At 61.0% G+C, this 57206-nt stretch carries 52 protein-coding genes (2 of these 52 only partly in view); 30 read left to right on the top strand and 22 right to left on the bottom strand.

The genetic code is table 11. The features are described 5' to 3' along the window. A protein-coding gene (locus HX783_RS06070) for a glucan biosynthesis protein D (RefSeq protein WP_177016294.1) crosses the window boundary here: on the bottom strand, positions 1 to 627 show its start. Its footprint begins 999 nt before the window's first position; 627 of the gene's 1626 nt are visible here — the first part of the coding sequence; its start codon is at positions 625 to 627; its stop codon lies beyond the left edge, outside the window. A gap of 304 nt (positions 628 to 931) precedes the next feature. Between HX783_RS06070 and HX783_RS06065 the strand changes: the two genes are divergently transcribed. From HX783_RS06065 to HX783_RS05990, 16 genes are all read left to right on the top strand, one after another. Continuing rightward, positions 932 to 1639, top strand: a complete 708-nt coding sequence (locus HX783_RS06065) for a tellurite resistance TerB family protein (protein WP_177016293.1) — start codon at positions 932 to 934, stop codon at positions 1637 to 1639. A gap of 211 nt (positions 1640 to 1850) precedes the next feature. Then, on the top strand, positions 1851 to 3473 hold the full coding sequence (locus HX783_RS06060) for a methyl-accepting chemotaxis protein (RefSeq protein WP_177016292.1): 1623 nt from the start codon (positions 1851 to 1853) through the stop codon (positions 3471 to 3473). Next, on the top strand, positions 3473 to 3985 hold the full coding sequence (locus HX783_RS06055) for a chemotaxis protein CheW (RefSeq protein ID WP_159954614.1): 513 nt from the start codon (positions 3473 to 3475) through the stop codon (positions 3983 to 3985). The genes HX783_RS06060 and HX783_RS06055 overlap by 1 nt, the downstream gene beginning before the upstream one ends. Then, on the top strand, positions 3982 to 5253 hold the full coding sequence (locus tag HX783_RS06050; protein ID WP_177016291.1) for a protein-glutamate O-methyltransferase CheR: 1272 nt from the start codon (positions 3982 to 3984) through the stop codon (positions 5251 to 5253). The genes HX783_RS06055 and HX783_RS06050 overlap by 4 nt, the downstream gene beginning before the upstream one ends. Beyond that, entirely contained in the window at positions 5250 to 5951 is a 702-nt protein-coding gene (locus HX783_RS06045) for a chemotaxis protein CheW (RefSeq protein WP_177016290.1), read from the top strand. The genes HX783_RS06050 and HX783_RS06045 overlap by 4 nt, the downstream gene beginning before the upstream one ends. Then, positions 5948 to 8239, top strand: a complete 2292-nt coding sequence (locus HX783_RS06040) for a hybrid sensor histidine kinase/response regulator (RefSeq protein ID WP_177016289.1) — start codon at positions 5948 to 5950, stop codon at positions 8237 to 8239. Before HX783_RS06045 ends, HX783_RS06040 begins: the two co-directional genes overlap by 4 nt. After that, positions 8236 to 9246, top strand: a complete 1011-nt coding sequence (locus tag HX783_RS06035; RefSeq protein WP_159954618.1) for a chemotaxis response regulator protein-glutamate methylesterase — start codon at positions 8236 to 8238, stop codon at positions 9244 to 9246. The genes HX783_RS06040 and HX783_RS06035 overlap by 4 nt, the downstream gene beginning before the upstream one ends. A gap of 52 nt (positions 9247 to 9298) precedes the next feature. Further along, on the top strand, positions 9299 to 10300 hold the full coding sequence (locus HX783_RS06030; protein ID WP_159954619.1) for a PleD family two-component system response regulator: 1002 nt from the start codon (positions 9299 to 9301) through the stop codon (positions 10298 to 10300). A 236-nt stretch (positions 10301 to 10536) separates the two neighbouring features. Continuing rightward, positions 10537 to 11632 (top strand): peptide chain release factor 2 gene (gene prfB / locus HX783_RS06025; protein ID WP_096236834.1). Its coding sequence is split into 2 segments (ribosomal slippage): positions 10537 to 10608 and positions 10610 to 11632, totalling 1095 coding nucleotides; the frame shifts between segments, so codons are not numbered across the junction. Between the two features lie 109 nt (positions 11633 to 11741). Next, entirely contained in the window at positions 11742 to 13244 is a 1503-nt protein-coding gene (lysS, locus tag HX783_RS06020) for a lysine--tRNA ligase (RefSeq protein WP_008431110.1), read from the top strand. Positions 13245 to 13472: 228 nt separating this feature from the next. Then, on the top strand, positions 13473 to 14189 hold the full coding sequence (locus tag HX783_RS06015; protein ID WP_159954620.1) for a TetR/AcrR family transcriptional regulator: 717 nt from the start codon (positions 13473 to 13475) through the stop codon (positions 14187 to 14189). Between the two features lie 33 nt (positions 14190 to 14222). Beyond that, positions 14223 to 14771: a hypothetical protein gene (locus HX783_RS06010; protein ID WP_177016288.1), complete on the top strand. Its 549-nt coding sequence runs from the start codon at positions 14223 to 14225 to the stop codon at positions 14769 to 14771. Between the two features lie 21 nt (positions 14772 to 14792). Continuing rightward, positions 14793 to 16070: a flavohemoglobin expression-modulating QEGLA motif protein gene (locus HX783_RS06005; RefSeq protein WP_177016287.1), complete on the top strand. Its 1278-nt coding sequence runs from the start codon at positions 14793 to 14795 to the stop codon at positions 16068 to 16070. 156 nt (positions 16071 to 16226) lie between these two features. After that, positions 16227 to 17132: an alpha/beta hydrolase gene (locus tag HX783_RS06000; protein WP_177016286.1), complete on the top strand. Its 906-nt coding sequence runs from the start codon at positions 16227 to 16229 to the stop codon at positions 17130 to 17132. Next, positions 17129 to 17455: a hypothetical protein gene (locus tag HX783_RS05995; RefSeq protein ID WP_048720026.1), complete on the top strand. Its 327-nt coding sequence runs from the start codon at positions 17129 to 17131 to the stop codon at positions 17453 to 17455. Before HX783_RS06000 ends, HX783_RS05995 begins: the two co-directional genes overlap by 4 nt. A gap of 99 nt (positions 17456 to 17554) precedes the next feature. Beyond that, positions 17555 to 17803, top strand: coding sequence for a hypothetical protein (locus HX783_RS05990; protein WP_177016285.1), 249 nt, complete (start codon positions 17555 to 17557; stop codon positions 17801 to 17803). A gap of 50 nt (positions 17804 to 17853) precedes the next feature. Here the strand turns inward: HX783_RS05990 and HX783_RS05985 are convergent, their stop codons facing one another. The 3 genes from HX783_RS05985 to HX783_RS05975 all read right to left on the bottom strand — a co-directional run bounded on the left by HX783_RS05985 (position 17854) and on the right by HX783_RS05975 (position 19749). Further along, positions 17854 to 18639, bottom strand: a complete 786-nt coding sequence (locus tag HX783_RS05985) for an OmpA family protein (RefSeq protein WP_159954625.1) — start codon at positions 18637 to 18639, stop codon at positions 17854 to 17856. A gap of 56 nt (positions 18640 to 18695) precedes the next feature. Continuing rightward, positions 18696 to 19121, bottom strand: coding sequence for a DUF4398 domain-containing protein (locus HX783_RS05980; protein WP_159954626.1), 426 nt, complete (start codon positions 19119 to 19121; stop codon positions 18696 to 18698). Between the two features lie 283 nt (positions 19122 to 19404). Continuing rightward, on the bottom strand, positions 19405 to 19749 hold the full coding sequence (locus HX783_RS05975) for a pilin assembly protein (protein ID WP_177016284.1): 345 nt from the start codon (positions 19747 to 19749) through the stop codon (positions 19405 to 19407). A 185-nt stretch (positions 19750 to 19934) separates the two neighbouring features. Here HX783_RS05975 and ppc point away from each other — a divergent pair, with 185 nt between their 5' ends. From ppc to HX783_RS05940, 7 genes are all read left to right on the top strand, one after another. Further along, the gene (gene ppc, locus HX783_RS05970; protein WP_177016283.1) at positions 19935 to 22580 is read left to right on the top strand and encodes a phosphoenolpyruvate carboxylase; all 2646 of its coding nucleotides are present in this window, start codon (positions 19935 to 19937) and stop codon (positions 22578 to 22580) included. A 279-nt stretch (positions 22581 to 22859) separates the two neighbouring features. Next, positions 22860 to 23507, top strand: coding sequence for an adenylate kinase (adk, locus tag HX783_RS05965; protein WP_159954629.1), 648 nt, complete (start codon positions 22860 to 22862; stop codon positions 23505 to 23507). 90 nt (positions 23508 to 23597) lie between these two features. After that, positions 23598 to 24284: a tRNA (adenosine(37)-N6)-threonylcarbamoyltransferase complex dimerization subunit type 1 TsaB gene (tsaB, locus tag HX783_RS05960; protein WP_177016282.1), complete on the top strand. Its 687-nt coding sequence runs from the start codon at positions 23598 to 23600 to the stop codon at positions 24282 to 24284. A 160-nt stretch (positions 24285 to 24444) separates the two neighbouring features. Next, on the top strand, positions 24445 to 24750 hold the full coding sequence (locus HX783_RS05955) for a hypothetical protein (RefSeq protein WP_159954631.1): 306 nt from the start codon (positions 24445 to 24447) through the stop codon (positions 24748 to 24750). Further along, positions 24750 to 25610: a DUF72 domain-containing protein gene (locus HX783_RS05950; RefSeq protein WP_159954632.1), complete on the top strand. Its 861-nt coding sequence runs from the start codon at positions 24750 to 24752 to the stop codon at positions 25608 to 25610. The genes HX783_RS05955 and HX783_RS05950 overlap by 1 nt, the downstream gene beginning before the upstream one ends. Positions 25611 to 25637: 27 nt before the next feature. Beyond that, entirely contained in the window at positions 25638 to 26465 is an 828-nt protein-coding gene (locus tag HX783_RS05945; protein ID WP_177016281.1) for an oxaloacetate decarboxylase, read from the top strand. A gap of 3 nt (positions 26466 to 26468) precedes the next feature. Further along, positions 26469 to 27167 carry an extensin family protein gene (locus tag HX783_RS05940; protein ID WP_159954634.1) on the top strand — a complete coding sequence of 233 codons (699 nt, stop codon included), beginning with the start codon at positions 26469 to 26471 and terminating at the stop codon, positions 27165 to 27167. A gap of 3 nt (positions 27168 to 27170) precedes the next feature. On the opposite strand, the gene HX783_RS05935 is transcribed toward HX783_RS05940, so the two are convergent. Then, entirely contained in the window at positions 27171 to 27791 is a 621-nt protein-coding gene (locus HX783_RS05935; RefSeq protein ID WP_177016280.1) for an energy transducer TonB, read from the bottom strand. Between the two features lie 96 nt (positions 27792 to 27887). Here HX783_RS05935 and HX783_RS05930 point away from each other — a divergent pair, with 96 nt between their 5' ends. Further along, positions 27888 to 28670 (top strand): class I SAM-dependent methyltransferase, encoded by a 783-nt coding sequence (locus HX783_RS05930; protein ID WP_159954636.1) that lies wholly within the window; start codon positions 27888 to 27890, stop codon positions 28668 to 28670. 114 nt (positions 28671 to 28784) lie between these two features. On the opposite strand, the gene HX783_RS05925 is transcribed toward HX783_RS05930, so the two are convergent. Then, entirely contained in the window at positions 28785 to 29420 is a 636-nt protein-coding gene (locus HX783_RS05925; RefSeq protein ID WP_159954637.1) for a TetR/AcrR family transcriptional regulator, read from the bottom strand. Between the two features lie 93 nt (positions 29421 to 29513). On the opposite strand from HX783_RS05925, the gene HX783_RS05920 reads away from it, so the two are divergent. The 3 genes from HX783_RS05920 to HX783_RS05910 are packed head-to-tail and all read left to right on the top strand — an operon-like array spanning position 29514 to position 34285. Next, positions 29514 to 30617 carry an efflux RND transporter periplasmic adaptor subunit gene (locus HX783_RS05920; protein WP_177016279.1) on the top strand — a complete coding sequence of 368 codons (1104 nt, stop codon included), beginning with the start codon at positions 29514 to 29516 and terminating at the stop codon, positions 30615 to 30617. A 6-nt stretch (positions 30618 to 30623) separates the two neighbouring features. Next, on the top strand, positions 30624 to 33689 hold the full coding sequence (locus HX783_RS05915) for an efflux RND transporter permease subunit (RefSeq protein WP_177016278.1): 3066 nt from the start codon (positions 30624 to 30626) through the stop codon (positions 33687 to 33689). 2 nt (positions 33690 to 33691) lie between these two features. Further along, positions 33692 to 34285 carry a LysE family translocator gene (locus HX783_RS05910; RefSeq protein WP_177016277.1) on the top strand — a complete coding sequence of 198 codons (594 nt, stop codon included), beginning with the start codon at positions 33692 to 33694 and terminating at the stop codon, positions 34283 to 34285. Positions 34286 to 34754: 469 nt separating this feature from the next. Here the strand turns inward: HX783_RS05910 and HX783_RS05905 are convergent, their stop codons facing one another. Genes HX783_RS05905 through plsB form a run of 3 tightly spaced genes read right to left on the bottom strand, consistent with a single transcriptional unit; the run spans position 34755 to position 38456 of the window. Continuing rightward, positions 34755 to 35444, bottom strand: coding sequence for a DUF4197 domain-containing protein (locus HX783_RS05905; RefSeq protein WP_159954641.1), 690 nt, complete (start codon positions 35442 to 35444; stop codon positions 34755 to 34757). 39 nt (positions 35445 to 35483) lie between these two features. Next, positions 35484 to 35885: a YbaY family lipoprotein gene (locus tag HX783_RS05900; RefSeq protein WP_177016276.1), complete on the bottom strand. Its 402-nt coding sequence runs from the start codon at positions 35883 to 35885 to the stop codon at positions 35484 to 35486. Positions 35886 to 35936: 51 nt separating this feature from the next. Then, the gene (gene plsB / locus HX783_RS05895; RefSeq protein WP_177016275.1) at positions 35937 to 38456 is read right to left on the bottom strand and encodes a glycerol-3-phosphate 1-O-acyltransferase PlsB; all 2520 of its coding nucleotides are present in this window, start codon (positions 38454 to 38456) and stop codon (positions 35937 to 35939) included. A gap of 181 nt (positions 38457 to 38637) precedes the next feature. On the opposite strand from plsB, the gene HX783_RS05890 reads away from it, so the two are divergent. Beyond that, positions 38638 to 38847 (top strand): cold-shock protein, encoded by a 210-nt coding sequence (locus tag HX783_RS05890; RefSeq protein ID WP_032891681.1) that lies wholly within the window; start codon positions 38638 to 38640, stop codon positions 38845 to 38847. A gap of 143 nt (positions 38848 to 38990) precedes the next feature. On the opposite strand, the gene HX783_RS05885 is transcribed toward HX783_RS05890, so the two are convergent. From HX783_RS05885 to HX783_RS05870, 4 genes are all read right to left on the bottom strand, one after another. Beyond that, a complete protein-coding gene (locus HX783_RS05885; RefSeq protein WP_177016274.1) occupies positions 38991 to 39368 on the bottom strand; it encodes a hypothetical protein in 378 nt (125 codons plus the stop codon). 54 nt (positions 39369 to 39422) lie between these two features. Next, positions 39423 to 40232, bottom strand: coding sequence for a putative RNA methyltransferase (locus HX783_RS05880; RefSeq protein WP_177016273.1), 810 nt, complete (start codon positions 40230 to 40232; stop codon positions 39423 to 39425). Beyond that, positions 40232 to 41383, bottom strand: a complete 1152-nt coding sequence (gene dapE, locus HX783_RS05875; RefSeq protein WP_177016272.1) for a succinyl-diaminopimelate desuccinylase — start codon at positions 41381 to 41383, stop codon at positions 40232 to 40234. The genes HX783_RS05880 and dapE overlap by 1 nt, the downstream gene beginning before the upstream one ends. A 166-nt stretch (positions 41384 to 41549) precedes the next feature. Continuing rightward, positions 41550 to 44141, bottom strand: coding sequence for a glycosyltransferase (locus HX783_RS05870; RefSeq protein WP_177016271.1), 2592 nt, complete (start codon positions 44139 to 44141; stop codon positions 41550 to 41552). A gap of 217 nt (positions 44142 to 44358) precedes the next feature. Here HX783_RS05870 and tcdA point away from each other — a divergent pair, with 217 nt between their 5' ends. Continuing rightward, entirely contained in the window at positions 44359 to 45168 is an 810-nt protein-coding gene (tcdA, locus tag HX783_RS05865; RefSeq protein ID WP_371317658.1) for a tRNA cyclic N6-threonylcarbamoyladenosine(37) synthase TcdA, read from the top strand. Positions 45169 to 45284: 116 nt separating this feature from the next. Here tcdA and HX783_RS05860 read toward each other — a convergent pair whose 3' ends face one another. From HX783_RS05860 to HX783_RS05845, 4 genes are all read right to left on the bottom strand, one after another. Beyond that, positions 45285 to 45698, bottom strand: a complete 414-nt coding sequence (locus HX783_RS05860; RefSeq protein ID WP_177016269.1) for a SufE family protein — start codon at positions 45696 to 45698, stop codon at positions 45285 to 45287. Beyond that, positions 45695 to 46900: an aminotransferase class V-fold PLP-dependent enzyme gene (locus HX783_RS05855; protein ID WP_177016268.1), complete on the bottom strand. Its 1206-nt coding sequence runs from the start codon at positions 46898 to 46900 to the stop codon at positions 45695 to 45697. Before HX783_RS05855 ends, HX783_RS05860 begins: the two co-directional genes overlap by 4 nt. Positions 46901 to 46964: 64 nt before the next feature. Then, entirely contained in the window at positions 46965 to 47999 is a 1035-nt protein-coding gene (gene dapD, locus HX783_RS05850; RefSeq protein ID WP_159954651.1) for a 2,3,4,5-tetrahydropyridine-2,6-dicarboxylate N-succinyltransferase, read from the bottom strand. 31 nt (positions 48000 to 48030) lie between these two features. Next, the gene (locus HX783_RS05845) at positions 48031 to 48339 is read right to left on the bottom strand and encodes an arsenate reductase (RefSeq protein WP_231124426.1); all 309 of its coding nucleotides are present in this window, start codon (positions 48337 to 48339) and stop codon (positions 48031 to 48033) included. A gap of 279 nt (positions 48340 to 48618) precedes the next feature. On the opposite strand from HX783_RS05845, the gene HX783_RS05840 reads away from it, so the two are divergent. Further along, positions 48619 to 50262, top strand: a complete 1644-nt coding sequence (locus HX783_RS05840; protein ID WP_177016267.1) for a Na+/H+ antiporter — start codon at positions 48619 to 48621, stop codon at positions 50260 to 50262. Positions 50263 to 50354: 92 nt separating this feature from the next. Here HX783_RS05840 and HX783_RS05835 read toward each other — a convergent pair whose 3' ends face one another. The 5 genes from HX783_RS05835 to map form a co-directional block, all read right to left on the bottom strand. Next, entirely contained in the window at positions 50355 to 51479 is a 1125-nt protein-coding gene (locus tag HX783_RS05835) for a M12 family metallopeptidase (RefSeq protein WP_177016266.1), read from the bottom strand. A gap of 304 nt (positions 51480 to 51783) precedes the next feature. Continuing rightward, a complete protein-coding gene (locus tag HX783_RS05830; protein ID WP_177016265.1) occupies positions 51784 to 52494 on the bottom strand; it encodes a M12 family metallopeptidase in 711 nt (236 codons plus the stop codon). Between the two features lie 161 nt (positions 52495 to 52655). After that, positions 52656 to 53855 (bottom strand): succinyldiaminopimelate transaminase, encoded by a 1200-nt coding sequence (dapC, locus tag HX783_RS05825; protein WP_177016264.1) that lies wholly within the window; start codon positions 53853 to 53855, stop codon positions 52656 to 52658. Positions 53856 to 54032: 177 nt separating this feature from the next. After that, complete coding sequence (locus tag HX783_RS05820; protein WP_177016263.1) at positions 54033 to 56735, bottom strand: [protein-PII] uridylyltransferase; 2703 nt, start codon at positions 56733 to 56735, stop codon at positions 54033 to 54035. Between the two features lie 64 nt (positions 56736 to 56799). Then, positions 56800 to 57206, bottom strand: the 3' portion of a protein-coding gene (map, locus tag HX783_RS05815) for a type I methionyl aminopeptidase (RefSeq protein ID WP_159954656.1). The gene runs 376 nt beyond the window's last position; only the last 407 of its 783 coding nucleotides appear in the window; the start codon falls outside the window, past its right edge; it ends in the stop codon at positions 56800 to 56802.

Raw genomic sequence — 57206 nt, 5'->3', positions numbered from 1 at the left:
GAAGTCGGGGAATTCCTCGCGCTTTTTCGCGTAGGTATCAATCGCCAGGCCGCGTGCGGACAGACCGTACTGGCCGGTGGAATCCACTGCGCGGAAGTAGCTGGCGCCGAGAAATGACAGCACGTCATGGCGATCCAGCTCCGGCGCCTTGAACAGCTTGAAGCCGGAGAAACCCAAGTCGCCGGTCAACTGCTTGGTGTCGACCGTGGTCTTTTCATAGTTGAACAGCGACGGGCGGAAATGCACCTCGCGCGCCTCGCGGGTCTTGGGGTCGACGCTGTGCATGCGCACCGGCGTCTTGAACCCCATGCCGACGTGGAAAAACTGCACGTCGAGCTGGCCGTTCAATTCCTTCCACAACGAATGGTTGCCGTCGTAGCCGATGGCATTGAAATTCTGCGGTGTCATGGTCGCCAGGGTCGGCGGCAGCACCTGCTTGGTGTCTTTGTACGCGGTGCCGGCGAGCTGTTTGGCCTGGGCTTTGAGCGTTTCAAAATCAAACGCCACGGCCTTGCCATCGGCGGCACGGTTGCCGGCCCAGGCCTGCGCAGCGAGCAGGCCGCTGGCCGATAAACCGGTGTAAGCCGCAATGGCCATGGACGCTTTGAGCAAATTCCTGCGGTGCATAGAGACAACCTGTCGTGAGCAAATCCCGCGCCTTTCCTGGCACGTAGCGGATCAGAAATAACGGTTCGGACATGCCTTCGGCCAAACGCAACGGACTATAAACAGACGCCGGATAGCTTAAGCGGTTCGGTGACGTAGGAAAATTGATTGATTGCGGCGTGATGGCGTTGCATGTGAAACAAGACGTTTCCAGGATTGGCCGGCTACGTTACAACTCGAAGCACTCTAGACATGGGCTTTTTGGCACTAAGTTTTACGCTGGGGGCCTATTGGTCCTACAAACCCAAGTGCCTGGAGGCTGCGAATGAATACCCGTGGATTGCTCGATCAGTTGCTCAAATCTGGCCAGGACATGCTGCAGAAAAAGGCGGGTGGCCAGCCAAAGTCAGACGACAAGGGCGCCCTCGGCGGGCTGCTCGGCAGTGGCGGCCTTGGCAGCCTGCTCGGTGGTGCAGGTGGCGGCGCCCTGGCAGCAGGGGCGATGGGGTTGCTGCTGGGGAATAAGAAGGCGCGCAAATTCGGCGGCAAGGCCCTGACTTACGGCGGCCTGGCGGCGTTGGGCGTGATTGCCTACAAGGCGTACGGCAATTGGCAGGCGCAGCAGGCCAACGCGCCCCAGGGTGAGCCCCAAACCATCGACCGCCTGCCACCGGCCCAGGTCGAGCAGCACAGCCAGGGCATTCTTAAAGCGCTGGTCGCGGCAGCCAAGGCCGACGGGCATGTGGACGAGCGCGAACGCGCGCTGATCGAAGGCGAGTTCACCAAGCTGGACAATGACCGCGAGCTGCAAAGCTGGCTGCACGCCGAACTCAACAAACCCCTGGACCCGGCCGATGTGGCGCGCGCGGCAGGCACCCCGGAAATGGCCGCCGAGATGTACATCGCCAGCGTGATGCTGGTGGACGAAGAGAACTTTATGGAAAAGGCCTATCTGGATGAGTTGGCGCGCCAGCTGAAACTGGAACCCGGCTTAAAGGCCGAGCTGGAAAAACAGGTGCGGCTCAACCAATAACCACCGTCGCTACGCCGATCAAAATGTGGGAGCGGGCTTGCTCGCGAATGCGGTGTCTCAGTCCCAAATACGTTGACTGACACTCCGCATTCGCGAGCAAGCCCGCTCCCACATCTGCTTTATATGATCACTGCATCAAAACCCATTGATAAATGAGGCTATAGGCTCAGCTATACTCCCCTCCATTTGAATGGCCCTTCGAGGAAATACTGTGAAGAACTGGACCTTGCGCCAACGGATTTTGGCGAGCTTTGCGGTCATTATCGCGATCATGCTGTTAATGGTTGTGGTCTCTTATTCACGGTTGCTGAAAATCGAGGGCAGCGAAACGGCTGTCCGTGATGATGCGGTGCCGGGGGTTTACCTCAGCTCGATGATCCGCAGCGCCTGGGTCGACAGTTACCTGCAAACCCTGGAATTGCTCGGCCTGCGTGACGACAAGGGGCTGACCGACGCCGACAAGGCCGATTTCAAATCCTTCGAAGGGCGCATCCTGGCGCAGATGGCCAACTACCAGGCAACCATCAATGGTCGCGATGACCAAGCCGAATTCGACAAATTCGAAGCCATGCACCAGGCCTATAACAAGAGCCTGGCCACCGTGCTCGACGCCCTGCAGCGCAATGACCTGGCCGCCGCGCGCAAGGAGTTCAACACCAACCTGACGCCCGCCTGGACGGCAGGCCGCATGAAGCTCAACGACATCATTACCGAAAACAAAGACGTCGCCGACCGTGCAACCACGGCGATTGATGACGCGGTGTCGGCGGCAAAAGTCAGCATGTTCGTGTCGCTGGCCCTGGCCATCCTTGCCGCTGGCCTGTGTGGCCTGCTGCTGATGCGCGCCATCATGGCGCCGATGCAGCGTATCGTGGCGATCCTCGGCACCATGCGTGACGGCGACCTGAGCAAGCGTTTGAACCTGGAGCGCAAGGACGAATTCGGCGCCGTCGAAACCGGCTTCAACGACATGATGACCGAGCTGACCGCCCTGGTGTCCCAGGCCCAGCGTTCGTCGGTGCAGGTGACCACCTCGGTCACCGAGATTGCCGCCACCTCCAAGCAGCAGCAGGCCACCGCCACCGAAACGGCCGCCACCACCACCGAGATCGGCGCCACCTCGCGCGAGATCGCGGCAACGTCCAAGGACCTGGTGCGCACCATGACCGAAGTGTCCACCGCCGCCGACCAGGCGTCGGTTGCCGCCGGTTCCGGCCAGCAAGGCCTGGCGCGCATGGAAGAAACCATGCACTCGGTGATGGGCGCGGCTGACTTGGTCAACGCCAAGCTGGCGATCCTCAACGAAAAGGCCGGCAACATCAACCAAGTGGTGGTGACCATCGTCAAGGTCGCCGACCAGACCAACCTGTTGTCGCTCAATGCCGCCATCGAGGCCGAGAAGGCCGGTGAATACGGGCGCGGGTTTGCCGTGGTCGCCACCGAAGTACGGCGCCTGGCCGACCAGACTGCCGTGGCCACCTACGACATCGAGCAAATGGTGCGCGAGATCCAGTCGGCGGTATCGGCAGGCGTGATGGGCATGGACAAGTTCTCCGAAGAAGTGCGCCGTGGCATGTTCGAAGTGCAGCAAGTCGGCGAGCAGTTGTCGCAGATCATCCATCAGGTGCAGGCCCTGGCGCCGCGGGTGTTGATGGTCAACGAAGGCATGCAGGCCCAGGCCACCGGTGCCGAGCAGATCAACCACGCACTGGTGCAACTGGGTGATGCCAGCAGCCAGACCGTGGAATCCCTGCGCCAGGCCAGCTTTGCCATTGATGAACTGAGCCAGGTTGCGGTCGGTCTGCGCAGCGGCGTGTCGCGTTTCAAAGTCTGATGAGCGACCTCGCGGCTAAACGCGGCGCCGTTCCGGCAGCGAAAAAGGCGTTGTTTCTGGTGTTCCACATCGGCGGCGAGCGCTTTGCCCTCAAGGCGACGGAAGTCGCCGAGGTGCTGCCGCGCCTGCCGCTCAAACCCATCGCCCATGCACCCGTTTGGGTGGCAGGGATCTTTGCCCACCGTGGCGCGCTGGTGCCGGTGATCGACCTGTGTGCGCTGACGTTCGGCACCCCGGCCCAGGCGCGCACCAGCACGCGGCTGGTGTTGGTCAACTACCAGCCGCAGCCGTGGGTTGAAGCGCGCTGGCTGGGCCTCATCCTTGAACAAGCCACCGACACCCTGCGGTGCGGCCTTGAGGAATTCCAGCCTTATGGGCTGGACAACCGCGAGGCGCCTTACCTGGGGCTGGTGCGTGAAGATGCCCTGGGCTTGATGCAGTGGATTGGCGTCAACGAGTTGCTCACCGAACCGGTGCGCACCTTGTTGTTTTCTGCCGAGCTGAGCGTATGAGCAACGACCCGCGCTTCTTTGCCTTCTTAAAGGAACGCATTGGCCTGGACGTCGCCTCGGTGGGCGAGGCGATTATCGAGCGCGCGGTGCGCCAGCGCAGCCAGGTCACGCAGGCGCAGACGCCGCAGGCTTACTGGCAGCACCTGATGAGCTCCGACGATGAGCAGCAAGCGCTGATCGAAGCGGTGATCGTGCCCGAGACCTGGTTTTTTCGTTACCCCGAATCCTTTGCGACCCTGGCGCGCCTGGCCAAAGCGCGCCTGGCCGAGATCAAGCAGATGCGCGCGCTGCGTATTCTGAGCCTGCCGTGTTCGACCGGCGAAGAGCCTTACTCAATCGCCATGGCCTTGCTCGATGCGGGCCTGGCGCCGCACCAGTTCAAGGTGCAGGGCATGGACGTCAGCCCGCTGTCGGTAGAGCGCGCCAAGCGCGGGGTGTATGGCAAGAATTCGTTTCGCGGCAGCGATATCGAATTTCGTGAGCGCCATTTCACCGAAGAGCCGGACGGTTATCGCATCGCCGACCGGGTGCGCGAACAAGTGCGCCTGAACGTCGGCAACCTGCTCGACCCGGGCCTGCTGGCGAATGAGCCGACCTACGACTTCGTGTTCTGCCGCAACTTGCTGATCTATTTTGACCAGCCGACCCAGAAGCAAGTCTTTGACGTGCTCAAGGGCTTGACCCACGTCGACGGTGTGCTGTTTATCGGCCCGGCTGAAGGCAGCCTGCTGGGGCGCCATGGCATGCGCTCGATTGGCGTGCCGCAATCTTTTGCCTTCAGCCGGCATGTCGAGCCGGTCAAGCCCGAGCCGGTGTTTGTGCCGATGCCCGCGCCCGCGCCGCAGCGCAGTGCGGCGCCGATTGCGCCCAAACCGCGCCCGTTCAGCACCGTGAGTGCTCACATAGTACCGATCAAGGCGCCGATCAGGGCGCCGCACACCGATGCCGGCGACTTGCTCAGCCGCATCGCCACGCTGGCCAACGAAGGCAAAAGTGCCGAGGCCCGCGCCGCCTGCGAACAGTATTTGAGTAACCACCCGCCGGCGGCCCAGGTGTTTTACTGGCTGGGCCTGCTCAGTGATGTGGCCGGCAGTGCCCTGGAAGCCCAGGGCTATTATCGAAAAGCCTTGTACCTGGAACCGCAGCACCCGCAGGCCTTGATGCACCTGGCCGCGTTGCTCGAGTCCCAGGGCGACAGTGCGGGGGCGCGCCGCTTGCAAGCGCGGGCCGCGCGTAGCCAGCGAGCTGACAGTGAGTCCAAACCATGAGTAGCACCGACGCGCTCGACACTGCAGGCCTGGACTTGACCCTGGCCGATACCCAAGCCATCGACGACTGCTGGAACCGCATCGGCATCCACGGCGACAAATCCTGCCCGTTGCTGGCGGAGCATATTCATTGCCGCAACTGCTCGGTGTATTCCGCCGCCGCCACGCGCTTGCTCGACCGCTATGCCTTGCAACAGGACGACCGCCGTCCGCAGGCGGCCACGGAGGTCGACAGCGATGTCGTCACGCGCTCGCTGTTGATGTTCCGGCTCGGCGAAGAATGGCTGGGCATCGCCACCCGTTGCCTGGTGGAAGTGGCGCCGCTGCAACCGATCCACTCACTGCCGCACCAACGCTCGCGGGCGTTGCTCGGCGTGGCCAATGTGCGCGGCGCCTTGGTGGCGTGCCTGTCGTTGGTCGAGCTGCTGGGGCTGGACGCTACCAGCAACGCCCCCAGCGGCGGGCGCGTGATGCCGCGCATGTTGATCATCGCCGCGCAGGATGGCCCGGTCGTGGTGCCGGTGGATGAAGTCGACGGTATCCATGCCATTGATGAGCGCACCTTGAGCGCCGCATCGGCCTCCGGCACCCAGGCCAGCGCGCGCTTCACCCAGGGCGTATTGCAGTGGAAAGGCCGCAGCCTGCGCTGGCTGGATGAGGCGCAATTGTTGTCCGCCGTGACCCGGAGCCTCACATGACCCCCGACCAGATGCGCGATGCCTCGCTGCTGGAACTGTTCAGCCTGGAAGCCGACGCGCAGACCCAAGTGCTGAGCGCCGGTTTGCTGGCCCTGGAACGCAACCCGACCCAGGCCGACCAGTTGGAAGCCTGCATGCGCGCCGCGCACTCGCTCAAGGGCGCGGCGCGGATTGTCGGGGTGGACGCCGGGGTCAGCGTGGCCCACGTCATGGAGGATTGCCTGGTCAGCGCCCAGGAAAGCCGCCTGTACCTGCAACCTGAACATATTGACGCCTTGCTGCAAGGCACCGACCTGCTGATGCGCATCGCCACGCCGGGCAATGACGTCGGCCCGGCGGACATCGAAGGCTATGTGGCACTGATGGAGCGCCTGCTTGATCCGTCGCAGCCGACGGCCAATGTCGCGCCGCCGTCAACGCCAGCGCCACCGCCGGTACATGCTCCGGCGCCTGTCGTCGAAGAACCGCCGCCGGAGCCCGAACCCGCGCCGCCGGTCACCAGCGAAATGCCGCGCCAGAATAAACGCATGACCGAAGGCGGTGAGCGTGTGTTGCGGGTCACCGCCGAGCGCTTGAACAGCCTGCTCGACCTGTCGAGTAAGTCCCTGGTGGAAACCCAGCGGCTCAAGCCTTACCTGGCGAGCATGCAGCGCCTCAAGCGTATTCAAAGCCAGAGCGCGCGCGCCTTGGACACCTTGGACGGGCAGCTCAAGACCCTGGATTTGAACCTCGAAGCCCAGGAAGCCTTGGCCGACACACGCCGCCTGTTAAGCGAAGCCCAGGCGCTGCTGGCGGAAAAAACCGCCGAGCTGGATGAGTTCGGCTGGCAGGCCGGGCAGCGCGCCCAGGTGCTGTACGACACCGCGCTGGCGTGCCGCATGCGCCCGTTTGCCGATGTGCTCGCCGGGCAGGTGCGCATGGTGCGTGACCTGGGCCGCAGCCTGGGCAAACAAGTGCGCCTGGAGATCGAAGGCGAGAAGACGCAAGTCGACCGCGACGTGCTGGAAAAACTTGAGGCACCGCTTACGCATTTATTGCGCAATGCGGTCGACCACGGCATCGAAATGCCCGAGCAGCGCCTGCTGGCGGGTAAGCCGGCTGAAGGCCTGATCCGCCTGCGCGCGTCTCACCAGGCGGGTTTGCTCGTGCTGGAGTTGAGCGACGACGGCAATGGCGTCGACCTGGAGCGCCTGCGCGGCACCATCGTCGACCGGCACCTGTCACCGCTGGAAACCGCCCTGCGCCTGAGTGAAGAGGAACTGCTGACGTTCCTGTTCCTGCCGGGTTTCAGCCTGCGCGACAAGGTCACCGAAGTGTCCGGGCGCGGCGTCGGCCTGGACGCGGTGCAACATATGGTTCGCCAACTGCGCGGTGCGGTGGTGCTGGAGCAGACGGCGGGGCAGGGCAGCCGCTTCCATCTGGAGGTGCCGCTGACGCTGTCGGTGGTGCGCAGCCTGGTGGTGGAAGTTGGCGAAGAAGCCTACGCGTTCCCGCTGGCGCACATCGAACGCATGTGCGACCTGGCGCCGGACGACATTGTGCAACTGGAGGGCCGCCAGCATTTCTGGCACGAAGGTCGCCACGTCGGCCTGGTCGCGGCCAGCCAGTTGCTGCAGCGCCCGGCCGGGCAGAGCAACGAAGAAACCCTGAAAGTGGTGGTGATCCGCGAGCGTGATGCGATCTATGGCATTGCGGTGGAGCGCTTTATCGGCGAGCGCACCTTGGTGGTGTTGCCGCTGGATGATCGCCTGGGCAAGGTCCAGGATATTTCTGCCGGTGCGTTGCTGGATGACGGCTCGGTGGTGTTGATCGTCGACGTTGAAGACATGCTGCGTTCGGTCGACAAGCTGCTCAATACCGGCCGCCTGGAACGCATCGCCCGGCGCAGCCAGCAGGCCACCGAAGCGCCGCGCAAACGCGTGCTGGTGGTGGATGATTCGCTCACCGTGCGTGAGCTGCAACGCAAATTGTTACTTAATCGCGGTTATGAAGTGGCTGTCGCGGTCGATGGCATGGACGGCTGGAACGCGTTGCGCTCCGAAGACTTCGACCTGCTCATCACTGACATTGATATGCCTCGTATGGACGGTATTGAATTGGTCACACTCTTGCGTCGTGATAGTCGCCTGCAATCGTTGCCGGTGATGGTGGTGTCGTACAAGGATCGCGAAGAAGACCGGCGTCGTGGACTGGACGCCGGCGCCGACTATTATTTAGCTAAAGCCAGTTTCCATGACGATGCCCTGCTGGACGCCGTGGTGGAACTGATTGGAGGCGCACGGGCATGAGGATTGCGATCGTCAATGACATGCCCATGGCCGTCGAGGCCTTGCGCCGCGCCTTGAGTTTTGAACCCGCGCACGAAGTGGTGTGGGTGGCCAGCAATGGCCTGGAAGCCGTGCAGCACTGCGCCGAAGTGACGCCGGACCTGATTCTGATGGACCTGATCATGCCGGTGATGGACGGCGTAGAAGCCACGCGGCGGATCATGGCCGAGACGCCGTGCCCGATCGTGATCGTCACCGTAGACCGCCAGGCCAATGTCAGCCGCGTGTTCGAAGCCATGGGCCACGGCGCGCTGGACGTGGTGGACACGCCGGCGCTGGGCGTCGGCAACGCCAAGGACGCGGCGGCGCCGTTGCTGCGCAAAATCCTCAATATTGGCTGGCTGGTTGGCCAGCGCGGCAGCCGCGTACGCACCGAAACCGCGCCCCAGCGCAGCACCGGCAAGCGCCAGAGCCTGGTGGCGATTGGTTCCTCGGCTGGCGGGCCGGCTGCCCTGGAAAGCCTGCTCAAGGGTTTGCCACGGGACTTTCCCGCGGCCATCGTGCTGGTGCAGCATGTGGACCAGGTGTTCGCCGCCGGCATGGCCGAGTGGCTGAGCAGCGCGTCCGGCCTGCCGGTGCGCCTGGCGCGCGAGGGCGAGCCGCCACAAAGTGGCGTGGTTTTGCTGGCCGGCACCAACCACCATATTCGCCTGTTGAAAAATGGCACGCTAGCCTATACCGCAGAGCCGGTGAACGAGATTTACCGGCCGTCCATCGACGTGTTTTTTGAAAGCGTCGCCAGCCATTGGAACGGCGACGCCGTCGGCGTATTGCTGACCGGCATGGGGCGCGACGGCGCCCAGGGGCTCAAATTGCTGCGTGAACAAGGATATTTGACCATCGCCCAGGACCAGCAGAGTTCGGCGGTGTATGGCATGCCCAAAGCGGCGGCGGCCATTGATGCCGCTGTTGAAATTCGCCCACTGGACAGAATTGCGCCCCGATTGCTGGAGGTCTTTGCAAAATGATCAAAGCCTCCCGCAGTGCCGGCTTGCAGGACAGTAATTCAGGTGACTGCACATGAATGATTTACAGATCGACGACATCAAGACCGACGAAAATGCCGCCATGGTGTTGCTGGTCGACGACCAGGCCATGATCGGCGAAGCCGTGCGGCGTGGCCTGGCCCATGAAGAAAACATCGATTTCCACTTTTGCGCCGACCCGCATCAGGCGATTGCCCAGGCGATTCGCATCAAACCCACGGTGATCCTGCAGGATTTGGTCATGCCGGGCCTCGACGGCCTGACGCTGGTGCGCGAATACCGCAACCATCCGGCCACGGCGAATATCCCGATCATCGTGCTGTCCACCAAGGAAGACCCACTGATCAAAAGCGCGGCGTTTGCGGCCGGGGCCAACGATTACCTGGTCAAACTGCCGGACAACATCGAGCTGGTGGCGCGCATTCGTTATCACTCGCGCTCCTACATGACCCTGTTGCAGCGGGATGCGGCGTATCGCGCATTGCGCGTCAGCCAGCAGCAACTGCTCGACACCAACCTGGTGCTGCAACGCTTGATGAACTCCGACGGCCTGACCGGGCTGTCCAATCGCCGCCACTTCGACGAATACCTGGAACTGGAATGGCGCCGCGCCATGCGTGACCAGACTCAGTTGTCGCTCTTGATGATCGATGTGGACTTCTTCAAGACCTATAACGACAGTTTCGGCCATGTCGAGGGCGATGAAGCCCTGCGCAAGGTCGCGGCGGCAATCCGCGAAGCCAGCAGTCGTCCTTCGGACTTGCCGGCGCGTTACGGCGGTGAAGAGTTTGCCCTGGTGCTGCCGAACACTTCGCCGGGCGGCGCACGCCTGGTGGCGGAAAAGCTGCGCATGGCGGTTGAGGCGTTGAAGATTCCGCATATTGCACCGGCCGAAGGCGCGAGCCTGACGATCAGCATTGGGCTGTCGACCATGACGCCGGTGCAGAGCACGGACTGTCGGCAGCTAATCATGGCGGCGGACAAGGGTTTGTACACGGCCAAGCATAATGGGCGTAATCAGGTGGGTATCGAGTAACCCGCAACGACGCTGATCCCCTGTGGGAGCGGGCTTGCTCGCGAATACGGTGGGTCAGTCACTGATTCACTACCTGATACACCGCATTCGCGAGCAAGCCCGCTCCCACATTGGACCTTCATCAGTCATCAGATCGTGTACAAACCCCCGCCTTTTCGCCAAGCGGGCTGCCGTTGTCGCCGGTTTGTCGTTATACTCGTCGGCTTTCAAAAGTTCGCCAACGAGTGCTGCCCGCCATGGAAATCAACCCGATCCTTAACACCATCAAGGACCTGTCCGAGCGCTCCGAAACTATTCGGGGGTATCTTTGACTACGATCAAAAGCATGAGCGTCTGACCGAAGTCAATCGCGAGCTTGAAGATCCGGCTGTCTGGAACAAACCTGAATACGCCCAGGAACTGGGCCGCGAGCGCGCTGCGCTGGCGCAGATCGTCGACACCCTCGACGAGTTGAACACCGGTCTGGGCGATTGCCGCGACCTGCTGGACATGGCCGTCGAAGAAAATGACGAAGGCGCAGTGGGCGATGTCGTCGCCGAGCTGGCCCGTCTCGAGGAAAACCTCGCCAAGCTTGAATTCCGCCGCATGTTCAGCCACGAAATGGACCCGAACAACGCCTACCTGGACATCCAGGCCGGTTCCGGCGGCACCGAGGCCCAGGACTGGGCCAACATCCTGCTGCGCATGTACCTGCGCTGGGCTGACAAACGCGGTTTCGACGCCACCATCATGGAGCTGTCGGCCGGTGAAGTCGCCGGTATCAAAGGCGCGACCGTGCACATCAAGGGTGAATATGCCTTTGGCTGGCTGCGCACCGAGATCGGCGTACACCGTCTGGTGCGCAAGAGCCCGTTCGACTCCGGCAACCGTCGCCACACCTCGTTCTCTGCGGTGTTCGTCTCGCCTGAGATCGACGACAAAGTGGAAATCGAGATCAACCCGGCCGACCTGCGGATCGACACCTACCGCTCCTCCGGTGCCGGCGGTCAGCACGTAAACACCACCGACTCGGCCGTACGTATCACCCACGTACCGACCAACACCGTGGTCAGCTGCCAGAACGAACGTTCCCAGCACGCGAACAAGGACACCGCCATGAAAATGCTGCGGGCCAAGTTGTACGAGCAGGAAATGCAGAAGCGCAACGCCGCTTCCCAGGCGCTGGAAGACACCAAGTCGGATATCGGCTGGGGTCACCAGATCCGTTCGTACGTGCTCGATGCGTCGCGGATCAAGGATCTGCGCACTAACATCGAACGCAGCGACTGCGACAAGGTACTCGACGGTGATATCGACGAATACCTGGAAGCCAGCCTGAAATCGGGCTTGTAACACATGCAATGCGGGATTGGCTGACACCCCTCGATCCCTGTGGGAGCGGGCTTGCCCGCGATCCCCAGCCACAGGCTGGGGCAACGAACCTGATGGAAAATTTAAAGACATGAGCGACCAACAACTCGACCCGCAAGCCCTGCAACAGGAAGAAAACTCCCTGATCGCCCTGCGCAAGGAAAAGCTGGCTGCCGAGCGCGCCAAGGGTAACGCCTTCCCGAACGACTTCCGCCGCGAAAACTACTGCGATGCCTTGCAGAAACAGTACGCGGACAAGACCAAGGAAGAGCTGGCCGAGGCTGCAATCCCGGTCAAGGTTGCCGGTCGCATCATGCTCAACCGTGGCTCGTTCATGGTGATCCAGGACATGACCGGTCGCATTCAGGTTTACGTCAACCGTAAAACCCTGTCCGAAGAAACCCTGGCCTCGGTGAAAACCTGGGACATGGGCGACATCATTGCCGCCGAAGGCACCCTGGCGCGTTCCGGCAAGGGCGACCTGTACGTTGAAATGACCAGCGTGCGCCTGCTGACCAAGTCGCTGCGCCCGCTGCCGGACAAGCACCACGGCCTGACCGACACCGAACAGCGCTACCGTCAGCGCTACGTTGACCTGATCGTCAACGAAGAAGTACGCCAGACTTTCCGCGTGCGTTCGCAGGTCATTGCGCACATCCGCAGCTTCCTGATGAAGCGTGACTTCCTCGAAGTCGAAACCCCGATGCTGCAAACCATCCCGGGTGGTGCCGCCGCCAAGCCGTTCGAAACCCACCACAACGCGCTGGACATGGAAATGTTCCTGCGCATTGCGCCTGAGCTGTACCTCAAGCGCCTCGTGGTTGGCGGCTTCGAAAAAGTGTTCGAGATCAACCGCAACTTCCGTAACGAAGGTGTTTCGACCCGTCACAACCCGGAATTCACCATGTTGGAGTTCTACCAGGCGTACGCCGACTACGAAGACAACATGGACCTCACCGAAGAACTGTTCCGCGAGCTGGCGCAGCTGGTCCTGGGCAGCACCGACGTGCCGTACGGCGACAAGGTGTTCCACTTCGGCGAGCCGTTTGTGCGCCTGTCGGTGTTCGATTCGATCCTCAAGTACAACCCTGAGTTGACCGCTGACGACCTGAACGACATCGACAAGGCCCGCGCCATCGCCAAGAAAGCCGGCGCCAAGGTGCTGGGCTTTGAAGGCCTGGGCAAACTGCAGGTGATGATTTTCGAAGAGCTGGTCGAGCACAAACTGGAACAGCCCCACTTCATTACCCAGTACCCGTTCGAAGTGTCGCCGCTGGCCCGTCGCAACGATGACAACCCGAACGTCACCGACCGTTTCGAGCTGTTTATCGGTGGCCGCGAAATCGCCAACGCCTACTCCGAGTTGAACGACGCGGAAGACCAGGCCGAGCGCTTCATGGCCCAGGTGGCCGACAAGGACGCCGGCGACGACGAAGCCATGCATTACGACGCCGACTTCGTCCGCGCCCTGGAATACGGCATGCCGCCAACCGCCGGTGAAGGTATCGGCATCGACCGCCTGGTGATGCTGTTGACCAACTCGCCGTCGATCCGCGACGTGATCTTGTTCCCGCACATGCGGCCACAAGCGTAACCGTAGCGAAACCCGAAGCCGCCTTTTATAAGGCGGCTTTTTTATGTGGTGTATTCAGCCGTCAAGAGAACGGCGCCAGGTGATCGTCCCCACACCGTGCGTGGGATGATCGTTCCCTCGCTCTGCGTGGGAATGCAACCCGTGACGCTCCGCGGATGATCGTTCCCACGCTCTGCGTGGGAATGCAGTCCGTGACGCTCCGCGTCACCTTTTAAAGGAAGATCTGTCGTGAACCGCGTAATGGCTCAAAAAGGTGCCGCCGGCATTGCTGCTGCCGTGGCTGAAAGTGTTCAGTACCAGGGCCGCAAGGCCAGCCGACGAGGCAGCGAGCAGCGCAGGCAGGACATTCTTGATGCGGCGATGCGCATCGTCGTGCGCGACGGCGTACGTGGCGTTCGCCATCGCGCCGTCGCGGCCGAGGCCGGCGTGCCGTTGTCGGCCACCACCTACTACTTCAAGGATATCGATGACCTGCTCACCGATACCTTCGCCCAATACGTGGAACGCAGTGCCGCCTTCATGGGCAAGCTGTGGGTGCGCAACGAAGGCCTGCTGCGCGAGATGGTCGCCTATGGCGATGGCAGCCCGCAGTCGCGCTCGCAACTGGCCGACGACATCGCGCGGCTCACCGCCGACTACGTGCTGCGCCAACTGACCAACCGCCGCGAACACCTGATGGCCGAACAGGCCTTTCGACAGGAAGCCTTGCTCAACCCGCGCTTGGCGGAGCTGGTGCGTTCCCATCAACAGATTCTGCTGCAGGGCACGGGGCAGTTTTTCCAGGTATTGGGCTCCCGCGAGCCGCAACAGGATGCCAAAGTGTTGACGGCGATAATCAGTCGGATGGAATATCAGGGCCTGCTTGGCGGCCCAGAGCCTCTGACCGGTGAAGAGATGCTTGAGATCCTCAAGCGTTACATGCATTTGGTGCTGGCCTCGGTCTAGCCTCATCTGGGAGCTGGCTTGATGGAGTACGCAATGAAAGCCTGGCGTGTCGCGATCATCGCCTTATCGTTCCTGTTGCTCAGCGGTTGTTTGGTGACCTTCAAGGACCCGCTGCCGGCCCGTGAAAGCGCGCCGGATGCCTTGCTCGGCCATTGGTCGAGCAAAAATGCCTGGGGTGAGCCCCTCAACCTGCAGATCACCCGCGTGGGTGAGCACCGTTACAAAGCCGTGAGCTACCCTAAAGCCAAGCCGGGCCAGCGCGATGAGTACCTGTTCACGGTCTCGCGCCATGGCAGCCGCTGGTATTTGTCGGCGCCGCTGCCGGACAAGCTCGGCGGGCATTTTTTCCTGGCTGGCTTTGAGTTTGATGAAAAGCACGAATTGGTGGTCTACAACCTCGACCTTGAGCAGATCCATCAAGCCATAGGTCAAAAAGTGCTGCACGGCAGCACCGTCGATACCGTCGAAGGTGACGGCGTGCTGGTCGACAGCCCCATGGACCAGGTGTTTGCCTACCTGGATGACCCGGCCAATGCCGATGTGTTCGTTGAAGCCGTGCGCTACCAGCGTGCGGGCAAATAACGTTTAAAGGGGAAGCACCGGGTGGACGATTACCAGCAGACGATACGCACCTTGTCTGATCGCATTGTGCTGGCGCAAACACCGATTCGCGTCCTCGACGCCGTGAAGTGGGACGAAAACATTCGCCAAGGGTTCCTCAAGGCCAAGGGCAAGGCCATGCCCGCCGTGGACCGCGATTACTACCTCGGCCGGCCGCTGTCGTTCGACTCCAGTGCGGTCAAGCTGGAGTTCCAGAACATCGAGCGCGACATCACCCGCCGCCTCGGCCAGTTCAGCCCGGTGGGGCAGATCATGCGGCGCATGTGCCGCGAATACCGCATGGTGGTGCGCATGCTAGAAGCGCGCGGCACCGAGGACTTCGGCCTGATCTCCCAGGAGCTGTATGGCGCCGCCTCCGATGCGTTCCACGCCGGCGACCCGACCCTGGCTGACCTCGGCCTGATGCTGTCCGACTACCTGAACAATATCGACGGCCGTGGCGATCTCAAAGACGAAGCCAAGACCCTCACCGCCAAAGACGCCGTGGCGTTGCTGCAAACCCGACTGAACAAAGTGTTTGGCGAGGCGGAAGAAACCATCCGCGTGTTTGAGTCCGACGGTATCGTCGCCGACGCGGCGGCCGGTGCCGATTACATCAAGATCCGCGCCGACGCGATGTTCAACGACCGCGATGTGCGCGCCCTGGAAGTGCATGAAGGCCTGGTGCACGTGGGCACTACGCTCAACGGCCAGAACCAGCCGATCTGCACGTTCCTGTCCAAAGGCCCGCCGTCCTCAACCGTGACCCAGGAAGGCTTGGCGATTTTGATGGAGATCATCACCTTCGCGTCCTACCCGAGCCGCTTGCGCAAACTGACCAACCGCACCCGCGCCATTCATATGGTCGAGGAGGGCGCCGACTTCCTGCAGGTGTTCGAATTCTTCCGCGAGCAAGGCTTTGAAATGGCTGAAAGCTACGGTAATGCCAGCCGGGTTTTCCGTGGTTCAACGCCGACCGGTCTGCCATTTACCAAGGATTTGTCCTACCTCAAGGGCTTTATCATGGTCTACAACTACATCCAGCTGGCCGTGCGCAAAGGCAAGCTGGAACAAGTGCCGTTGCTGTTCTGCGGCAAGACCACGTTGGAAGACATGCGGACCCTGCGCCAACTGGTGGACGAAGGCCTGGTGGTGCCGCCCAAATACCTGCCCGAGCAGTTCCGCGACATGAATGCGCTGGCGGCGTGGATGTGTTTCTCCAACTTCCTCAACCATCTGAGCCTGGATCGGATCGAGGCGGATTACTCCAACATTCTTTAGGGGATTTTCCTGAAGAAACCGGATCAAAATGTGGGAGCGGGCTTGCTCGCGAAGGCGGTACATCAGACACACATGTATTGACTGACACACTGTCTTCGCGAGCAAGCCCGCTCCCACATTTGATCTCCTGTGTTCTCAATTGCGAGGCTTCAACGGATGAGAATCCTCGGCATTCTTTGCCTGCTCTTGACCTTGAACGGCTGCAGTTCGCTGCTGTTCTACCCCGAACCTGGTCTGCCGTTCACGCCGGAAAAGGCCCACTTGCAGTACCGCGACGTCACGCTCACCACCGCCGATGGGGTAAAACTGCACGCCTGGTGGTTGCCGGCCAAAGCAGGGGTGCCGCTCAAGGGCACGGTGCTGCACCTGCATGGCAACGGCGGTAACCTGGCATGGCACCTGGGCGGCAGTTGGTGGTTGCCGGAACAGGGCTATCAAGTGCTGCTGCTGGACTATCGCGGTTATGGCCTGTCGGAAGGCAAGCCGTCGCTGCCGGCGATTTATCAGGACATCGATGCGGCGTTCAGCTGGCTCGACAAGGCGCCCGAAACCCAGGGCCAACCGCTGATTGTGCTGGGCCAAAGCCTGGGCGGCGCACTGGCGGTGCACTACCTGGCGGCGCACCCGCAGCGTCAGCCGCAGCTCAAGGCGTTGGTGCTCGACGGCGTGCCCGCCAGTTATCGTGACGTAGGACAATTCGCCCTCAGCACCTCTTGGTTAACATGGCCGTTTCAGGTGCCGCTGTCCTGGCTGGTGCCCGACGGCGACAGTGCGATCAATGCCATGCCGCAGCTGACCGGCGTGCCCAAGCTGCTGTTTCATAGCCTGGACGACCCGATCGTGCCGCTGGCCAACGGTATTCGCCTGTATCAGGCCGCGCCACCGCCCAGGGTGTTGCAGTTGACCCGCGGCGGTCATGTGCAGACCTTTGCCGACAAGACCTGGCAAACCGTGATGCTGCGCTATCTGGACGACCCGCAGCACTTCAACGGTCTGCGTCGCCTGGGGGAAATCCCCAACTACCCGAACCCTACAGTTGATTCATCAGAGAGCCCGCAATGAGCGAAGAACGCAACATGATCCCGCTGATCCTCACCGGCATCGGCACCATCATCGGTACTGTCGGCTGCCTGTGGTTCTACGGCTACCTGCACTTCGCCAAGCCGGAGGATGCGTTGCTGCTCAGCGATTTCACCATGCTCAAGACGGTGCCCGGCGAGGACTACAAGATCTCCCTGACCCCTGCCGCGCAGGTGGCGCAGTGTGTGGACGGTGTACTGGTGATGTTTGATACCGAGCAAAAAGGCTTGAGCGGTGTGCTGGTCAACAATAAGAAGCAAGCTGTGCGTTGTATGGGCCAGGAAACCCCGCAATTGGAGCAATAACCCGACTGCACGGAACCAATATTTGTACGAGACCACTGATGAGGGATGTCGGCAACTATGCGACACAACTTACTCAATGTGAACGTAGGGAGTATGAAGATGGTTTCGGGTATTGGCGGGTTGGGGAACATGGTGGGCAGTCTGTTTGGCGGTATGGACCAGATGCCGCAGGCGGGTGGTCAGCAGACGCAGGAAAAGGGCATAGAGGAGTTGAAGAAACGGTTGGAACAGTTGCTGACCGGCGCAGAGGGCGGTGGTGCTGAGCAAGGTGGCGGCGCTGGTGGTTTTTCCAATAGCTCGAAAATCAATATGCCAGAGATGAACACGAGTCAGGTCAATTTCATGTAGGCACAAAAAACCCCGCCAAACTGGCGGGGTCCTTTATCTACATCAATCGATCAATTAGCAACGGAAGAACGTGGCTTGACCGGCTGGTTGTCGTTGGAGATGGTCACTTCAACGCGGCGGTTCATGGCACGGCCCGAGACGCTGCCGTTGTCGGCAACCGGGTATTCCTTGCCGTAACCCTGGGTCACGATGCGCGAGATATCCACGCCTTGTTGAGCCAGTGCACGTTGTACCGAAGCTGCACGACGCTCGGACAGGCTCTGGTTGTACGAGTCGGAGCCGGTGCTGTCGGTGTAGCCTTCGACGATCACTTTACGGTCCGGGTTATCACGCAGGAACTGCGCCAGCTTGGTGATGTTCACCAGGCCGCTGGACTTGAGGTCGGACTTGTTGGTGGCGAACAGCACGTCACCAAAGGTCACCAGCGTACCGCGATCAGTCTGCTTGGCGTTCAAGCTGTCTTGCAGTTGCTTGATCTGCGCGTCACGGGCTTGCAGCAGGGCGCGAGCACGTTCGTCACCAGCGTTTTTCAGCTTGGCTTCGGATTCGCGCAGCACGATGGTGTCTTTCGCCACTTCAACGCGCTGGTTGGTCAGGTAGGCCAGTTGGTCAACCTTCTTCTCGTCTTCCTTGTCGCGGTAGGCCTTGTCAGCCTTGTCCAGCCATTCGCTGGCGTCCTTGGTTTCCAGCGCCGCAAGCTTGGTCGCTTGTGGGTTGGTTTGCAGGGCCGAGAAGTTGGTCCGTGCGTTTTCCAGGTTCGCGTTCGGCGGGGTGGAGCAGGCCGCCAAGGCAACGCTCATCGCCAGCAGGGCAGGGATCATCAATTGTTTACGCATAGTCGTGTCGTCCTTTCAATTCGATTTCGGGTGCAGTGCAGTCAGTGGTCTGGGCCTTATTGCTGTTGGATAACAGCGGGGCGCATGCCTTCCTGACGCAGCTCCTGAACAGCTTTCTGGGAGTCCTTCACAGCCTGTTGGGCTTTGGCGGCCTGGGATTTACGCTCAGCGACGCGAGCGTCCCACTCGGCTTGTTCAGCCAGTTGGCGAGCCTTGTCGTAGTTCTTGTCGTGCATGGCGATTTCGGCTTCTTTGAGCTTGTCCTGAGCCGACTTCATTTCTACCGCTGCGTACTCGGTGCCGCCGGCGCTGACAGCGCTGTTCACCGCAGATTGGGTCACAGCGTATTGCTCGGTCGGAGGGTTGCCGGCGCAGCCCGCCAGAACGAAGCTGGTGCCGATTGCCAGCGCGGCCAATTTCAGCCCGCGCAGGTGGTTAAACGAGGATTTGGCAGTGCTGGTCTTCATCGTCTTCAACTCCATTGGGTAACTCCTGAAAAACATCAAAATCCACTTCGTTGGTCAGCGGTTGCGGGCCCGGCGGTAAAGCACGAAATGCCCTTTCAAACGGCCGTTCCAAGTGATGGCTTACTGGCTGTGACCGGAGGCTTTTTTCAAAAGTTCAGAGAAGATGGCGAATTGCCTAAAAAAATATCTGACTGATCGGTCAGCGTTTAAAAGTTGGAACTTTTGCATTGCGCAGAGGTAGTCCGAGCCTCTAGGAGGCCCGGAATATCTGGGGGGAACGGAGTTTAAAGGATGTTTATCAGTGCTTCTGTTCGTCAGCAGCGGCTGATAAATCATGCAGATAGCGGCGCGATAAAGTCAGAAAGCGTGGGGTCGGGCCGACGTCTTCGTACAGCGGGTCACCCTCTTCATCGGTGGCGATGACGTGCTGGCCCTTGATGTACGGAAAGCTCGCTTCCAGCTCTTCGAGGGCGGCGCCGATCAGCTCGCCGAGCAGTTCTTCGGTGTGACGCTTGGGGTACATCTCGGCGATGGCGGCCAGGCGTGCGGCGGACTCCACGTCCAGGTGAATCGCGTACTCGGTTTTGGTCAGGCGACCCTTGGCGTTCTCTTCCCAATGCTGGGCCAGTTCTCGAATTTTCATGGCAACCTCAATAAAGCCTGCTGTGGCAGGCGGTGATGAGTGTCCAGTCGCCTGCGTGGATAACGCGACGACTCACTGTTGAGACTAGCTGCAAGTCACAAGGTTTAAAGTGTCTTGTCAGAAACCGACGCGGGCGGCACTCTGGAACACCTGCGCGTCCCGGATTTCTGGCTGGAGATTGGTTGATGAGTGATATCGATGCACGCTTGCGTGAGGATGTTCACCTGCTGGGTGAGCTGTTGGGCAACACCATTCGAGAGCAGTACGGCGACGACTTTCTCGACAAGATCGAGCAGATCCGCAAAGGCGCGAAGGCCGACCGCCGTGGTGCCGCCGCCGAGCAGGCCGCCGGCGAGGAACTCAGCGCCAGCTTGAACCAATTGCAGGAAAACGAACTGTTGCCCGTGGCGCGGGCCTTCAACCAGTTCCTCAACCTGGCCAACATTGCCGAGCAATACCAGTTGATCCACCGGCGCGACGAGTCGCAACCGGCGCCGTTCGAGTCCCGCGTATTGCCCGAGCTGCTGGCCCGCTTGCAAGGCGAAGGCCACAGCAACGAATCCCTGGCCCGCCAGTTGGCGCGCCTGGACATTGAACTGGTGCTCACCGCTCACCCGACCGAGGTGGCGCGCCGCACCCTGATCCAGAAATACGATGCGATTGCCGCGCAACTGGCGCTGCAGGATCACCGCGACCTCACCACCGCCGAGCGCGCGCAGATCCGCGAACGCCTGCAACGGCTGATCGCCGAAGCCTGGCACACCGAGGAAATCCGTCGCGTGCGCCCGACGCCGGTCGATGAAGCCAAATGGGGCTTTGCGGTGATCGAACACTCGCTGTGGCACGCCATCCCCAATTACTTGCGCAAGGCTGACCAGGCCTTGCACGCCGCCACGGGCCTGCACCTGCCGTTGGAAGCGGCGCCGATTCGCTTTGCTTCGTGGATGGGCGGCGACCGTGACGGCAACCCGAATGTCACCGCGCCGGTCACCCGTGAAGTGCTGTTGCTGGCGCGCTGGATGGCGGCGGACTTGTACCTGCGCGACATCGACCACCTGGCCTCCGAACTGTCGATGCAGCAGGCCAGCCCGGCGTTGCAAGCCAAGGTCGGCGACAGCGTCGAGCCTTATCGCGCCTTGCTCAAGCAATTGCGCGAACGCCTGCGCGCGACGCGCCAATGGGCGCACACATCGCTGACCACCACCACCCCGGCACCGGCGGAGGTGCTGCAGAACAACCGCGACCTGCTCGACCCGTTGGAGCTGTGCTACCAGTCGTTGCACGAGTGCGGCATGGGTGTGATTGCCGATGGCCCGCTGCTCGACTGTCTGCGCCGCGCGGTGACGTTCGGCCTGTTCCTGGTGCGCCTGGACGTGCGCCAGGATTCCAGCCGGCACTCGTCGGCCATGACCGAAATCACTGATTACCTGGGCCTGGGCCGTTATGAGGACTGGGACGAACAGGCGCGGATCAGCTTCCTGACCAAAGAACTGGCCAATCGTCGACCACTGTTGCCGGGTTACTTCAAACCCTCGGCAGACACCGCCGAGGTGTTGAACACCTGCAAGGAAATCGCTGCGGCACCGGCGGCCTCGCTGGGCTCGTATGTCATCTCGATGGCGGGCGCCGCCTCCGACGTGCTGGCGGTGCAGCTGCTGCTTAAAGAGTCGGGCGTGCAACGGCCGATGCGCGTGGTGCCGCTGTTCGAAACCCTGGCCGACCTGGATAACGCCGGGCCGGTCATGGAAACCCTGCTGCAATTGCCAGGCTATCGCGCGCGGTTGCAAGGCCCGCAGGAAGTGATGATTGGCTACTCGGACTCGGCCAAGGACGCCGGCACCACCGCCGCCGCCTGGGCGCAATACCGAGCGCAGGAACGCTTGGTGGATATTTGCCGCGAACAACAGGTGGAATTGCTGTTGTTCCACGGTCGCGGCGGCACCGTCGGCCGTGGCGGCGGCCCGGCGCACGCGGCGATCCTGTCGCAGCCACCGGGCTCGGTGGCGGGGCGTTTCCGCACCACTGAGCAGGGCGAGATGATCCGCTTCAAGTTCGGCCTGCCGGACATCGCCGAGCAGAACCTCAACCTTTACCTGGCCGCCGTGCTGGAAGCCACATTGTTGCCACCGCCGCCGCCCGAACCGGCCTGGCGTGATTTGATGGACGAATTGGCGGCAGACGGTGTCAGCGCTTACCGCGCCGTAGTGCGGGAAAATCCGCAGTTCGTCGAGTACTTCCGCCAATCCACCCCAGAGCAGGAACTCGGCCGTCTGCCGTTGGGCAGTCGCCCGGCCAAGCGGCGTGCGGGGGGGATTGAAAGTTTGCGGGCCATCCCGTGGATCTTCGGCTGGACCCAGACCCGCCTGATGCTGCCCGCCTGGCTCGGCTGGGAAGCGGCCTTGAGCAAGGCGCTGGAGCGCGGCGAAGGCGAGTTGCTGGGGCAGATGCGCGAGCAATGGCCGTTCTTCCGCACCCGCATCGATATGCTGGAAATGGTGCTGGCCAAGGCGGATGCCGATATTGCGCGGCTGTATGACGAGCGTCTGGTGCAGCCTGACCTGCTGCCATTGGGTGCGCACTTACGCGACCTATTGTCGCAGGCGTGCAGCGTGGTGCTTGGCCTGACTGGCCAGTCGCAACTGCTGGCCCATAGCCCCGACACCCTTGAGTTCATCCGGCTGCGCAATACCTACCTCGACCCGCTGCACTTGCTGCAGGCCGAGTTGCTGGCGCGCTCGCGTCAACAGGAAGCAGCACAGGACAGCCCTCTGGAACAGGCGCTGCTGGTGTCTGTGGCCGGTATTGCCGCCGGTTTGCGTAACACCGGCTAAGGTTTTCTGCGTGTTCTCAAAGGCTTGCAGATAAACCACGACGGCCGCCCGGAAAAGGGCGGTCGGCGTTTATGGCGCCGGGTTGCACTCAGGCACACCCGACCTGTGACGCATGCGCGGCGCGGGTTCTTGCGACTTTCGGCGGCTTGTATGGATAGAGCCCGCTGTGTATCTTGATCAGCCTTTGGCCGTTTGATCGGCTAGACCCATATTTTTACGAGATTGGCCCCACGCGGCGAATCCGAGCGTCATCTCTATAAAAAATTGAGGAGCACATCGATGCGCGTCATTCTGCTGGGAGCTCCCGGGGCCGGTAAAGGTACTCAGGCAAAGTTCATCACTGAAAAATTCGGCATTCCACAAATCTCCACCGGTGACATGCTGCGCGCTGCCGTCAAGGCCGGCACCGAGCTGGGCCTGATCGCAAAAAGCGTGATGGACAGCGGCGGCCTGGTTTCCGATGACCTGATCATCAACCTGGTCAAGGAACGCATCAGCCAGGAAGACTGCAAGAACGGTTTCCTGTTCGACGGTTTCCCACGCACCATTCCCCAGGCTGAAGCCCTGGTGAAGGCCGGCGTCGAGCTGGACGCTGTGGTTGAAATCGCGGTTGAAGATGAAGAAATCGTCCAGCGTATCGCTGGCCGTCGTGTTCACGAAGCCTCGGGCCGCGTTTACCACATCGTTTACAACCCGCCAAAAGTGGCCGGCAAGGACGATGTCACCGGCGATGACCTGGTGCAGCGTAAAGACGACACCGAAGAAACCGTGCGCCATCGCCTGTCGGTCTACCATTCGCAGACCAAGCCACTGGTGGATTTCTACCAGAAGCTGTCGGCTGCCCAAGGCAAGCCGAAGTACAGCCACATCCCTGGCGTGGGTTCGGTAGAAGCCATCACCGCCAAGGTGCTGCAAGCGCTGAGCTGATCAAACGATCAGTTGCATGCACAACGGCCCGCTTGCGGGCCGTTGTTGTTTATACTGGCGCACTTTTTTTCGACTTGGACACCTACACCGATGAGCACCCTGCTGGCCCTGGACACCGCGACCGAAGCTTGCTCCGTTGCCTTGCTGCACGATGGCAAAGTAACCAGCCACTACGAGGTGATCCCACGCCTGCATGCGCAGAAGCTGTTGCCAATGATCAAGCAACTGCTTGAGGACGCGGGCACCACGCTTTCTGCCGTGGACGCCATCGCTTTCGGCCGTGGCCCGGGCGCATTCACCGGCGTGCGTATTGCCATCGGCGTGGTGCAGGGCCTGGCGTTTGCGCTGGAGCGCCCGGTGTTGCCGGTCTCCAACCTGGCCGTGCTGGCCCAGCGCGCCCTGCGTGAACACGGCGCTACGCAAGTGGCGGCCGCCATCGATGCGCGCATGGACGAAGTCTATTGGGGCTGCTATCGCGAAACCGCTGGCGAAATGCGCCTGGTGGGCGTCGAAGCGGTGCAGGCGCCGGAGTCCTCGGTATTGCCTGCCGATGCCAGTGGTGACTGGTTCGGCGCGGGTACTGGTTGGGGTTATGGTGAGCGCATCGGCGTAAAACCTGTTGGCCAGGACGCCGCGATGTTGCCGCATGCCGAAGACTTGCTGACCCTGGCACGCTTCGCGTTCGAACGCGGCGAGGCGATTGCGGCGGATCAGGCGGCGCCGGTTTACTTGCGCGATAAGGTCGCGCAAACCAAGGCGGAACGCGGGATTATTTGACGCCAAAAATGATGGCAATTTGGGGCAAACTCCGCCAATCGTCAGAATTTGCCCCTGTTTTTAAACCTTTTACAAATTATGTGTTCTAGTTATCACCAGAGCATTTGCGCACTACGGAAAGTGCCGCTAAATTGCCATCATTGATACCGAGTCTGCATGTATGCGTATAGACGGCTTTTCCTCACAGTCCTACCCACTCAAGCGTAAGCCGCGCAAGGCGAACGTGACGGTAGACGATTCCGTCGAAGATTCGCCGGACTTCATCGAGGTTCAGTCCGAGTCACATGCCAGCGCCCAAGGCGCTGCAGGTGGCGCGCGTATCAGCGGTCTTCCTGCCCGTCAGCAAGACATGGTCTTCCCCCGCTCCATGAGCAAAAGCGTCGCCACCGCCCTGGCCAGCTACCTGACCACCGCCGGCTTTGTCGAATGGGATATGGAAGTGCTGGGTCTCGACATCCATATCTGATGCGTCTGCCTTACTTTATCGGCTGCCCGTCCTGGAGTGAAAACGCCTGGCGCGAGTACCTGTACCCGGCCGATGCGCGCTCCGGCGACTACCTTGCGCTGTATTCCCAAGTCTTCAACGCCGTTGAAGGCAACACCACATTTTATGCCCGACCCTCGGCCGCCACTGTGCAGCGCTGGGCTGAAATCATGCCTGAGGATTTTCGCTTCACCGCCAAATTCCCCGGCGACATCAGCCACGCTGGCGACCTGCGCGAGCAACTGCCGGCGGCGGAAAGTTTTGTCGGCTTGATGAGCCCGCTGGGCGAACGTGTTTCGCCGCTGTGGCTGCAATTGTCGGCGAGCTTTTCGCCACAACGCCTCGGTGAACTGGCTGGGTTTATTGATGGCCTGGAGCGCCCGCTGGCGGTGGAGGTGCGCCACCAGGCGTTCTTCGCCAAAGGCGATGCCGAGCGGATGCTCAACCGCCTGCTGCGCGACCGGGGTGTGGAGCGAATCTGCCTCGACCCGCGCGCCCTGTTCAGTTGCACCTCCACCTCGGCTGCCGTGCTGCACGCCCAATCGAAAAAGCCCAAGGTGCCGCCGCGCCCTGCTGCGCTGACGCTGTTTCCCCAAGTGCGTTTCATCGGCCATCCGGAGCTGGAAGCCAACGACCCGTTTCTGATCCCCTGGGTGGAAAAAATCGCCGGTTGGATCGAGGAAGGGCGTACGCCGTACGTGTTCCTGCACACCTCGGATAACCGCCTCGCCGCGCAACTGGCGCTGCGATTTCATGAAAAGCTGATGGCACGCTTGCCGGGCCTGCCGCCGCTGCCGACCTTGCATCGCGAACCCGCAGTGGAGCAACTGGGGTTACTCTAAGGCTCCTTTTTCCGCCAGGAGTCAGACATGGATGCCCAAACCCTTCGCGCCGAAACCTTCAAGGCCCTGCACGAGCGTGATCGCGCGTTCGTGATGCCCAACCCGTGGGATGCCGGCTCGGCCATCATGCTTGCCAGCCTCGGTTTTGAGGCCTTGGCCACCACCAGCGCAGGGTTTGCGTTCAGCCTCGGGCGGCCGGATGCGGAAGGCGCGTTGTCGCTGGAGGACACCTTGGGCAACGCCGAAACCATCGCGCGGGCGACTTCGCTGCCGGTGGCGGCGGACCTGGAAAACGGCTTCAGCGACACGCCTGAAGGCTGCGCCCAGACGATCCTGCGTGCGGCGGCCACCGGCATCGTCGGCGGCTCCATCGAAGACGCCACGGGCATTGCTGTCGACCCAATCTACCCTTTTGATTTGTCGGTTGAGCGCGTCGAAGCAGCGGTTGCCGCTGCGCGCAGCCTGCCATTTCCCTTCACGCTGACGGCTCGCGCGGAAAACCTCCTGCATGGTCGCCTGGATTTGCCTGACACCATTCGCCGCCTGCAGGCCTACGCCGAAGCGGGCGCCGACGTGTTGTATGCCCCGGCGCTGCGCAGCGCCGAAGAAGTACTGGCCGTGGTCAAGGCCGTCGCGCCAAAGCCTGTGAATGTGTTGATGTCCGGTGGCTTGAACCTCAGCGTCGCGCAGTTGAGCGCGATGGGCGTGCGCCGCATCAGCGTCGGCTCCGCCTTGGCGCTGGCAGCGTATGGCGAGTTCTACCGGGCCGCGCAGGAGGTGTATGAGTTGGGCACCTTTACCTTCACCGAGCGCAAGATGCCGTTCAGCCAGGCCAACCAATTCTTCAAGGGTTGAGCCGTGCGGTTTTTCAAAGTGATCGGTGTACTGCTGTTGCTGGCGTGTCTGTGCGCTGTTGGCGTGTGGCGGGGTTGGCTGCCGTTGCCTGATGAGTGGAACCCGTGGGCGCCGCTGGATGTGCGTGCCAGCCCGAACCTGCTGACCCGTTTCAAACTTGGCCGGTTGCAGGATGATCCGGCGCTGTGTGATCAGGTGCTGAAAACCTCGGGTTTGCGCGTCAGCCATCAGGCTGACAGCCCGGCGGACGCCGCGTGCCCATTGCGCAACGTCTTGCGCGTACAGGGCGCCGACGTGGCCTTGAGCAGCAGTTTTCTCGCCAGTTGCCCGTTGGCTGTGGCGTTTGCCCTGTTCGAGCGCCACAGCCTGCAACCCGCGGCCCGGGCGGTATTTGGCCAGGCGGTGACGCGGGTCGATCACCTGGGCAGTTTTGCCTGTCGCAACATGTATAACCGTGCAGATGGCCGGCTGAGTCAGCATGCCTCGGCCAATGCCCTGGATATCGCCGGCTTTCGCCTTGCGGACGGGCGCAGCATCAGCGTGCTCAAGGACTGGCCCGGCGAGGGCGAAAGTGCACGGTTTTTGCGGCAAGTGCGCGACGCTGCGTGTGATGATTTCAACGTGGTGTTGAGCCCGGACTACAACGCCGCCCATCGCAACCACTTCCATCTGGACATGGGGCGTTGGTGGGTGTGTCGCTGATACTCAGGCGGCCAGGCGCAGGTTGTTGAGGATCAGTGGACGTGCCCAGTGGTAGTCGAAGTCGAGCGCCTTTTGCTGGGCCGCCAGTTCTTCGGCTGGGTAGGGCGTGGCAGGCGGTGGCAGCAGGTCCAGTTCGAACTCGGCGATCGGCAGGTGCAGTGGCTGTGGTTCCGGCGCTGGGCCAGGCTCAGGCAGCGGTTGGCCGGGGCTCAGTACAATCGGACGGACCCAGCCGCTTTCGAAGTTTTGCTGGCGTTGTTGGGCGACGATTTCATCGGCCGGGAACGGCGTGGCGGGCGGTGGCAGCAGCTCGGTTTCAAATTCGGCGATCGGCAGGAACAGCGGCTCCGGCGGGGCGATTTCGGTGTCTTTTACGTCGCACTCACGCTGGGTGAGGATCTGCGACAGCAGGTCGGCGCCTTCACTGGGCTCTACCGCCGGGTCTCTCGGTGCCGGTGCCTTGGCGGCGAGCGCGTCCGGCGTGTCGCCGAGCTGCTCGGCCAGCGCACGGGCGAAGAAGTCCTGCCACACATGACTCACCCCGGCCAGCGCTTGAGTATTGCGCAGGCCGTAGTGGTTGTGGGTCGGCAGTACACCGATAGTTAGGGGAAGAATGTCTGACATTTTTCTCGGTCGACGCTCAGCTCTGGCAAAATACCTGACTGTTGTTTTTATCGGCCGTTGTTTGCCGATCCTTAATATTTTTGAGCGTAGCTATTGATGAGCGAACAACCAGCGGCCAGCCGCATTCGGGTCGAGGCCTTGGCCGAAGGTTTTAAGGCGCGCGCCGAGCACTGGGCTGCGCAGCTTGGCTTGCCTTTGCAACTGGATGAGGCGGATTTTTCCCTGCAAGTCGGCGAACATGGCCTGCAGCTGCAACAGCTCGGGCCAGACGCGCCGGGGCCGGTGCGCGTGGACTTTGTCGAAGGTGGCGCAGCGCACCGGCGTTTATACGGCGGTGGCAGTGGGCAGATGATCGCCAAGGCCGTGGGCGTTGCCCAAGGCGTACGCCCACGGGTGCTGGACGCCACGGCGGGGCTGGGCAAGGACGCGTTTGTACTGGCCAGCCTGGGGTGCGAGATGAGCCTGATCGAGCGCCAGCCACTGATCGGCGCCTTGCTCGAAGACGGCCTGGCCCGTGGCGCGGATGATTTTGAAGTGGCACCGATTGTGGCGCGCATGCAGTTGCTCAAAGGCAACTCCATCGACGTGATGCGCAATTGGGAAGGTGAGCCGCCGCAGGTGATCTACCTGGACCCGATGTTTCCTCATCGTGAGAAAACTGCGTTAGTGAAGAAGGAAATGCGCCTGTTCCGGCCATTGGTGGGCGATGACCCGGACGCGCCGGCGTTGCTTGCCGCGGCTTTGGCCTTGGCCAGCCACCGTGTGGTGGTCAAGCGCCCGCGCAAGGCGCCGTGCATTGAAGGGCCCAAGCCGAGCCATGCGCTGGATGGCAAGTCGAGCCGGTATGACATCTATCCCAAGAAAGCGCTCAAGCCTTAAATTTTCATTGGTTTTCCCGGCCTCTTCGCGAGCAAGCCCGCTCCCACCTTGGAATGCATTCCAAATGTGGGAGCGGGCTTGCTCGCGAAGAGGCCCTTCCAGGCGCTACAAGGCTCAGGGCCGATAAGCCCGCATAAACAACCCCACCACCTCCTGCACATGCGCTTCGGCGGCTTCTTCACTCAGTTGCCCGCCGCAGCCATACAGCAAACAGAAATTCGCCGTGCCCTTGAGCAGGCAAAAGAAGTGTTCGGCTGCCGTAAACGGTTTGTCGATGCTCAGCGCGCCGCTTTGGTCGATCTTGCTGAGCAGGCGCTCCATGCCCTGGAGCATGCGCATGGGCCCGGCCTCAAAGAAGATCTGCGAGAGTTTCACGTCCTGATTGCCGGTGGTCATCATCAGGCGATGCAGGTTCACCGACTCTTCGCTGTTGATCAGCCGATGGAAACCCCGTGCGATGTTCAGCAGCACGGTGTCCACGGGCATACCTGCTGGCAGTTCGAAATACATCACCGGCAGTTGCTCTTCGCATTTCGCCACGACGGCGGCGGTGAACAGCGTCTCTTTGTCGGTGAAGTGGCTGTAGACGGTCAGTTTCGACACGCCGGCTTCAAGGGCCACGGCGTCCATGCTGGTGCTCGCGTAGCCATTGCTCAAGAACAATACTTTCGCCGCTTCGAGGATTGCCTGGCGTTTTGCCATGTCCTTGGGACGCCCGGGGCTATTGGTGTTCACAGGATTGTCGGACATTTTCACCTTTAATACTGGACTGGTGAGTTTGGTATTAATAACATACCGGCCAGTATAATTATTCCTAGCTCCATTTGCGAAAGGTCCTTCAGCATGCGCAGTACTTTCCTGCCCCTTGCGTTGCCTGTCAGCCTGGTCTTCCTGTTGGCCGCCTGCGGCCATGAAGAAGCGGCCCAAACCACCATCCGCCCGGCCATGGTGGTGCAACCGCAGCCGTCGGCGCAGGCGATGGACAGCTTTCCAGGCGAGGTGCGGGCGCGGTATGAGCCGGACCTGGCCTTTCGCATTGGCGGCAAAGTCAGCAAACGCCTGGTGGAGGAGGGCGAGCGGGTCAAGGCCAACCAGCCGCTGGCCGAACTCGACCCGCAGGATGTGCGCCTGCAACTGGAAGCCACCCGCGCCCAAGTCGCCGCCGCCGAGGCCAACCTGAGCCTGGTGCGTGCCGAGCGTGACCGCTACAAGACCCTGATGGACCGTCAGATGGTCAGCCGTTCCCAGTACGACAATTCCGAAAACCTCTACCGCTCCGGTGAAGCACGCCTGAAGCAGATCAAGGCCGAGTTCGACGTGTCCAGCAACCAGGCGGGCTACGCCGTGCTGCGCGCGCCGCAGGACGGTGTGGTCGCCAAGCGCGCGGTGGAAGTTGGCCAAGTGGTGTCCGCAGGCCAGACCGTGTTCACCCTGGCCACCGATGGCGAGCGTGAAGTGCTGATCAGCCTGCCCGAGCAAGGCTTTGGCCGGTTCAAGATCGGCCAACCGGTGTCGGTCGAACTGTGGAGCCAGCCCGACCAGCGTTTTGCCGGGCGCATTCGTGAGCTGTCGCCTGCCGCCGACCCCAAATCCCGTACATTCGCTGCGCGCGTCGCGTTCACCGGCGGCAAAGTCCCGGCTGAACTGGGCCAGAGTGCCCGCGTGTTCATACAGGCCGATGGCGTGATTGCGCTGTCGGTGCCGCTGTCGGCCCTGAGTGCGGAGAACGGCGCGTCCTACGTCTGGGTGGTGCAGCCGGACAACACGCTCAAGCGCACCCCGGTGCGCATCGGCGCCTTCGGTGAAAAAACCGTGCCGGTACTGGAAGGCTTGACGCCCACCGACTGGGTGATTGCAGCCGGTGTGCACGTGCTCCATGAGGGCCAGCAAGTGCGCCCGGTGGATCGCTCCAACCGCGTGGTGAATCTGGCGGCCAACAAGGAGTAGTCCCCGATGGGTTTCAATCTTTCCGAATGGGCGTTGCGTAACCGCCAGATCGTACTGTTCCTGATGATCCTGCTGGCGGTGGTCGGCACGTTGTCCTACACCAAGCTGGGGCAAAGTGAAGACCCGCCGTTTACCTTCAAGGCCATGGTCATCAAGACCAACTGGCCGGGGGCCACGGCCCAGGAAGTCTCACGGCAGGTCACCGAGCGTATTGAGAAAAAACTCATGGAGACCGGCGACTACGAACGCATTGTCTCCTTCTCGCGTCCCGGTGAATCCCAAGTCACCTTCGTGGCCCGCGACGCGATGCACTCGGCGCAGATTCCCGACTTGTGGTATCAGGTGCGCAAGAAAATCAGCGACATTCGCCAGACCTTGCCGCCGGATATTCAGGGGCCGTTTTTCAACGATGAATTCGGCACCACCTTCGGCAATATCTACGCCCTGACGGGTGACGGCTTCGACTACGCGGTGCTCAAGGACTACGCCGACCGCATCCAGATTCAACTGCAACGTGTGCCGGATGTGGGCAAGGTCGAGCTGCTTGGCCTGCAGGACGAGAAAATCTGGATCGAGCTGTCCAACCTCAAGCTCGCCACCCTCGGCTTGCCATTGGCGGCCGTGCAACAGGCCTTGCAGGAGCAGAACGCCGTCTCTACGGCCGGCTTCTTTGAAACCCCGACCGAGCGTGTACAGCTGCGGGTGTCGGGCAACTTCAAGACGGTGGAGGAGATCCGTAACTTCCCGATCCGTGTCGGTGACCGCACTTTCCGTATTGGTGACGTCGCCGACATCCACCGGGGCTTCAACGACCCACCGGCACCGCGCATGCGCTACATGGGCGCAGACGCCATCGGTTTGGCCGTGGCCATGCGCGACGGCGGCGACATTCTGGTGCTCGGCAAGGCGCTTGAAGGCGAATTCGCACGGCTGCAGAAGAGCCTTCCGGCAGGCATGGAGCTGCGCAAGGTGTCGGACCAACCGGCAGCGGTGAAAACCAGCGTCGGCGAATTCGTCCAGGTACTCGCCGAGGCACTGGCCATCGTCTTGCTGGTGAGCTTCTTCTCCCTCGGTGTGCGCACCGGCATGGTCGTGGCCCTGGCGATTCCGCTGGTGCTGGCGATGACCTTTGCCACCATGTATTACCTCGGCATCGGCCTGCACAAGATCTCCCTCGGCGCCTTGGTGTTGGCCCTGGGCCTGCTGGTGGACGATGCGATCATCGCCGTGGAAATGATGGCGATCAAAATGGAGCAGGGCTACGACCGCCTCAAGGCTGCGAGTTTCGCCTGGACCAGCACCGCGTTCCCGATGCTTACCGGCACGTTGATAACCGCGGCGGGCTTTCTGCCGATTGCCACCGCGCAATCGAGCACCGGCGAATACACCCGCTCGATCTTCCAGGTGGTGACCATCGCGTTGCTGGCGTCCTGGGTCGCTGCCGTGGTGTTTGTGCCGTATCTGGGGGAAAAACTCCTGCCGGATCTGGCGAAAATTCATGCGGCCAAACACGGCACAGATGGGCCAGATCCCTACGGCACACCCTTCTATCAGCGTGTAAGACGTTTGGTCGAATGGTGCGTGCGTCGGCGCAAAACCGTGATCGTACTGACGCTGCTGTTGTTTATCGGCTCGGTCGCGCTGTTTCGCTTTGTGCCCCAACAGTTCTTCCCGGCCTCGGGGCGGTTGGAGTTGATGGTCGACCTCAAACTGGCGGAAGGCGCTTCCCTGAGCAACACCGCCGAGCAGGTCAAGCGCCTGGAAGCCTTGCTCAAGGAGCACGCGGGTATCGACAACTACGTGGCTTATGTCGGCACCGGTTCGCCACGCTTTTACTTGCCGCTGGACCAGCAGTTGCCGGCCGCCAGCTTCGCGCAATTTGTGGTGCTGGCGAAGACCATCGAAGAGCGTGAAAGCCTGCGCACCTGGCTGATTGAAACCCTGAATGAACAGTTCCCCGAGTTGCGCTCGCGGGTTACGCGCCTGGAGAACGGCCCGCCTGTGGGCTACCCGGTGCAGTTCCGTGTGACCGGCGAACACATCGAAGAAGTTCGCGCCCTGGCGCGCCAGGTGGCGGCCAAGGTTCGCGAAAATACCCACGTGGTCAACGTGCACCTGGACTGGGAAGAACCGAGCAAGATCGTCTACCTCAATATCGACCAGGACCGCGCCCGTGCCCTCGGCGTAAGCACTGCCAACCTGTCGAAATTCCTGCAAAGTTCCCTCACCGGTTCCAGCGTCAGCCAATACCGCGAGGACAACGAATTGATCGAAATCCTGCTGCGCGGCACCGTGCATGAACGCACCGAATTGTCGCTGCTGCCGAGCCTGGCGGTGCCGACCGACAACGGTAAAAGCGTTGCGCTGTCGCAAATCGCCACCCTCGAATATGGCTTCGAAGAGGGCATTATCTGGCACCGCAACCGGCTGCCGACGGTGACCGTGCGCGCCGATATCTATGGCAAGGAACAACCGGCAACGTTGGTGCAGCAAATCCTGCCGACCCTCGAAGGCGTACGTGCCGAACTGCCGGATGGTTACCTGCTTGAAGTGGGCGGCACCGTCGAGGATTCCGCGCGTGGCCAGAACTCGGTCAAGGCCGGGGTGCCACTGTTTATCGTGGTGGTGCTGACGTTGCTGATGCTGCAACTGCGCAGTTTCTCACGCACAGCGATGGTGTTTCTCACAGCGCCGCTGGGCCTTATCGGCGTGACCTTGTTCCTGCTGGTGTTCCGCCAACCGTTCGGCTTTGTCGCCATGCTGGGGACCATCGCCTTGTCGGGGATGATCATGCGTAACTCGGTGATCCTGGTGGACCAGATCGAACAAGACATCAAGGCCGGCCTGGCGCCGTGGCAAGCAATCATCGAAGCCACTGTGCGACGCTTCCGCCCGATTGTGCTGACAGCCCTGGCGGCGGTGCTGGCGATGATTCCGCTGTCACGCAGCGTGTTCTTCGGGCCGATGGCTGTGGCGATCATGGGCGGTTTGATTGTGGCGACGGCGTTGACCCTATTGTTCCTGCCGGCCCTGTATGCTGCGTGGTTCCGAGTGAGGAAGGACGTCCCGTAATCATGTTGGCCACCGTTTCAGCCCTAACGTTGTTGCTACTCGCCCCGGGCCCAACCAACACGCTGCTGTTGCGTGCCGGTGTGTTGTTCGGGTGGCGGGCTTCGTGGAAGCTGGCATTCATCGAGTGCCTGGCGTACCTGTTGCAGGTATCGGTGTGGGGCGTGGCATTGCTGTATCTGGCGGCGTATTCGTCATGGGCTTTGAAAGCCATACAGCTGGGTGCGGCCTGTTACCTTTTGTATGTCTCTTTCAAGCTTTGGCAGCGCAAAAGCGCCGATGCCATTGCGGCCGGCGACCCTTTCTCCAGCCTGTATTTCTTCTGGCTCACGGTGATGAACCCCAAAGGCCTGCTGATCGTTTCGTTTATTGCGCCGGTCAGCACGTTTGATTCGTTGCAAGGCTATGCCGGGTTCATGGCTACGCTGGCGTTGGTGGTAATACCGGTAGGCGCTGCGTGGATCGTACTGGGCAGCCGTTTCGAAGGGGTTCAGCAGACGTGGCTCACACCGTTGAAGATCAATCGGGCAACCTCCGTGGCCATTTGCTGTTTTGCCACGCTCATGATCGGGCGGTTGGCGGACTCGGTGATGGGGTGATTCACATGCTGATGCAAACAGGCATCAATGTGGCTGGAACGATCGGCTTTTTTTACTCCACTCAGATTTGCCTGATGGACAGGCACAGGTTTCGGCTTTGCCAGTTGGCGGCCGGGCTTTTCCAATGAGTTTATGGAGTGTCATATGTCGTTTCTTAATGCTATCGCTGCGTTCAAAGGTGCGTTTCTTGGGGCCTTGTTGGGCAATAACGTGGCTGTTCGGGGGCCTGAAACCACCTCACCACACAGGCGTAAGCGCCCTCACCATGCTTATTCATCCACGACTGGCGCGGGCCACTCCCTGCCCGAAAGGCCAGGTCACGGCAACTCCCATCCCTACCCGGTGTGTGAGTACCCGCTGCCTGACAGGCCGATGCACTCGCTGACTTCGTTGCACCGATAAGGTATTAGCGTAGGGCCGGTGCGCCAACGTCCGTGACAACGGAGGTTGGCGCATCGGGTGTGAATGGTTACAGCGCGCCAAACACTTTCTTGGCCAGGCTGGTGGCTGCGGCCGCCGGGTTCTTGCGAATGGTTTCTTCCTGCTGCGCGATCATCTTGAACAGGCCGTCCAGCGCTTGTTCGGTCACGTAGCTTTCGACGTTGGCACTTTTGGCATCAACCGCGCCAAACGCTGCCGCCTTGCCGGCCAGGGCATTGTACTGCTGGGCAACGCCGACCTTGTCGGTGGCGGCCTTGACGATCGGCAGGAACTTGGCACGGATCTCTTCACGGCTGGTTTTGTTCAGGTACTGAGTGGCCGAGTCCTGGCCGCCGGTGAGGATGCCCTTGGCGTCGGTCACGCTCATGTTCTTCACGGCATTGACCAGGATCGGTTGAGCCTGGGTCACGGCGGTTTCAGCCGCCTTGTTCATGCTGGTTTCCAGTTGCGTGACCTGATCACCCATGCCAAACATTTTCAGTTTGTCGGCGACTTTGCCCAGCTTGCCGGGCAGGCCGATTTTTACTTCAGGGTTATTGCTGAAACCACCGGGAACCCCCAGCTGTTTCACGGCGATTTGTGCGCCTTGGGTCAGTGCGTCCTTGAGGCCACCGCTGGCGTCACCTTGGGACAGGCTGCCGAGTGACAGGGCCATGGCGTTGGCGCCGAGCAGCAGGCCGGCGCACAGGGCAGTGAGGCGAAGAGAGTTACGGAGCATGGGCGCTTCCTTTTGATAGGGCTTATGTTCTGGAAAATATCAGTGCGCGACCGCATCCACCCGCAGGCGCAGCGGTTGTGGGTCTTGGCCATTGAGCTGTACCGCGTGCCGTTCAGTCGTGATGAACAGTAGCTTGCCGTCCAGCTCGATGCGAGCGCTCACCGAGTAAGTGTGGCCGGGCTTGACCTGTGCCGGGTCGTAGCTCAGGTGAAACGGCAGCGGCACCTGGGCTTTGACCGGGCCTTTCTGTTCGGCGAGGGTCACGGCCGGTGCGTCCATCAAGGACACGTCTTGCAGGCTGACGCTCAAGGTGGCGGCGGGCGGCAGGGCGATGCGTTGCAGGTAGAACACTTCGCCGTCGAGGCTGGCCTTGGGCGCGGGGTGCATGGATTGGCAGGCTCCGAGCAGGGCGGTCAGGCCCAGGAGGATGATCTTTTTCATGGTACAGCTCCTTTTCAACGGCGCCGGAATCCATCCGGCGCCTTATTCAATCTAGCGGTTTTCTTCAGGCGTGACGGCTGCAGGTTCGACGGGCGCCTCAGCTGCGCCATCGACACGGTGCAATGCCACCTGGCGGATCGACAGGCGAATATCGGCGGGCAGTACGCGTTTCGCCGCGCCTTCAGCCAGCTCACCGAGCAAGTCGTGGTAACTCAACTTGCCGGCCTCATCGCGGCGCAGCACATCTTGCTCCAGCAATGTCTGGATGAAATGTCGGAAAAGGCTCTTGTCGAAGAACTCCGGGGCGTTGAGGCCGTGCAGGATCGACAGGCGCTGGGCCATGATTGTGCACAGGTCTTCCAGTTCTTCGGCGCTGATGCTGTTCTGGCCGCTGTTGAGCAGCAGCGAAATCGCCATGTAGAAACGCTGCAGGGTCTGGGCGATGCTCTTGGACAGCAACGTCAGCAGCACAAAGTGCCGCGAACTCGGTGCCGGGCGCAGGTACACGTCGTTCTCGAAGCGCAGCAGGCCTTGCTCGACAAACGCCTCAAGCCACTGGTCGACCACCGCGTCCAGCTCGTCCAGCGACCAGCGGATAAACAGCTCCGATTGCAGGTACGGGTAAAGCGCGCGGGTGTAGCGCAGGATCTGTTCGCGGCTCATGCGCGAGCTGCTTTGGAAGAAGCTCGCCAGCAACGCCGGCAGGGCGAAGATGTGCAGCACGTTGTTGCGGTAGTAGGTCATCAGGACGGCGTTCTGCTCGTCCAGGTACAAAATCTTGCCGAGGGCGTCGCTCTGTTCCGACAGCAGGTCCATGTCCTTGACGTGCTTGATCAGCGCCAGGCCATCGCCTTCCGGCAAGGTGGTGTGCGGCGAGTACGGCACGCGGCGCAGCAGCGCCAGGTACAGGTCCAACTGGCGCGCCATGGCTTGTTCGTCCAGGGCCAGGCGTGTGGTCGACAGCAATGCCAGCGCCACCAGGTTCACCGGGTTGACCGCGGCGGCTTCGTTCAAGTGGCGCGCCACCTGCTCGCCGAGGCGGTTGGTGGTTTCGTTGAGCCACGCCGGCTTGTAGTTCGGGGCCAGCTCCTGGGCGCGCCAGTCGGGTTGCTCGGCATCGAGGAACTCGGCCAGTTTGATCGGCTCGCCGAAGTTGACCGCGACTTGGCCAAAGCGCTGCTTGAGCGCACCAACCACTTTGAAAATATCGAAGATCGACTCTTTCTTCTTGCTCGCGCCGCGCAGCTCGCCCAGATACGTGCGGCCTTCCAGTACACGTTCATAGCCGATGTACACCGGCACAAACACAATCGGCATGCGCGAAGAGCGCAGGAAGCTGCGCAGGGTGATCGCCAGCATCCCGGTCTTCGGTTGCAGCATGCGCCCGGTGCGCGAGCGTCCGCCTTCGACGAAGTACTCCACCGGGAAACCCTTGGTGAACAGGGTATGCAGGTATTCGTTGAACACCGAGGTGTACAGCGGGTTGCCCTTGAAAGTGCGGCGCATGAAAAACGCACCGCCACGGCGCAGCAGGCTGCCGATCACCGGCATGTTCAGGTTGATGCCGGCGGCGATGTGCGGCGGGGTCAGGCCGTTTTTGAACAGCAGGTAAGACAACAACAGGTAGTCGATGTGGCTGCGGTGACACGGTACGTAGATCACCTCGTAACCCTGGGCAACCTTTTGCACACCTTCGATGTTATTGACCTTGATGCCGTCGTAGATCTTGTTCCAGAACCAGCTCAGCACCACTTCGAGAAAGCGGATGGCGGTGTAGGTGTAGTCCGAGGCGATCTCGTTGCCGTAGCGCAGCGCCTGGGCCTTGGCTTTTTCCGGGGAGATTTTTTCGCGCTCGGCCTCATCCGCGATGGCCTGGCGCACCAGCGGCATATTGACCAGGCCCTTCACCAAGTTGCGGCGGTGGGACAGGTCGGGGCCGATCACGGCGGTCTTCAGGTTACGAAAGTGCACACGCAGGATGCGCTGGGCCATACGCACGGTGCGTTCGTGACCTTTATTGTGCTCGATCAATTCACGCAGGTTGATAGGCGCGGAGAATTGCACGCGGGTCTTGCGACCCAGGATCAGGATGCTCAGCAAGCGGCGCAGGCGGCCGGTGACGGCCCAGCTGTCGGCAAACAGCAGTTTCCACGGGCTGGACTCGCTCTCGGGCGACTGCCCCCAGAACACACTGACCGGAATGATTTGTGCATTCTCTTCGGCGTGTTCGCTCAGGGTGTTGACCAGCCGGGTCAGGGTCGGCGGCGCGCCGCGCTTGTCCTGGCGGCCGAGCCAGTCGGGCTCCGGCGTGAGGTAGAAGAACGCCGCCGGTTCCATCAACGGGCCGACCGACACCGGCAGCACCGGGCGCGGCAGGCCGGCCTTGGTGCACTCGGCATCGACCACGGCCAATTCGGTGAGTGAGGGCGATTGCAGGACGTAAAACACCGGCCGGCTGCGGTCGAGGTTAAGGGTTAGGGACGACTGGTTGATCGTCTCCGAGCGAACCCAGAGGTACAACAGTCGGCGCAAGGTGCCAAACACCAGACGGCGGAACGGGGAGCGGGTCATAGGCGTGCTGCTTCAAGTGGAAAAAAACCGAGCAGGCGCTCGGGCGGGTAGTGTGCCGTATTCGCCGAAAATCGGCAAAAAAGCGGCGAAGTAAACTTGAGTTGAACGTTTTTGAGCCTGTCTTATACTCGGCAGTTCAATGCGAGCGACTCAACAATAAAAGCATGTGGGAGCAAAACAGATGGCAACGCGCGAAACCGGCAATGTGAAGTGGTTCAACGATGCAAAGGGCTATGGCTTTATTCAACGCGAAGACGGCAAGGATGTGTTCGTGCACTACCGCGCGATTCGCGGTGACGGCCACCGCTCATTGGCCGAGGGCCAGCAGGTAGAATACGCCGTGGTAACCGGCGAGAAGGGGTTGCAGGCGGAGGATGTGGTGGGTCTTTAACCAGGACTTCTGCTACACCGCTGAACCCATGTGGGAGCGGGCTTGCTCGCGAAAGCGGTGGATCAGTCGCCTTTATAGTGACTGTCACACCGCTTTCGCGAGCAAGCCCGCTCCCACATTTTGATAGGGTTCTCAATTCAGGTTTAAGCGGTTTTCCAGGTGATCTGCTCTTCACCGTCCACGCTGATGCGAATCCAGGTGTCGGCGCTTTCTTCACCTTCTTCCTCAACCCACGTGCCCGGTGCGCAGCGCACTTCGACGTTCAGCGCGGCAAACGCGGCGCGGGCGCAGGCGATGTCGTCTTCCCACGGGGTCTGGTCGCTTTCCAGGTACAGGCTGTTCCATTTGCCTACGGCCTTAGGCAGCCAGGTGACCGGCACATTGCCGGCCTTGCACTTGTAGGTCTGGCCTTTCTGGACCCAGTCGGTGCACGGGCCCAGTGCGGCGCCCAGCCAGGCGGCGATGGCCTTGTGGTCGACGTCGGCGTCCTTCAGGTAAATCTCGATATCAGGTTGGCGCATGGATGTTCCTCGTTGCGGGATTCGAAAATCCATTCGCGGATGCTTGAAAGTCAGTTATTGAAGCACGAAATAATCGTAGCGCATCGACACCGTGACCTGCAGCGGTTCGGCGGCCTCGATCACTTCGGCGCGGCGCTCGGCACTTGCGCGCCAGCCGTGGGGCGTCATTGCCAGCAGGTTGGCGCGGTCCTTGGGTTCGCTCAGGCTGAGGGTGAACTCTAGGATTTCGCTGTGCGCCAGGCTCATGCCGTCCGGCACCAGGGCCAGATGCTTGTCGTCGGTGTACTCGCGCACTTCGTCGTACAGGCGTTCGCGCAGTTCCATCAGGTGGCCGGCTGTCGGGCCGACCTTCATCAGGCCGCCGCCGGGGCTGAGCAGGCGCTTGGCCTCTGCCCAGTCCAGTGGGCTGAAAACGCTGGCGAGAAATTGGCAACTGCCCGAGGCCAGTGGCACGCGGGCCATGCTGGCGATCAACCAAGTCAGCGCCGGGTTGCGTTTGCACGCGCGTTTCACCGCTTCCTTGGAGATATCCAATGCATAGCCGTCGGCGTGGGGCAGGGCGTCGGCGATTTGCGCCGTGTAATAACCCTCGCCGCAGCCTATGTCGACCCAGCGCTGTGGCGCGCGTTCGGCGGCCAATTCGGCCAGGCGCTTGGCCACCGGGGCATAGTGCCCGGCGTTGAGAAAGTCACGGCGCGCCTCGACCATGGCGAGGTTATCGCCAGGGTCGCGGCTGTTCTTGTGCTGCACCGGCAACAGGTTCAGGTAACCCTGGCGCGCGCGGTCGAAACGGTGCCCGGCCGGGCACGCCACGCCATTGTCCACCGCGTTGAGCGGTGCGCTGCAAATGGGGCAAGCGAGCATCAGGCGAGCAACTTGATCAGGGTCTGGTAGTAGATTTCGGTCAGCACATCGAGGTCGCTGGCCAGAATGCGTTCGTTGACCTGGTGGATCGTCGCGTTGACCGGGCCCAGTTCAACCACCTGAGTGCCGAGGGTGGCAATGAAGCGCCCATCGGACGTACCGCCGCTGGTCGACGCCTGGGTCTCACGGCCAGTGATCGCCTTGATGCTGGCGGAAACCGCATCCAGCAAGGCGCCAGGTTCGGTGAGGAACGGCAGGCCCGACAGCGCCCACTCCACGTGCCAGTCCAGGCCGTGCTTGTCGAGAATCTGTGCCACGCGTTGTTGCAGGCCTTCGACGGTGGACTCGGTGGAGAAACGGAAGTTGAACACCGCCGTCAGGTCACCGGGGATCACGTTGGTGGCGCCGGTGCCGGAATTGAGGTTGGAGATCTGGAAGCTGGTCGGCGGGAAGAAGGTGTTGCCGTCGTCCCAATGCTCGGCGGCCAGTTCGGCCAGGGCCGGGGCGGCCAGGTGGATCGGGTTCTTTGCCAGGTGCGGGTAAGCCACATGGCCTTGCACGCCGCGCACGGTCAGGGTCGCGCCGAGGGAGCCACGGCGGCCGTTCTTGACCACATCGCCCACCAGCGTGGTGCTCGACGGCTCGCCGACGATGCACCAGTCCAGGCGCTCCTTGCGCGCGGCCAGGCGTTCGATTACGGCTTTGGTGCCGTGGTGCGCCGGGCCTTCTTCATCGCTGGTGATCAGGAAAGCCACGGAGCCCTTGTGGTCGGGGTAGTCGGTGACGAAGCGCTCGGAAGCGACCAGCATCGCCGCCAGGCTGCCTTTCATGTCTGCCGCGCCACGCCCGCAAAGCATGCCGTTTTCGTCGATCAACGCGTCGAACGGGTCGTTCTGCCAGGCTTGCACCGGGCCGGTCGGCACCACGTCGGTGTGGCCGGCAAAGCACAGCACCGGGCCTTCATGCTTGCCGTGGGTGGCCCAGAAGTTGTCCACGTCCTCGATGCGCATCGGCTCCAGCGCGAAGCCGGCGTCGCCCAGGCGCTGCATCATCAGCTTCTGGCAGTCGGCGTCAATCGGCGTGACCGATGGGCGCCGGATCAGGTCGATAGCGAGTTGAAGGGTCGGCGAAAGCTCGGCGTGGGCCGTCATGGGAAAACTCCGGGAAGCGTGTAAGGGGCGCAGATTCAATGTGGCAGATGGCTTTATAAGCCTGCATCCACATAATGCATTGGCGCAGGCCAAGTCTTGCAAAACGGCCGTTATCTTATAGCAAAACGGCGGCCAGAGGCCGCCGTTTAGTGCATTGCGCAAGTTTTTACTCTGCCGTTGCCGGCTCAACCGCTGGCGCAGGTTTTGGCAGCGATGAGAGGAACGCCATGATCAGCGCCGCCACGTACGGCAGCGATTGCACCAACAGCATCACCACCCAAAAGCGCATGTCATTGCTTGGCAGGCCCTGCACCAGGTAAATCCCCAGTGCTGCGCCCCACAACAGCAGCATGATGAACATCTCTTCGCGGGCTTCGGAAATTGCCACCCAGAAGCCGTGGTTATCCGCGTTTTTCGGTGTACGAAAGAACGGAATACTGGTGGTGAAGAAGCCATACAGCACCGCCTTGGCGATGGTGTGGGACAACGCCAAACCGGCCAGGGCCGCGCAGAACGCATCTTTCAAGTTCACACCCACCGCACGGCGGTAGAGGAAGATGATCTTGCCGACCTTGAACACAAACAGCGCCAACGGCGGAATCGCGAAAATCAGCAGCGGCGGGTCGACCCGCATCGGCACGATGATCATCGCCGCCGACCACAACAGCGCACCGACGGTGAAGAAGATGTTCATGCCGTCCGCCACCCACGGCAACCAGCCCGCGAGGAAGTGGTAGCGCTGGCCACGGGTCAGCTCGGTGTCTTTGCCGCGCAACAGGCTGGCGGTGTGGCGCTTGATGATCTGGATCGCGCCGTAGGCCCAGCGGAAGCGCTGTTTCTTGAAGTCGATAAAGGTATCCGGCATCAAGCCTTTGCCGTAGCTGTCGTGGTAATACGCCGCCGACAGGCCTTTCTCGAATACGCGCAGGCCCAGCTCGGCGTCTTCACAGATGCACCAGTCGGCCCAGCCGAGTTCTTCGAGCACCGAGCGACGGGTCATGGTCATGGTGCCGTGCTGGATGATTGCGTCGCGGTCGTTGCGGGTGACCATGCCGATATGGAAGAAGCCTTTGTATTCCGCGTAGCAGAGCTTCTTGAAGGTGCTTTCGTTCTGGTCGCGGTAATCCTGCGGCGACTGCACCACGGCGATTTTCGGGTCGGCGAAGTGCGGCACCATGTGCTTGAGCCAGTTCGGCGACACGCAGTAGTCGGAGTCGATCACCGCGATCACTTCGGCATCCTTGGCGGTGTGCGGGATCAGGTAGTTCAACGCGCCGCCCTTGAAACCGGCCAGGGGCGCGACGTGGAAGAACTTGAAGCGCGGGCCGAGGGTTTCGCAGTAGTCGCGCACCGGCTCCCAGACGGCCGGGTCCTTGGTGTTGTTGTCGATGATCAGGACTTCGAAGTCCGGGTAATCGAGGGCGGCCAAGGCGTCGAGGGTCTGTTTGACCATCTCTGGCGGCTCGTTGTAGCACGGCACATGGATCGACACTTTCGGGCGGTAGTCCGAATCGCCTTCCACCGGCAGGAATTCACGTCGACGTTTGTGAGTCCACACCGCTTCCGCCAGTTCGTGGGCCTCGGTCAGCAACACGATAAACACGCCGAGTGCGCCGAGGGCCAGCAAAATGCCGACGGTTACGCTGAACCAGGTGCTGTATTGCTGGCTGTAGTCGTAACCGATCCACACCAGCACCGAGCCGCACAGGAACGCGATAAACGTCAGGAAGGTACGGCCACGCTGGCGCAGCGCCGAGCCGTCGATCATCAGCAGGGTCAGCGACAGCAACGCCAGCACCACCGAGCCGATGGCCAGCACGCGCCATTGCGGGATCGCGACGACCGGGCCTTCAAAGTTGAATTTCTGCTGGCGCGCGGCGTTGTACACGCCCCAATACGCGCCGGCCGAGCCTTCATCGCTGACTTTCCACGGCTGGTCGAACGCCTCGATCACGAAGTAGTTGTAGCCTTGGCGGTTCAGCTTGTTGACCAGCGTACGCAGGTAAATCGCCTGGTCGGCCGGGGAGGTTTCATTGCCCCCGCGCATGCGGCCGTTGCTCGGCCAGCCCACTTCCGACAGCAGCAGCGGTTTTTTCGGGAACAGTTTTTTCAGGTCGCGGGCGCGGTCGAGTACGTACTGGCCGGCCTTGTCCATCGGAATGAATTCCCAGAACGGCAGGATGTGCGCGGCGATCAGGTCGACGTGCTTGGCCAGTTGCGGGTTCTTTTCCCAGATGTGCCACTGCTCGGAGGTGGTCACCGGCACTTTCACGGCGGCGCGCACACGGTCCAGCAGCACGATCAGCGCTTCAGGGGTGATTTCCTCACGGAACAACGCTTCGTTGCCGACCACCACGCGCACAACGCTGCGCGAGCTGTTGGCAATTTCGATGGCGCGCTGGATTTCACGCTCGTTGCGTTCCAGGTCCGGGCTGATCCAGATCCCCAGCGTCACGCGCAGGCCGAACTCTTCCGCCAGCTTGGGGATATCGCCCAGGGTGCCGTCGACCGAGTAAGTACGGATGTTGTCCGTCAACTTGCTCATGATCGCCAGGTCCTGGCGCATCTGATCGTCCGTCGGGTACTGATCTTTTTGCGGGAACTGGCCTTGCTGGAACGGCGAGTAGGAAAACCCGGAGATCTGTTCAGGCCAGTTAGGGGTCGTGACCGGGCGGTTGATCAGCGCCCAGAAGCCGGTGAACAGCGCGGCAATTGCCAGCACTACCACCAGGTTGAGTCCAAATTTACGCGATGACATGGCGATTTCGGGTTCCAAAGGGTGTGGAACGAAAAGAGGTGTCGGCCTACGCCGAACGGCGCGCATCCTACACCGGCCTTTCACCGAGCGTACAGCAGACAGAGAAAAGCCGGACGTTAGTCAGCGAAAGACCATCGAAGTTCTTTACTTGTAGCTTGTAGCTTCGATCTTGTCGCTGTGTAGTCCATAATGCGCGCCGGTTTTTGGGGTAATGGTCATGAGCACAGAAGATCCGCGGTTTGCAGGCGTCGCCCGCTTGTATGGCATTGAAGGCCTGGAACGCTTGAAAGCGGCCCATGTGGCGATCGTCGGCGTCGGCGGCGTAGGCTCCTGGGCGGCGGAAGCCATGGCCCGTTGCGGCGTGCGCGAAATATCGCTGTTTGACCTGGACGATGTCTGCGTGAGTAACAGCAACCGCCAGTTGCACGCGCTGGACAGCACCGTGGGCAAACCCAAGGTCGAAGTGATGGCTGAACGCCTGCGTGGCATCAACCCGGATTGCACCGTGCACGCGGTGGCGGACTTCGTCACCCGCGACACCATGGCCGAGTACATCACCCCGAACATCGATTGCGTGATCGACTGCATCGATGCCGTCAACGCCAAGGCTGCGCTGATTGCCTGGTGCAAGCGCCGCAAGATCCAGATCATCACCACCGGCGGCGCTGGCGGGCAAATCGACCCGACGTTGATTCAAGTCTGCGACCTGAACCGCACCTTCAACGACCCGCTGGCCTCGAAAGTGCGTTCCACCCTGCGCCGCGACTACGGTTTCTCGCGCACGGTGACCCGCCATTACAGTGTGCCGTGCGTGTTTTCCACCGAGCAGCTGCGCTATCCCAAGCCGGACGGCAGCATCTGCTTGCAGAAAAGTTTTGTCGGTGACGGCGTGAAGCTGGACTGCGCCGGAGGGTTTGGCGCGGTGATGATGGTGACGGCCACTTTTGGCATGGTCGCGGCGACCAAGGCGGTGGATAAGATTGTGGCGGGGGTGCGCCGGCCGTCGGAGCGGGTTAAACCCAGCTAAATCTTACAGCCGAACAGAGATCGAAATGTGGGAGCGGGCTTGCTCGCGAATGCGGTGGTTCAGTCAATGATGTATTGACTGACACTCTGCCTTCGCGAGCAAGCCCGCTCCCACATTTAGTTTTGTGTAAGGCTCAGGTCTCGCATGCGCAGCAGGACTGCATTGAGGCCATTACTGCGTGACGGGGAGAGTTGCCGGGACAGCCCCAGCTGGTCGAACCACTCCGGCAAGTCAACCGCCTGCAACTGCGCCGCCGACAACCCATTGACCCGCGCCAGCAGCAACGCCACCAACCCCCGAATCATCCGCGCATCGCTGCTGGCGGCGAACTGCCAATGGCCGTCCTCCAAATGCCCCACCAGCCACACCAGGCTTTCACAGCCCTGCACCAGGTTGGCGTCGACTTTGTCCGCATCCGCCAAGGCGGGCAGACGCTCGCCCCATTGCATCAGCATCCGCGCGCGCTGTTCCCAACTGCCGACCGCCTGGAAGGCTTCCAGTGCAGCCGCGGCTTCGGTTGGCAAGCTCATCGCAACATATCCAGCGCCTGGTCCAGCGCTTCAAAGAAGCGTTCCAGGTCATCCGAGTCGTTGTACAGCGCCAGGGACACGCGGATCGCCCCCGACAGGTGCATGGCCTTGAGCAACGGCATCGCGCAATGGTGCCCGGCGCGCACGGCAATGCCTTGCTCGGTCAGCAGGTGAGCGAGGTCGGCGTTGTGCACGCCTTCCACCACAAAGCTGGCCAAGGCTACGTGCGGCGAACCCAAGACGCGGACGCCATTGCGTGCGTTCAAGCCGCGCAGCAGGTAGTCGTGCAGTGCCGCTTCATGGGCGATCACCGCTGGCTGATCCAACGAACTCAGGTAATCCAGGCTGGCGCCCAGGCCGATCACACTGGCAATCGGCGGCGTGCCCGCTTCAAAACCCAGCGGGGCAGGGCGGAAGCTGGCGCTGTGGTAGTCCGCCTGTTGCACCATCTCGCCGCCAAACTGCCAGTGGCGCAGGTGATGCAGGGCTTCGTTGCGGCCATACAACACGCCCACGCCGTCCGGGCCATACAGCTTGTGGCTGGAAAATACATAGAAGTCGCACCCCAGGGCCTGTACATCGTGGCGGCCGTGGACGATGCCTTGGGCGCCATCGATAACGGTCAGCGCGCCGTGGGCCTTGGCCCGCGCTATCAGCGCTTCCAGCGGCTGCCAGGCGCCGAGCACGTTGGACAGCTGGCTTACCGCCAGCAGGCGTGTGCGCGGGCCGATCAACTCGGCGGCGGCCTGCAGGTCTATCACGCCATCATCGTCCAGGGGCAATACCACCAGGGTGAGCGCGCGACGTTTAGCCAGTTGCTGCCAGGGCAGCAGGTTGGCGTGGTGTTCCAGGGCGCTGATGACAATCTCATCGCCCGCATTGAATAAGTGCTCAAGGCCATAGGCCAAGAGGTTCAGCGCAGAGGTTGCGCCATGGGTAAACACGATTTGCCCGCTGTCACCTGCGTTCAACCACTGCGCGACCTTGCTGCGGCTGTCTTCAAACGCCTGGGTCGCATGGGCCCCCGGCAAATGCTGGGCACGGTGCACATTGGCTGCGCCATTGGCGTAGTAATGGCTGATGGCATCCAACAGGGCTTGGGGTTTCTGCGTGGTGGCGGCGTTGTCCAGGTAGGTCTGGTCTTGCCGTTGCAGGGTGGCGATGGCCGGGAAATCGGCGCGCCAGGGAGAGGGCACAAGCATGGTGTTCAAGACTCGTATAAGCGAGCCCCAGGAGCGGGGCCCGCTAGTGGCATCGAGTGGCTGCTTAGTTGTGAGCGTGCAGCGCTTCGTTCAGTTCGATGGCCGATTTGTGGGTTTTGCACTCCACGGCACCGGTCTCGGAGTTACGACGGAACAGCAGGTCCGGTTGGCCGGCCAGCTCGCGCGCCTTGACCACTTTGACCAGTTGGTTCTTTTCGTCGAGCAGTGCGACCTTGGTGCCAGCGGTTACGTACAGGCCGGATTCCACGGTGTTGCGGTCGCCCAACGGAATGCCGATACCGGCGTTGGCGCCGATCAGGCAGCCTTCGCCGACCTTGATCACGATGTTGCCGCCGCCCGACAGGGTGCCCATGGTGGAGCAACCGCCGCCCAGGTCGGAGCCTTTGCCGACGAAAACGCCCGCCGAGACACGGCCTTCGATCATGCCCGGGCCTTCGGTGCCGGCGTTGAAGTTGACGAAACCTTCGTGCATCACGGTAGTGCCTTCGCCCACGTAGGCGCCCAGGCGGATACGCGCGGCGTCAGCGATACGTACGCCGGTCGGGACCACGTAGTCGGTCATTTTCGGGAACTTGTCCACCGAGAACACTTCCAGCAGCTCGCCACGCAGGCGTGCTTCCAGTTGGCGCTCGGCCAGCTCATTGATGTCGATCGCGCCCTGGCTGGTCCATGCCACGTTCGGCAGTTGCGGGAACACGCCGGCCAGGCTCAGGCCGTGCGGCTTGACCAGGCGATGGGACAGCAGATGCAGCTTGAGGTAGGCCTCAGGCGTGGACGTCAGTGCGGCGTCTTCGGCCAGCAGGGTCGCGACCAGCGGGGTGTGGCTTTCCGCCAGACGGCTCAGCAGGGCCGCTTGGGCAGCGTCGACGCCTTTGAGTGCGTCAGCCAGTTGCAGCGCCTGGGAGACGGTGAAAGTAATGGCCTGGTTGCCTTCGGTGTAACCGAGGATCGGCGCGATGGCGGCGACGATTTCGGCCGACGGGTTGAGCAAGGGTTGTGCGTAAAACACTTCCAGCCAAGCACCTTGGCGGTTCTGAGTGCCGACGCCGAAGCCCAGGCTGAACAGGGAATTGGACATGCTGTTACCTCTACAAAAATGGAAGGCTGGCCTACTTGAGGGCCGCCGAATAACTATCTGGCTTGAAGCCAATCAGGGTTCTGTCACCGAGATCGAGCACGGGGCGCTTGATCATCGAGGGTTGTGCGAGCATCAATTCAATGGCTTTCGACTGATCGAGATCGGCTTTGCGTTCGTCTTCGAGTTTGCGAAAGGTGGTGCCCGCACGGTTCAAAACCACCTGCCAACCGTGCTCGTCGCACCATTGGGTCAAGTGTTCGCGGTCGATACCGGCCGTTTTGTAGTCGTGGAATTCATAGCTCACACCGTGCTCATCGAGCCAGGTGCGGGCTTTTTTCATGGTGTCGCAGGCTTTGATGCCGAAAAGGTGCAACGTTTTGCTTGAAGCGGTCAAGGAATTGCCCCCCTTTGGGCCAAGTAAAAACTAAAGGTCACGGATTATGCCATGACCAGCGGGTTTGGGTGCCGCTCGTCACGGGTGCGCAGTGCTTCGTGCGACTTTTGTGCAAAAGCTATCGCGCGGCATGGCCGGTAACATAGCCGGGTAATATGGCACTTCAACGTCCAGTTGTTGCCTGATGTGTGTTGCAGCAAGTCGATTGTCCGGGAAACCCGCGTTATGCAAACCGCCTACACCGTTCTTATCCTGCTGATGCTGGTCAGCGTTTCGCGCCTTGTCGGGCGCATCATCCCACTGCCGTTGCCCTTGGTGCAGATCGCCGCCGGTGCCTTGCTGGCCTGGCCGACGCTGGGTCTGCATGTGGCGTTGGACCCGGAGCTGTTCCTGTTTCTGTTTCTGCCGCCGTTGTTGTTCTCCGATGGCTGGCGCATGCCCAAACGAGAGTTGTGGCGCCTGCGTGGGCCGATCCTGACGTTGGCGGTGGGGTTGGTGCTGTTCACCGTGATCGGCGCTGGCTACTTCATTCATTGGATTCTGCCTACGATCCCATTGCCGGTTGCCTTCGCTCTGGCGGCTGTTTTATCACCGACGGATGCCGTAGCGGTGTCAGCCATTTCCCAGAATCGTTTGCCCAAGCCGCTGATGCACATGCTTCAGGGCGAAGCCTTGATGAATGATGCCTCGGGCCTGGTGACCTTCAAGTTCGCCCTGGCGGCGGCGCTGACCGGCGTGTTCTCCCTGGCGGATGCGAGCCTGACCTTTGTGCTGGTGGCCGTCGGTGGCCTGGCGGTTGGCGTGGCATTGAGCTGGCTGGTCGGGCGTTTGCGCGCCTGGATGATCGCGCGGGGTTGGGATGACCCGGCGACCCATGTGGTGTTTATGTTGCTGCTGCCGTTTGCGGCGTATGTATTGGCTGAACGCCTGGGCGCGTCGGGCATTCTCTCGGCGGTGGCGGCGGGCATGATGCAAAGCTGGCTTGACCTGCTGCCACGCCAGACCAGCACGCGCTTGCTCAACCGCAGTGTCTGGTCGCTGCTGGAGTTTGCCTTCAATGGCCTGATCTTCCTGCTGTTGGGCCTGCAACTGCCGGACATCATCAAGGCCGTGGTCAGCCACGAGCCGACGCTGTGGCCAGCCCTGTTGTATCGCTGCCTGGAGGTGATCGCGATCTTTCTGGTGCTGGTGGTGCTGCGCTTTATCTGGGTGCAGAGCATCTGGCGACTGTCGGGCCTGCTGCGCCGCATTCGTGGCAAAAGTGAACTGACCCTGGTGCCGACTGCCCGTTCCTGCTGGCTGTTGACCGTCGGTGGCGTACGCGGTGCGGTAACGTTGGCGGGTGTCATGTCGGTGCCGTTGCTGCTGGCGCCGGGGCAGGATTTTCCGGAGCGCGACCTGCTGATTTTTATTGCCGCCGGCGTGATCCTGCTGTCATTGATCGCCGCCTGTATCGCTCTGCCGTTGCTGTTGCGCGGCATCGAAAAGAGCCCGGATGAAAAGCGCCACAACGAAGTGCGTGAAGCCTGGAAGAAGACCGCCGTGGCCGCCATCCATGCGCTTGAAGCCGAAGAACCTGCTGAAACCGAAACCCAGGATGCCGCCCAAGCCGCACTGGCCACTGAGCTCAAGGCGCGGCTGATGTCGGAGTATCGCCATCAGTTGGAAGTGTTCAACGACTCTGCCGAAGCCCAGGCGCTGGCGCAGCAGATGGACCTGCTTGAGCGCAAGCTGCGGCTCAAGGCCCTGCGCGCCCAGCGGTTGGAGTTGTACAGCTTGAGCCGTCATCACCAGATTGGTGATGACGTATTGAGAGAGGTATTGGCGGAGTTGGATATGAGTGAGGCGAATTTGGGCGCAGTCCATTAATGACGGTGTTTAATGCTGATGTCCAACATTACACCCTGCCACGGGTAACGAACGTGTCGGCTTTCTCGTACGGAGCCACAGAGTTGAATCTGTCAGGCTGATTTTTTTGGAAGGACAATGTTGGTAAAACCTAATGCCTTGGCAAAAGTGTGCTTGATGGCGCGGGCGGTTTTCTTTTTGTCACTGTCCCAGTGAATACCCATGGTTGGGCTTGAAATGTCCGTGCTTTTGGCATCTGTGCCCACTTGTGACCAAGACGTGCCATCGGAACTGAGTCCAATGCGTATATCGCCGTCGGGCTGATCGGTGAATGTAATGTGATTATTGAGATGAGGTTGCAGTTTCTCGATATTATGCTTCACGAATTTTTTTTGCTCATCATTCATGCCGAACAGAGAGACGGTAACTTTCGAGTTTTCTGGCCATAGCTTTTGTACTACGGCGGTTGCTTTCAAATCCTTGATGCTGTCCTCCAAAGAAATTTTTGGCGGGAGAGGGTACATTTTACCTATTAATTCTTTATCACCGGATGACAGCTCGTTGGCTTTTTCAATGGCCGGAGCCCCCTTCAACTCTGCCGATGTAAAGGTATAGTGCATTATTGACTTTTGGTCATAGGGCGTAAACATCGGGCCATTTTTCTGCCGCTTTATGGGGTCTAACACCCAATTCTTCAACGTTTTTTCAGGGTCTTTAAGGCCTTGGGTGCGCTTGAGTAATTCATCTTTGTCAAACGTTATAGTTCGGTCTGGATGTTGATGTTCATGCAGTACGCCAATGGCGTGTAAACCTTCGTGTGCGGAGGTAGCGATTATTTCTTCGGGGGTTCTATTAAAGTTTAGAAAAAGTGTAGGTTTGCCGGTGCGATCTTTTAGAGCGTCGGTACCGACGTGCGAAGAACCATTTTCACCTGTTCCATCGTTAGGGCCTACGCGGATGTCTGCATCAGTGCCGGTCACAAACTTGAATGTCAGATTGACGTAGGGGCTAAACATACCGAAGCCCTTTTTTACAAGTTCCTCTTGCTCTTTGGTTGTCCCCTGGAAAGAAACGGTGACGGTTGAATTTTGTGGCCATCTCCGGTGAGTCGCTCCTATTCCGCGCTTGGATCTGCTACGAGCGGGTGACTCCACTTGTGTCTCTTCATGAGTCGCGGCAATCGTCGAACTTTCCATCGGCACGTATGTAGGAGCGTAACTATTGTTGATTGTGTTCATCCGAAATGACTCCCTGACCGGCACGGGGTGGCGTATTTATAGTGGGTCTTATAGTTGAGTGTTACGGTGAGGGAATCGAGTAAAGGACGCCGCTCGTAAATCAATACATCGCATATAAGTATGAATTCGTACACTATGTGGTAATCGCGTCTTACAGGGTTCCTCCTTTTGAGTGGAGTGGTGTTACATTTTGTGTGATAAGCGATTTGGCGAGTCTTGGTTTGCGGAAGTAGCGCAGGGCTGCGCCGCTGCCGACGCAGACCGGAGGGCACCGCCTTGCAAGTGGGGAGCAGCGAATGACGGATTAGGCCGTCGCCGGCTCTTCAGGTGGGTAAATAGACATCATGAATGCTTTATCCTCTTCTGATAAGTCTTCGGTAAAGGGGACTTCATTCCCATCCGTGGTGACCCATGCTGGCGTTTTATAGTGCATGATTGATTTCGGATCGTACGCGGAACGGGTCGTGAGGTTGGGGTCAAGGGTATCTTGAATATTTTTATAAACTTCTGCTTTTGAAAGTCCAAGTTTCTTACCCTCTTCGTGCACCTTGTCTTTGTCCCAGTTTATCGTGTGGTCCGGATGTTGGTGTTCATGCTCCAGCCCCAGTGCATGACCAAACTCATGGCGTATGGTGTGGTTCAGCATGTCGGCCGTTTGTACCAAGTCAATGTGCATCGTGGGTGAGTCTTTTGGATATTCTTTTGCTTCCGTACCCACGGCTGAATAACTGCCAGTCCCATCGTTTTTTCCAGATATTCTAATGTCACCGTCATTGGTTTCGATGAATTTGAATTTCAGATTTGTATACGGCTGCCAAAGATTTATGTTTTTCTTTACGTAGTCTTTTGCTTTTTCCGGCATGTCGAACAGTGAGATGGTAATGGTCGAGTGCTGTGGCCATAAGTATCGCGTGCTGGCGATGCCGCGTGTATGTCTAACGGACGCTGGAGGGTTTATTTCAGGATCGGTTAGTGCGGAACGGGTATGTAAATTGGTCGCGGGTATAGTGAGCATGAGTGTTCCACGGTGCGGAGATGTACGGTAATCCTTTGATTCATTTCTCCATGTCTATATGTGGTTCATTCTGTTACTTGGTTCCAGTTACAGTGATGGGGAGCCGCTGCAACTCGAGTGTTAAACCTGCACCCCATTGCGGGGTGCAGGTGTGTGGTGCGTTATCGGTTGCGTGTGATAAAATCGCGGATCCGCTCAGCCGCTTCCACGCACTCCGCCAGCGGCGCAACCAGCGCCATACGCACACGCCCGGCGCCAGGGTTAACGCCATCCACTTCCCGTGACAGGTAGGAACCCGGCACCACGGTCACGTGTTCCTCCACGAACAGGTCGCGGCAGAAGGCGGCATCGTCGCCATTCACATTCGGCCACAGGTAGAACCCACCGTCCGGGCTCTGCACGTCCAGCACCGGTTTGAGGATGGCCAGCACCGCGTCGAATTTCTCGCGGTACAGGTCACGGTTGGCCTGCACGTGCGCTTCGTCCTGCCAGGCAGCGATGCTCGCCAGTTGGGTTTGCACCGGCATCGCGCAACCGTGGTAGGTGCGGTACAGCAGGAACGCTTTGAGAATGTCGGCGTCGCCGGCGACAAAGCCGGAGCGCAGGCCTGGCAGGTTGGAGCGCTTGGACAGGCTGTGGAACACCACGCAGCGTTTGAAGTCCTGGCGACCCAGTTCCACGCAGGCACTGAGCAAGCCTGGCGGCGGGGTTTGTTCGTCGAAGTACAGCTCGCTGTAGCACTCGTCGGCGGCAATCACGAAGTCGTATTCATCAGCCAGGGCGATGAGCTTTTTCAGAGTGTCGACCGGGATCAATGCGCCGGTCGGGTTGCCTGGGGAGCACAGGAACAGAATCTGGCAGCGCTTCCAGATGTCCGGCGACACGGCGTCGAAATCCGGGTTGAAGCCGTTTTCGTCCAGGCAGGGCAGGTAATGCGGCTTGGCCCCGGCCAGGAACGCGGCGCCTTCGTAGATCTGGTAGAACGGGTTCGGGCTGACCACCAGCGCGTCGTCGCCACGGTTGACCACGGTCTGGGTAAAGGCGAACAGTGCTTCGCGGGTGCCGTTGACCGGCAGGATGTTGCGCGCCGGGTCGAGCCAGCCCTTGGGCACGCTGAAGCGGCGTTCGCACCAGGCGCCGATGGCCTCGCGCAAGGCCGGGATGCCCAGGGTGGTCGGGTACACGGCCATCTGGTCGAGGTTATTGCTCAGCGCTTCGGCCACGAACGTCGGCGATTTGTGCTTGGGTTCGCCGATGGACAGCGCGATCGGGCGTTTGTCCGGGTTTGGCGTGACGCTGCCGAGCAGGGCGCGCAGTTTCTCGAACGGGTAGGGCTGCAGCTGGTTCAGGGCGTTGTTCATCGCAAATCTCGTCAAATTCGGTTGAAAGCATGCGGTCTGTTAGGCAAAGCAATTTAAATGTGGGAGCGGGCTTGCTCGCGAATGCGGTGCATCAGTCAACTTATGTGTGGCTGACACACTGTATTCGCGAGCAAGCCCGCTCCCACACAAGCCCATACACACAGTGAAATTGGGTGTTCATATAGTCAGCCGCGTCAGCTCGACACCCGGTTCCTGGGTCACGCTCAGTTGCTGGACGATTGCGTCCTGCAAGCGTCGGCACAGTTCAGGGTCGGACAGCGGCTGGTTGTCGGCGTCGGTGATGAAGAACACGTCTTCCACGCGCTCGCCGAGGGTTGCAATCTTGGCGTTCTGCAACGACAGGTCGAACTCCAGGAAAATCCCGCCAATGCGCGCCAGCAAGCCTGGGCGGTCCGGCGCGCTGAGTTCCAGCACGGTCACCGGGCGTTGGGCGTCGTTGGAGATGGTCACCTGGGGCGCGAAGGCAAAGTGCTTGAGCTGGCGCGGCACCCGGCGCTGGATGATGGTCGGGTAATCGTCCGGGTTGCGCAGGGCTTCGGTCAGGCCTTCGCGGATCTTTTTCACGCGCACCGGGTTGTCGCCGATCGAGTCGCCGTCGGTGTCGAGCACGATGTAGGTGTCGAGGGTGAACTGGCTGCTGGAGGTGATGACGCGGGCGTCATGGATGTTCAGGTTGAGCTGGTCCATGGCGGCCACGGTCACGGCGAAGAAATCGTGCTGGTCGGGTGCGTAGATGAAAATCTGCGTACCGCCCTCGAATTCGCGCTGGGTGGTTTCCTTGATCAGTACCAGCGGGCCGCCGTCGGCCGGCTGCTGCAGGATCGCGTCACTGTGCCAGGCGACGTCGCCGGCGGTGTGGCGCAGGAAGTAATCGTCACCCAGTTGCGACCACAATTGCTCGACGTCGTCCGGGTCGTTGCCGCCCCGCACGAGGATATCCAGGGCCGCGCTTTGGGTGCGGCGGATCTGCTCTTCGCGGTCCACCGGGTTTTCCAGGCCACGGCGCAGCGCGCGCTTGGTCTCGGTGTAGAGCTGGCGCAACAGGCTGGCGCGCCACGAGTTCCACAACGTCGGGTTGGTGGCATTGATGTCGGAGACGGTCAGCACGTAGAGATAGTCGAGGCGGATTTCATCGCCGACGATGCCGGCGAAGTCGTGGATCACCTGCGGGTCGGACAAGTCTTTGCGCTGGGCGGTGGTCGACATCACCAAGTGGTTTTGCACCAGCCAGACAATCAGGCGGCTGTCCCACAGCGGCAGTTGATGGCGCTGGCAGAACGCCTCGGCGTCGACCGCGCCGACCTCCGAGTGGTCGCCATGCCGGCCTTTGCCGATGTCGTGGTACAGGCCGGCCAAATAGATCAACTCGGGCTTGGGCAGCTTGGCCATCAGCTTACTGGCCAGCGGGAATTTCTCTGACACCTGGGTGTACTGCAACTTACGCAGGTGCTTGATCAGGTTCAGGGTGTGGGCGTCCACGGTGTAAATGTGGAACAGGTCGTGCTGCATCTGCCCGACGATAAAACCGAATTCCGGCAGGTAGCGCCCGAGGATGCCGTAACGGTTCATCCGCCGCAGGTTGCGGTGGATACCGATCTTGCACTTGAACAGCTCGATAAACAGGCTGGTGTTGCGGATGTCATTGCGAAAATCATCGTCGATCAGATGACGGTTTTCGCGCAGCAGGCGGATGGTATCGGCGCGTACGCCTTTGATTTCCGGCTGCTGGGCCATCAGCACGAAGATTTCCAGCATGGCGAACGGCGTGCGGCGAAACACGTTGTCGTTGCGCGCCTCGATATAGCCGTCATGCAGTTGAAAGCGCGAGTTGATCGGTTGCGGCGGCGCTTCGTCTTCGGGGGCCAGGATCACCTCTTCGAAGTGCTGGATGATCAGGTCGCTGAGCTGGGCAATGCTCATGACCACCCGGTAATACTGTTGCATGAAGCTTTCGATGCTGGTCTTCGCGTCTTCGCCTTCAAACCCCAGCAGTGTGGCGATGGAGCGCTGGTGGTCGAACAGCAGGCGGTCTTCGGAGCGCCCGGCGAGCATGTGCAGGGCGTAGCGCACTTTCCACAGGAACTCCTGGGAGGAGGCCAGCAAGGCGTTTTCGCTCTCGACCAAAAAGCCTTCACCGGCCAGTGCGCGCAGGTTGAGGGTGCCGTATTGACGGCGGGCGACCCACAAAATGGTCTGGATATCGCGCAGCCCGCCCGGTGAGCCTTTTACATTTGGCTCAAGGTTGTATTCGGTATCGTTGTACTTATGGTGACGAGCTTTCTGCTCGGCACGCTTGGCCAGGAAGAACTCCTTGCTCGGCCACATATGCGCGGTGCTGGTGACTTCCAGCATGCGCTGGCGCAGGCGCTCTGGGCCGGCAATGGTGCGGCTTTCCATCAGGTTGGTGATGACGGTGAGGTCGGCACGGGCCTCTTCTGCGCATTCGTCCACCGAGCGTACGCTCTGGCCGACTTCCAGGCCGATGTCCCACAACAGCGTCAGAAAACGCTCGATGGAATCGCGAAAGATCTCATGATCGGCGCTGTCCAGCAGGATCAGCAGGTCGATGTCGGAGTAGGGGTGCAGTTCGCCGCGACCGTAGCCGCCGACGGCCACCAGGGCGATATCGGCGTCTTCACTCCAGCTGAACTGTTCCCAGGCTTTTTGCAGGATGTTGTCGACGAACCAGGCGCGGTCCTCGATCAGTCGTCGAATATCCCGGCCGCTGCGAAAGCGCGCATCGAGCACTTCGCGCGCCTGGCGAATAGCCTTCTTGAAGGCGGCGATGGGGCTCGCCTTCAGTGCCAGTTCGGCCTGGAACTGGCCACGGTCGAAGAGTTCGGGATCCACCTGGGGCATCGATCGGCTTTCCTTTCTATCTGTCAGTCAGTCACAACACGCTGTGGGAAAACCAAGTCAGCCTTTAAGCCGAAATACGCGGGATGGTGTCATCGGCGCGCAGGGTGAAGATCTCGTAGCCGGTTTCGGTGACCAGCAGGGTGTGTTCCCACTGGGCCGAGAGCTTGCGGTCCTTGGTGATCGCGGTCCAGCCGTCGCCCAGCACCTTGGTGTCGGCCTTGCCCTGGTTGATCATCGGCTCGATGGTAAAGGTCATGCCTGCTTTGAGTTCCATGCCGGTGCCGGCGCGGCCGTAATGCAGGATTTGCGGCTCTTCATGGAACACTGTGCCGATGCCGTGGCCGCAGAAGTCGCGCACCACCGAGAAGCCGTTCTTTTCGGCATGCTTCTGGATCACTTCACCGATATCGCCCAGGCGGCAGCCGGGTTTGACGATTTCGATGGCCTTGTACATGCATTCCTGGGTGACCT

The sequence above is a fragment of the Pseudomonas sp. D2002 genome (genome assembly GCF_013385735.1).
Classification (GTDB): Bacteria; Pseudomonadota; Gammaproteobacteria; order Pseudomonadales; family Pseudomonadaceae; genus Aquipseudomonas.
Note: the sequence above shows the minus strand (reverse complement) of the source record. Positions and strands in the feature narration are given on the sequence as shown.

Excerpts from the sequence above, each read along its gene's own strand:
- HX783_RS06065 (WP_177016293.1), top strand. The coding sequence starts at position 932 with ATGAATACCCGTGGATTGCTCGATCAGTTGCTCAAATCTGGCCAGGAC.
- HX783_RS06055 (WP_159954614.1), top strand. The coding sequence starts at position 3,473 with ATGAGCGACCTCGCGGCTAAACGCGGCGCCGTTCCGGCAGCGAAAAAG.
- HX783_RS06050 (WP_177016291.1), top strand. The coding sequence starts at position 3,982 with ATGAGCAACGACCCGCGCTTCTTTGCCTTCTTAAAGGAACGCATTGGC.
- HX783_RS06045 (WP_177016290.1), top strand. The coding sequence starts at position 5,250 with ATGAGTAGCACCGACGCGCTCGACACTGCAGGCCTGGACTTGACCCTG.
- HX783_RS06040 (WP_177016289.1), top strand. The coding sequence starts at position 5,948 with ATGACCCCCGACCAGATGCGCGATGCCTCGCTGCTGGAACTGTTCAGC.
- HX783_RS06035 (WP_159954618.1), top strand. The coding sequence starts at position 8,236 with ATGAGGATTGCGATCGTCAATGACATGCCCATGGCCGTCGAGGCCTTG.
- HX783_RS06030 (WP_159954619.1), top strand. The coding sequence starts at position 9,299 with ATGAATGATTTACAGATCGACGACATCAAGACCGACGAAAATGCCGCC.
- lysS (WP_008431110.1), top strand. The coding sequence starts at position 11,742 with ATGAGCGACCAACAACTCGACCCGCAAGCCCTGCAACAGGAAGAAAAC.
- HX783_RS06010 (WP_177016288.1), top strand. The coding sequence starts at position 14,223 with ATGAAAGCCTGGCGTGTCGCGATCATCGCCTTATCGTTCCTGTTGCTC.
- HX783_RS06000 (WP_177016286.1), top strand. The coding sequence starts at position 16,227 with ATGAGAATCCTCGGCATTCTTTGCCTGCTCTTGACCTTGAACGGCTGC.
- HX783_RS05995 (WP_048720026.1), top strand. The coding sequence starts at position 17,129 with ATGAGCGAAGAACGCAACATGATCCCGCTGATCCTCACCGGCATCGGC.
- HX783_RS05990 (WP_177016285.1), top strand. The coding sequence starts at position 17,555 with ATGGTTTCGGGTATTGGCGGGTTGGGGAACATGGTGGGCAGTCTGTTT.
- HX783_RS05985 (WP_159954625.1), bottom strand. The coding sequence starts at position 18,639 with ATGCGTAAACAATTGATGATCCCTGCCCTGCTGGCGATGAGCGTTGCC.
- HX783_RS05980 (WP_159954626.1), bottom strand. The coding sequence starts at position 19,121 with ATGGAGTTGAAGACGATGAAGACCAGCACTGCCAAATCCTCGTTTAAC.
- HX783_RS05975 (WP_177016284.1), bottom strand. The coding sequence starts at position 19,749 with ATGAAAATTCGAGAACTGGCCCAGCATTGGGAAGAGAACGCCAAGGGT.
- ppc (WP_177016283.1), top strand. The coding sequence starts at position 19,935 with ATGAGTGATATCGATGCACGCTTGCGTGAGGATGTTCACCTGCTGGGT.
- adk (WP_159954629.1), top strand. The coding sequence starts at position 22,860 with ATGCGCGTCATTCTGCTGGGAGCTCCCGGGGCCGGTAAAGGTACTCAG.
- tsaB (WP_177016282.1), top strand. The coding sequence starts at position 23,598 with ATGAGCACCCTGCTGGCCCTGGACACCGCGACCGAAGCTTGCTCCGTT.
- HX783_RS05955 (WP_159954631.1), top strand. The coding sequence starts at position 24,445 with ATGCGTATAGACGGCTTTTCCTCACAGTCCTACCCACTCAAGCGTAAG.
- HX783_RS05950 (WP_159954632.1), top strand. The coding sequence starts at position 24,750 with ATGCGTCTGCCTTACTTTATCGGCTGCCCGTCCTGGAGTGAAAACGCC.
- HX783_RS05945 (WP_177016281.1), top strand. The coding sequence starts at position 25,638 with ATGGATGCCCAAACCCTTCGCGCCGAAACCTTCAAGGCCCTGCACGAG.
- HX783_RS05935 (WP_177016280.1), bottom strand. The coding sequence starts at position 27,791 with ATGTCAGACATTCTTCCCCTAACTATCGGTGTACTGCCGACCCACAAC.
- HX783_RS05930 (WP_159954636.1), top strand. The coding sequence starts at position 27,888 with ATGAGCGAACAACCAGCGGCCAGCCGCATTCGGGTCGAGGCCTTGGCC.
- HX783_RS05925 (WP_159954637.1), bottom strand. The coding sequence starts at position 29,420 with ATGTCCGACAATCCTGTGAACACCAATAGCCCCGGGCGTCCCAAGGAC.
- HX783_RS05920 (WP_177016279.1), top strand. The coding sequence starts at position 29,514 with ATGCGCAGTACTTTCCTGCCCCTTGCGTTGCCTGTCAGCCTGGTCTTC.
- HX783_RS05915 (WP_177016278.1), top strand. The coding sequence starts at position 30,624 with ATGGGTTTCAATCTTTCCGAATGGGCGTTGCGTAACCGCCAGATCGTA.
- HX783_RS05910 (WP_177016277.1), top strand. The coding sequence starts at position 33,692 with ATGTTGGCCACCGTTTCAGCCCTAACGTTGTTGCTACTCGCCCCGGGC.
- HX783_RS05905 (WP_159954641.1), bottom strand. The coding sequence starts at position 35,444 with ATGCTCCGTAACTCTCTTCGCCTCACTGCCCTGTGCGCCGGCCTGCTG.
- HX783_RS05900 (WP_177016276.1), bottom strand. The coding sequence starts at position 35,885 with ATGAAAAAGATCATCCTCCTGGGCCTGACCGCCCTGCTCGGAGCCTGC.
- plsB (WP_177016275.1), bottom strand. The coding sequence starts at position 38,456 with ATGACCCGCTCCCCGTTCCGCCGTCTGGTGTTTGGCACCTTGCGCCGA.
- HX783_RS05890 (WP_032891681.1), top strand. The coding sequence starts at position 38,638 with ATGGCAACGCGCGAAACCGGCAATGTGAAGTGGTTCAACGATGCAAAG.
- HX783_RS05885 (WP_177016274.1), bottom strand. The coding sequence starts at position 39,368 with ATGCGCCAACCTGATATCGAGATTTACCTGAAGGACGCCGACGTCGAC.
- HX783_RS05880 (WP_177016273.1), bottom strand. The coding sequence starts at position 40,232 with ATGCTCGCTTGCCCCATTTGCAGCGCACCGCTCAACGCGGTGGACAAT.
- dapE (WP_177016272.1), bottom strand. The coding sequence starts at position 41,383 with ATGACGGCCCACGCCGAGCTTTCGCCGACCCTTCAACTCGCTATCGAC.
- HX783_RS05870 (WP_177016271.1), bottom strand. The coding sequence starts at position 44,141 with ATGTCATCGCGTAAATTTGGACTCAACCTGGTGGTAGTGCTGGCAATT.
- tcdA (WP_371317658.1), top strand. The coding sequence starts at position 44,359 with ATGAGCACAGAAGATCCGCGGTTTGCAGGCGTCGCCCGCTTGTATGGC.
- HX783_RS05860 (WP_177016269.1), bottom strand. The coding sequence starts at position 45,698 with ATGAGCTTGCCAACCGAAGCCGCGGCTGCACTGGAAGCCTTCCAGGCG.
- HX783_RS05855 (WP_177016268.1), bottom strand. The coding sequence starts at position 46,900 with ATGCTTGTGCCCTCTCCCTGGCGCGCCGATTTCCCGGCCATCGCCACC.
- dapD (WP_159954651.1), bottom strand. The coding sequence starts at position 47,999 with ATGTCCAATTCCCTGTTCAGCCTGGGCTTCGGCGTCGGCACTCAGAAC.
- HX783_RS05845 (WP_231124426.1), bottom strand. The coding sequence starts at position 48,339 with ATGAAAAAAGCCCGCACCTGGCTCGATGAGCACGGTGTGAGCTATGAA.
- HX783_RS05840 (WP_177016267.1), top strand. The coding sequence starts at position 48,619 with ATGCAAACCGCCTACACCGTTCTTATCCTGCTGATGCTGGTCAGCGTT.
- HX783_RS05835 (WP_177016266.1), bottom strand. The coding sequence starts at position 51,479 with ATGAACACAATCAACAATAGTTACGCTCCTACATACGTGCCGATGGAA.
- HX783_RS05830 (WP_177016265.1), bottom strand. The coding sequence starts at position 52,494 with ATGCTCACTATACCCGCGACCAATTTACATACCCGTTCCGCACTAACC.
- dapC (WP_177016264.1), bottom strand. The coding sequence starts at position 53,855 with ATGAACAACGCCCTGAACCAGCTGCAGCCCTACCCGTTCGAGAAACTG.
- HX783_RS05820 (WP_177016263.1), bottom strand. The coding sequence starts at position 56,735 with ATGCCCCAGGTGGATCCCGAACTCTTCGACCGTGGCCAGTTCCAGGCC.